General features: G+C 42.7%; 42 protein-coding genes and 1 pseudogene. 26 read left to right on the top strand and 17 right to left on the bottom strand.

Annotation, left to right across the window (positions count from 1 at the left end):
• Positions 1-125 precede the first annotated feature (125 nt).
• The 9 genes from HW45_RS25020 to HW45_RS24980 all read left to right on the top strand — a co-directional run bounded on the left by HW45_RS25020 (position 126) and on the right by HW45_RS24980 (position 8,979).
• On the top strand, positions 126-1,307 hold the full coding sequence (locus tag HW45_RS25020; protein ID WP_200874602.1) for a patatin-like phospholipase family protein: 1,182 nt from the start codon (positions 126-128) through the stop codon (positions 1,305-1,307).
• Positions 1,308-1,762: 455 nt separating this feature from the next.
• The gene (locus HW45_RS25015) at positions 1,763-2,398 is read left to right on the top strand and encodes an alternative oxidase (protein ID WP_038230629.1); all 636 of its coding nucleotides are present in this window, start codon (positions 1,763-1,765) and stop codon (positions 2,396-2,398) included.
• 214 nt (positions 2,399-2,612) lie between these two features.
• Positions 2,613-4,619, top strand: a complete 2,007-nt coding sequence (locus HW45_RS25010; RefSeq protein ID WP_038230626.1) for a carboxylesterase family protein — start codon at positions 2,613-2,615, stop codon at positions 4,617-4,619.
• 221 nt (positions 4,620-4,840) lie between these two features.
• Positions 4,841-5,434, top strand: a complete 594-nt coding sequence (locus HW45_RS25005) for a DJ-1/PfpI family protein (protein ID WP_038230624.1) — start codon at positions 4,841-4,843, stop codon at positions 5,432-5,434.
• Positions 5,431-5,934 carry a GNAT family N-acetyltransferase gene (locus HW45_RS25000; RefSeq protein WP_038230622.1) on the top strand — a complete coding sequence of 168 codons (504 nt, stop codon included), beginning with the start codon at positions 5,431-5,433 and terminating at the stop codon, positions 5,932-5,934. The genes HW45_RS25005 and HW45_RS25000 overlap by 4 nt, the downstream gene beginning before the upstream one ends.
• Positions 5,935-5,974: 40 nt before the next feature.
• Positions 5,975-6,649 carry a YoaK family protein gene (locus HW45_RS24995; RefSeq protein ID WP_038230619.1) on the top strand — a complete coding sequence of 225 codons (675 nt, stop codon included), beginning with the start codon at positions 5,975-5,977 and terminating at the stop codon, positions 6,647-6,649.
• A 9-nt stretch (positions 6,650-6,658) separates the two neighbouring features.
• Positions 6,659-7,036 carry a VOC family protein gene (locus HW45_RS24990; RefSeq protein ID WP_038230618.1) on the top strand — a complete coding sequence of 126 codons (378 nt, stop codon included), beginning with the start codon at positions 6,659-6,661 and terminating at the stop codon, positions 7,034-7,036.
• Between the two features lie 18 nt (positions 7,037-7,054).
• Entirely contained in the window at positions 7,055-7,849 is a 795-nt protein-coding gene (locus HW45_RS24985; RefSeq protein ID WP_038230617.1) for a PhzF family phenazine biosynthesis protein, read from the top strand.
• A gap of 98 nt (positions 7,850-7,947) precedes the next feature.
• The gene (locus HW45_RS24980) at positions 7,948-8,979 is read left to right on the top strand and encodes a DUF2157 domain-containing protein (RefSeq protein ID WP_038230615.1); all 1,032 of its coding nucleotides are present in this window, start codon (positions 7,948-7,950) and stop codon (positions 8,977-8,979) included.
• 41 nt (positions 8,980-9,020) lie between these two features.
• Here HW45_RS24980 and HW45_RS28500 read toward each other — a convergent pair whose 3' ends face one another.
• The 5 genes from HW45_RS28500 to HW45_RS24950 form a co-directional block, all read right to left on the bottom strand.
• A complete protein-coding gene (locus HW45_RS28500; protein ID WP_006071408.1) occupies positions 9,021-9,500 on the bottom strand; it encodes a hypothetical protein in 480 nt (159 codons plus the stop codon).
• Between the two features lie 36 nt (positions 9,501-9,536).
• Positions 9,537-10,040 (bottom strand): hypothetical protein, encoded by a 504-nt coding sequence (locus HW45_RS24970; RefSeq protein WP_031496530.1) that lies wholly within the window; start codon positions 10,038-10,040, stop codon positions 9,537-9,539.
• A 2-nt stretch (positions 10,041-10,042) separates the two neighbouring features.
• The gene (locus HW45_RS24965) at positions 10,043-10,492 is read right to left on the bottom strand and encodes a hypothetical protein (RefSeq protein WP_031496528.1); all 450 of its coding nucleotides are present in this window, start codon (positions 10,490-10,492) and stop codon (positions 10,043-10,045) included.
• Positions 10,493-11,265: 773 nt separating this feature from the next.
• Positions 11,266-11,910 (bottom strand): DUF3299 domain-containing protein, encoded by a 645-nt coding sequence (locus HW45_RS24955; RefSeq protein WP_038230613.1) that lies wholly within the window; start codon positions 11,908-11,910, stop codon positions 11,266-11,268.
• A 118-nt stretch (positions 11,911-12,028) separates the two neighbouring features.
• Positions 12,029-13,051 (bottom strand): helix-turn-helix domain-containing protein, encoded by a 1,023-nt coding sequence (locus HW45_RS24950; protein ID WP_038230612.1) that lies wholly within the window; start codon positions 13,049-13,051, stop codon positions 12,029-12,031.
• A 235-nt stretch (positions 13,052-13,286) separates the two neighbouring features.
• On the opposite strand from HW45_RS24950, the gene HW45_RS24945 reads away from it, so the two are divergent.
• From HW45_RS24945 to HW45_RS24930, 4 genes are read left to right on the top strand one after another with little or no spacing between them, the layout of a single operon-like run.
• Complete coding sequence (locus tag HW45_RS24945; protein WP_038230610.1) at positions 13,287-14,441, top strand: HlyD family secretion protein; 1,155 nt, start codon at positions 13,287-13,289, stop codon at positions 14,439-14,441.
• Positions 14,431-15,450, top strand: a complete 1,020-nt coding sequence (locus HW45_RS24940; protein WP_038230608.1) for a DUF2955 domain-containing protein — start codon at positions 14,431-14,433, stop codon at positions 15,448-15,450. Before HW45_RS24945 ends, HW45_RS24940 begins: the two co-directional genes overlap by 11 nt.
• A 9-nt stretch (positions 15,451-15,459) precedes the next feature.
• On the top strand, positions 15,460-16,524 hold the full coding sequence (locus tag HW45_RS24935; protein ID WP_006071416.1) for an AI-2E family transporter: 1,065 nt from the start codon (positions 15,460-15,462) through the stop codon (positions 16,522-16,524).
• Positions 16,525-16,543: 19 nt separating this feature from the next.
• Positions 16,544-18,307: a phospholipase D family protein gene (locus HW45_RS24930; RefSeq protein ID WP_038230607.1), complete on the top strand. Its 1,764-nt coding sequence runs from the start codon at positions 16,544-16,546 to the stop codon at positions 18,305-18,307.
• A 208-nt stretch (positions 18,308-18,515) separates the two neighbouring features.
• On the opposite strand, the gene HW45_RS24925 is transcribed toward HW45_RS24930, so the two are convergent.
• Positions 18,516-19,274 (bottom strand): hypothetical protein, encoded by a 759-nt coding sequence (locus HW45_RS24925; RefSeq protein WP_051868363.1) that lies wholly within the window; start codon positions 19,272-19,274, stop codon positions 18,516-18,518.
• Between the two features lie 147 nt (positions 19,275-19,421).
• Here HW45_RS24925 and HW45_RS24920 point away from each other — a divergent pair, with 147 nt between their 5' ends.
• From HW45_RS24920 to HW45_RS24905, 4 genes and pseudogenes are all read left to right on the top strand, one after another.
• A complete protein-coding gene (locus HW45_RS24920; protein ID WP_160171236.1) occupies positions 19,422-20,372 on the top strand; it encodes a helix-turn-helix domain-containing protein in 951 nt (316 codons plus the stop codon).
• A 202-nt stretch (positions 20,373-20,574) separates the two neighbouring features.
• Positions 20,575-21,954 (top strand): annotated as a pseudogene (locus HW45_RS24915) (amidohydrolase family protein).
• Between the two features lie 50 nt (positions 21,955-22,004).
• Positions 22,005-22,652, top strand: a complete 648-nt coding sequence (locus HW45_RS24910; RefSeq protein WP_038230605.1) for a DUF3299 domain-containing protein — start codon at positions 22,005-22,007, stop codon at positions 22,650-22,652.
• Between the two features lie 11 nt (positions 22,653-22,663).
• Entirely contained in the window at positions 22,664-23,929 is a 1,266-nt protein-coding gene (locus HW45_RS24905; RefSeq protein ID WP_081875902.1) for a carbohydrate porin, read from the top strand.
• Positions 23,930-23,954: 25 nt separating this feature from the next.
• Here the strand turns inward: HW45_RS24905 and HW45_RS29785 are convergent, their stop codons facing one another.
• The 4 genes from HW45_RS29785 to HW45_RS24885 all read right to left on the bottom strand — a co-directional run bounded on the left by HW45_RS29785 (position 23,955) and on the right by HW45_RS24885 (position 29,630).
• Positions 23,955-24,107 (bottom strand): hypothetical protein, encoded by a 153-nt coding sequence (locus HW45_RS29785; protein ID WP_200874600.1) that lies wholly within the window; start codon positions 24,105-24,107, stop codon positions 23,955-23,957.
• A gap of 144 nt (positions 24,108-24,251) precedes the next feature.
• Positions 24,252-27,050, bottom strand: coding sequence for an Hsp70 family protein (locus HW45_RS24895; protein WP_038230601.1), 2,799 nt, complete (start codon positions 27,048-27,050; stop codon positions 24,252-24,254).
• 85 nt (positions 27,051-27,135) lie between these two features.
• Entirely contained in the window at positions 27,136-28,998 is a 1,863-nt protein-coding gene (locus tag HW45_RS24890; protein WP_051868360.1) for an Hsp70 family protein, read from the bottom strand.
• A complete protein-coding gene (locus HW45_RS24885; protein WP_038230598.1) occupies positions 28,998-29,630 on the bottom strand; it encodes a DUF2760 domain-containing protein in 633 nt (210 codons plus the stop codon). Before HW45_RS24885 ends, HW45_RS24890 begins: the two co-directional genes overlap by 1 nt.
• Positions 29,631-29,963: 333 nt before the next feature.
• Here HW45_RS24885 and HW45_RS24880 point away from each other — a divergent pair, with 333 nt between their 5' ends.
• Both HW45_RS24880 and HW45_RS24875 read left to right on the top strand, forming a co-directional pair.
• Entirely contained in the window at positions 29,964-31,499 is a 1,536-nt protein-coding gene (locus tag HW45_RS24880; protein ID WP_038230597.1) for a sensor domain-containing diguanylate cyclase, read from the top strand.
• 88 nt (positions 31,500-31,587) lie between these two features.
• Positions 31,588-32,118, top strand: coding sequence for a 3'-5' exonuclease (locus HW45_RS24875; protein ID WP_038230596.1), 531 nt, complete (start codon positions 31,588-31,590; stop codon positions 32,116-32,118).
• Positions 32,119-32,191: 73 nt separating this feature from the next.
• On the opposite strand, the gene HW45_RS24870 is transcribed toward HW45_RS24875, so the two are convergent.
• The 3 genes from HW45_RS24870 to HW45_RS24860 form a co-directional block, all read right to left on the bottom strand.
• The gene (locus HW45_RS24870; RefSeq protein ID WP_038230594.1) at positions 32,192-32,638 is read right to left on the bottom strand and encodes a tellurite resistance TerB family protein; all 447 of its coding nucleotides are present in this window, start codon (positions 32,636-32,638) and stop codon (positions 32,192-32,194) included.
• 71 nt (positions 32,639-32,709) lie between these two features.
• Complete coding sequence (locus HW45_RS24865) at positions 32,710-34,632, bottom strand: alkaline phosphatase D family protein (protein ID WP_038230591.1); 1,923 nt, start codon at positions 34,630-34,632, stop codon at positions 32,710-32,712.
• Between the two features lie 23 nt (positions 34,633-34,655).
• On the bottom strand, positions 34,656-35,042 hold the full coding sequence (locus HW45_RS24860; protein WP_038230589.1) for a hypothetical protein: 387 nt from the start codon (positions 35,040-35,042) through the stop codon (positions 34,656-34,658).
• 250 nt (positions 35,043-35,292) lie between these two features.
• Between HW45_RS24860 and HW45_RS24855 the strand changes: the two genes are divergently transcribed.
• The 6 genes from HW45_RS24855 (at position 35,293) to HW45_RS24830 (ending at position 43,545) form a co-directional block, all read left to right on the top strand.
• Positions 35,293-36,624 carry a MipA/OmpV family protein gene (locus HW45_RS24855; RefSeq protein WP_038230587.1) on the top strand — a complete coding sequence of 444 codons (1,332 nt, stop codon included), beginning with the start codon at positions 35,293-35,295 and terminating at the stop codon, positions 36,622-36,624.
• 114 nt (positions 36,625-36,738) lie between these two features.
• Positions 36,739-40,659, top strand: coding sequence for an ATP-dependent RNA helicase HrpA (gene hrpA / locus HW45_RS24850; RefSeq protein WP_038230586.1), 3,921 nt, complete (start codon positions 36,739-36,741; stop codon positions 40,657-40,659).
• Positions 40,660-40,844: 185 nt separating this feature from the next.
• Entirely contained in the window at positions 40,845-41,357 is a 513-nt protein-coding gene (locus tag HW45_RS24845; RefSeq protein WP_006071435.1) for a porin family protein, read from the top strand.
• A 218-nt stretch (positions 41,358-41,575) separates the two neighbouring features.
• On the top strand, positions 41,576-42,694 hold the full coding sequence (locus HW45_RS24840) for a linear amide C-N hydrolase (RefSeq protein WP_038230584.1): 1,119 nt from the start codon (positions 41,576-41,578) through the stop codon (positions 42,692-42,694).
• A 128-nt stretch (positions 42,695-42,822) separates the two neighbouring features.
• Positions 42,823-43,152, top strand: coding sequence for a hypothetical protein (locus HW45_RS24835; RefSeq protein ID WP_038230582.1), 330 nt, complete (start codon positions 42,823-42,825; stop codon positions 43,150-43,152).
• Positions 43,153-43,545, top strand: coding sequence for a VOC family protein (locus HW45_RS24830; protein WP_031497077.1), 393 nt, complete (start codon positions 43,153-43,155; stop codon positions 43,543-43,545).
• A gap of 68 nt (positions 43,546-43,613) precedes the next feature.
• On the opposite strand, the gene HW45_RS24825 is transcribed toward HW45_RS24830, so the two are convergent.
• Positions 43,614-44,099 carry a hypothetical protein gene (locus HW45_RS24825; protein WP_038230580.1) on the bottom strand — a complete coding sequence of 162 codons (486 nt, stop codon included), beginning with the start codon at positions 44,097-44,099 and terminating at the stop codon, positions 43,614-43,616.
• Between the two features lie 134 nt (positions 44,100-44,233).
• Positions 44,234-45,715: a carboxypeptidase M32 gene (locus HW45_RS24820; RefSeq protein ID WP_038230579.1), complete on the bottom strand. Its 1,482-nt coding sequence runs from the start codon at positions 45,713-45,715 to the stop codon at positions 44,234-44,236.
• 167 nt (positions 45,716-45,882) lie between these two features.
• On the opposite strand from HW45_RS24820, the gene HW45_RS24815 reads away from it, so the two are divergent.
• The gene (locus HW45_RS24815; RefSeq protein ID WP_038230576.1) at positions 45,883-46,524 is read left to right on the top strand and encodes a LysE family translocator; all 642 of its coding nucleotides are present in this window, start codon (positions 45,883-45,885) and stop codon (positions 46,522-46,524) included.
• Here HW45_RS24815 and HW45_RS24810 read toward each other — a convergent pair.
• Both HW45_RS24810 and HW45_RS24805 read right to left on the bottom strand, forming a co-directional pair.
• Positions 46,487-46,756 (bottom strand): hypothetical protein, encoded by a 270-nt coding sequence (locus HW45_RS24810; protein WP_038230575.1) that lies wholly within the window; start codon positions 46,754-46,756, stop codon positions 46,487-46,489. The two genes, HW45_RS24815 and HW45_RS24810, sit on opposite strands and share 38 nt — an antisense overlap.
• Before the next feature lie 186 nt (positions 46,757-46,942).
• Positions 46,943-47,209, bottom strand: coding sequence for a DUF2960 domain-containing protein (locus HW45_RS24805; protein ID WP_038230574.1), 267 nt, complete (start codon positions 47,207-47,209; stop codon positions 46,943-46,945).
• Between the last annotated feature and the right edge of the window lie 18 nt (positions 47,210-47,227).

Here is a 47,227-nt window from a genome sequence, read left to right as displayed (position 1 = left end):
TGGGTTTAATAAACAAATTGGAAAGAACTACAACCTAACTGCTCTATATAATAAAGGTTCAACACGTAGTTCCATTACCTTGAATTTAGGCTATCGATTCTGAATTGGAATGATTAACGTATATGTTGAATAAAATAATAAAAAATAAAATGATACTGATAGTATCCTTGATGATGTTAGGGTGTTCTTCTCCACATTCGATAGAAAATAGAGTGACAGAAGAAAACTATATGTTGGTGAATATACAACATGCAAATAAATATCAGAGCCGTGAACCGTATAGATTCTGGGGCGATATAGGTCCGAAATTTCTGCTGGATGATGTCAATGGGTCAAACTCACTAAATGTAGCAGGAGATCGCCTAAATGTGTTAGCCCTATCAGGTGGCGGGGCGAATGGGGCATTTGGGGCTGGCGTAATCAATGGCCTATATGATAGTGCTAAGTTGCCAGATTATACGATCATTACTGGTGTTAGCGCGGGTGCATTAATTGCTCCCTTTGTATTTGTTGGGGGTGAAGATATTCACAAACTCAGAGATGCAATGTTCAAACTCAATGACCACGAGGTACTAGGTAACAAAAGTGTTTTTAATATTTTCTTTAAAGATGCCTTTACAAGTGGAGAACGGTTATTGAGTTTGATCGAGTCGACCTACGATGAAGAGATGATTAGCCAGATTGCCGAAAAGCATATTCAGGGTAAACGCCTGTTTATTGGGACGACACATTTTGATTCAGGCAAGCAAATTACTTGGAATCTAGGTGAAATTGCCTCTAGTAACCTTCCGAATAAGAGTGCGCTAATTCATCAAGTTTTAGCTGCAAGTTCTTCGATACCTGGAGTATTTCCACCACAGTTCATCAATGTGGAATACCAAGGTGAACAGTTAAAAGAGTTACATGTTGATGGAGGCTTAACTTTCCAGATGTTCTTTAACCCATCAAGTTTTGATTATGGGAAACTGAGTACGCAGATTGGGCTCGAGAGAAACCCAAATGTTCATGTCATCCGCAATGGCACGCTGCAAGCCCACTACCAGCAACTGAGGGGAAGAGGTATAGAATTATTAACCAGGAGTGTTAGTAACCTTACTTTACAGCAAACTAGGGGAGATATGTATCGCATGTTGTACACCAGCAAAAGAGACAATTACGATATCGCTTTCACATATATTGATACTGCTTTCCACTTTGAAAAAGAGGGAAATAAGATATTTGATGAGGAGTATATGGCTCAACTCTACAGCTATGGCTACCTCAAGGCCCAAAGTGGAAAATTATGGACCTCACAAATACCCCATTAACACTGCATAAATAGCAGAATGCTTACGATTTAATTTTGGCCCGATTTGTACTCTTTTAGACCGCTTGATCTGTACTAATCGGGTCTTTTTTGTTGCAAGGCTGCTTTATCATCGAGCAGGATAAGGCGCAGATCCAACACCTCAATATCCTAAACCATACCTCAATATTCTTCTTTGTTTACTGTAACTGATTGTGTCGTTCAGGCTGTCAATCGTATTTGAATGTATGCCCTTGATGAGTCTATACGTTTAGCCATCCTATAAGTAATTGCGTATATGAATTTTTAGCCCATTGTATTTTAAAGGAAATTTACCAACCTGACGTTCGATTGCTATCGATTGCATCATAATAACCCCACAAAAACTAAACTATATTTTAATGATTCAAAAAAAGTTGAATGAAGAGGTGATTGTATGTATTGTGTTCTTAGATTAAACATGTGGAGAGATGAGTTATGGTTGAATTTAAATTGACTCACAAGAAAGCTGAACGTTTCTCAGAGAAAGTTGCTCTTTCTGTTACAAAACTGCTGAAGTACGTGTTAAACCTTTTTTATGGTAAGAAGTACGATAAAAGAGCCGTTATTCTAGAAACTATTGCGGCTGTGCCGGGAATGGTTGCGGGAATGTTTAATCACCTGAAAGCGCTTCGCCGTATGCGAGATGATGAAGGCTGGATAAGAGAACTCTTAGATGAGGCAGAAAATGAACGCATGCATTTAATGATTTTCCTAGATATTGCTAAGCCAAGTTGGTTAGAAAGACTTATTGTACTACTCGGTCAGGCGGTATTTATCGTTGTTTATTCAATTATCTATCTACTGTCTTCGAAAGTCGCACATAGAATCGTAGGGTATTTCGAAGAAGAGGCTTGTAAAAGCTACAGCGAATATCTTGAAAAGATAGACCAAGGTCATATTGAAAATATACCTGCACCTAAGATAGCAATCGACTACTACCAACTAGGTAATGATGCACTGTTACGTGATGTGGTTTTGAGAATTCGACAAGACGAGGCTGGTCATAGGGATAGAAATCATGGCTTTGCTGATGCTTATGAACGCAAAGACTTACCATCCCATCTTGCTTAACTTATAAAAAAGACGCTGCGGCGTCTTTTTTGTTTATAGTAAACCCTTCTAACATCAACACATCATCTTTCATTAGTTGTTATTTAATGATGACCTCATCCTTCAAAGACGATTATTGCGCTGCTTTAGGCAGCGATAAAATGACCTTGTATTCATAGAGACTTGTTTTGGTTACTTCAGTTAGTCGCTAAAACAAAAAGAGGTGAGGTCAGTTATGCATAGGTCTGTTCGTAACATATTATTTATCGTTATCACTGTGCTCGTTTCCGGCTGTAATGGCAATAGTAATCACTCATCTAATCGACCAACTTCACCAAAGCCAATTGAACCGGGCGCCAGTTATCCGATAGTTGAAGAGATCGGTGACGTGACATTAGTTGGAATGAGTGAGTCGGTAGTGGTTCGAGATATTGTCGGCATACAGCAACGAGTTAGGATAGAAAGCTTCAAAGGAATCCCATATGCACAAGCAGAAAGGTTTGAACATAGTAAGACGGAGAGACTTGATGATGGTTATGCAACAGATTTTGGCCCGATTTGTCCGCAATTGATACTGTCTGAGAAAACTCAGGATGAAGACTGCTTGAGTCTTAATATTTGGCGCCCAAGTAATTTACAGGCAGGGCAAAAGGTACCGGTTTATGTCTATATTCATGGAGGAAATTTTGAATACGGTTCGGGAGCAGATAGGCACATTCATGGTGATAATGTCGTCGCTCAAGGCCAATTAGATGACGAGCCATTTATTGCCATCACGTTTAACTACCGATTGGGGTTACTTGGAAGTGCATATTCGTCGAGTGATGAAGGAGGTAACTTTGGAATCGGTGACCAAAAACGAGCGCTGCAATGGGTGAATGAAAACATCGACAAGTTTGGAGGTAACCCAAGTGATGTCACTTTGATGGGGCAAGGAGCTGGTGCTATGTCGATCGGTATATTACAACAGTATGAGAGCGAAGATTATGTCGGTGGACGTTTTTTTCAAAAGGCCATAATGCAAAGTAATCCATACGGATTTCAATACCGCTCGAGTAGGAGTGCTGAATCATTTGCAAAAGTATCAGACTTACGTGACTTGAAACTTAAGGAAGTATTGAGTTTGCAATTAGCGTCGTCTAATACAACAGCGAAGGTTGCTAATTGGGCTGCAAGTAGTCTCAACCCTATTAGTCAGAATAATACTCCAATGCCTTCATTAGTACCGTTCGCGCCTTATATTGAATATCGAAGTAGGATTGGCGCTGACTTTGAAGGCTATCATGTTAAATCTCAGCCGTTTGTATCGGATCTCTCTGTACCAACGGTAGCTGGTTTCAACTCAGCCGATGAACGCACATTCGCTTCACTTGCCGGTATTACATTTCTGATTCCCGCCATACTAGAAGTATTACAAGATACAGAGCTAACGGAGAATAGTGATGCCGAATATGTATCCGAAAGAGTCGCGAATTGGTTGTCGGATGATGCGAACCTAGCGCGATTAAGTGCACATATCTTGTCGATTGATTTAACTGACATCAACGAGCAGCTCGCGATTATTGATGCCATTGATCGCTTACCAGATAGTGCCTATGAAGTGATGACAATACTGTTCTATGGTATAAGAAATATCAATAAGAGCAATGAGTTATTGAGTTTTGAGGATTATAAGAAGAACTCTGAGTACGAGTTGGCTGGCGCATACTCCAATATGAAACAATTTAATCAGCTGACTAATGATATGTTATTTGCTGCCCCCATTCGTTCCCTACTAACTAGAGCGGCTAGCAGTCAAATACAAGTGACTATGTATGAGTTTAATTATCGAGCAAGTTTCAACTCTGTGGTACGTGGAAATTTGTTTAATGATAAAGAAACCGATGTAATTCAAATAATTAAGTATTTAAGTTGTTCATTGGGGTCTCCTTGCTTTGGTTCAGAACTTCCTTTTGTGTTTAATAAGGCTTTTCGTGCCGATGGCTCAGAGTTTTCCGTATCGCAGCGTGACGAAGAGATGATGAACAGAATGTCACGCCACTGGTTCAGTCCAGAACTATTTAAGAAAGAATCATATAACCCAAGTTTGGATAATGTTTGGGTTATTGATGGTCTGAATGTAAATCAGCCGATATATGACTGGGACCAAGCGACTAAGTTTGGTAAAGATAAGGATTTTATCGATGGTCGCCTAACAGGACTTGAACGGCTAGGTATGGTTGGATACTACCTGGTAGATTAGTACCTATCATATAGCAGATTGTTAGACCTTGGGGACAGGAGTTTTATGCGAATAAAGCTCCTGTCCCCTTGTTATTTGAACATTCGCTGTCCTTACGTTTTTACCATGGGTGTCAATTCTATTAGGCTAATTGATGTTTGTTAACGTTAAAGGTAAAGGTTGAAATTTCCTTTTTAACTCAATACTGTAAGTAACAACATATTAACGTTAAGGAGACGGTGATGAATATCGGGATCTATATCTATCGCGATGTAGAGGTACTGGATTTTGCGGGTCCTTTTGAAGTTTTTTCTACAGCAAACCGTTTTCTAAACGAAGATGAAAAATGGTCAGTCAGCCTTCTATCTCAAACACAAGGTATCGTCCTCGCAAGAGGTGGCCTTAAAATCCAATCCGACTACTCCATCTACAGTCATCCGGCAATTGATGTACTGATTGTGCCCGGTGGAGCTCATACCCACGAGATGGAAAATACTCGCGTATTAGATTGGGTAAGAGAGACAGCAGCTAACTCCACGCTTGTGGCTTCTGTGTGTACAGGCGCATTTTTGCTGGCGAAATCGGGCGTCCTTTCTAACCAAACTGTTACGACTCACTGGGAAGATCAAAATGAACTGCAACACCTGTTTCCGGAGTTAACCATTATCACTGATACACGTTGGGTAGATTGTGGTGACATTGTCACATCAGCTGGCATTTCTGCTGGGATTGATATGAGCTTGAGGCTGGTTGAAAAATTGCGCGGACGTGACATCGCACTTAAAACAGCAAAACAGATGGAGTTTGATTGGTGTGAACATGGAGTTACTTTATGAGTATTGCTGTAAGACGTTTAACCCATCCAATATCGGAAAATGTGTTAGCACTAGCTGTGTCAGATGAACAGTTGCCTTTTGTGGGTGTAGTATCCGATATTATTCAGAGCAGTTTAGGTTACCCGAAGGAGAGTCAATGGGTAATCTATTCGGGCGAGACTCCTGCAGGTTTTTTCCTACTTGATGAGGCATACCAAGTTACATTAGGAACTACGTTGGAGAATGCTACTGGCCTTCGCGCTTTTTTTATCGATTCGCGGTTTCAGGGTAGAGGTCTCGCTAAGATGTGTTTAAAGCTTTTAGTCAAAGAGTTTAACGCTTGGTTGGGCACTGAATACAATGACCTATATTTGACCGTTAACTGTAAAAACAAGGCGGCGTATCAACTTTATTTAGCAGTAGGATTTATTGATACGAAAGAACTATATCTGGGTGGTCAAGCTGGTCCTCAACACATTATGTGCTTTAAATCAAAGACAGCAGATGAAATGGGGCTATGATGCTGCCTTCTGAGTTATGTTGTTGAGATAGGTGATTGTTGTGATATCTAAGTTACCTCGTTGGATTGAGTCGGGTGCGTTTGTTCTCTCTTTATTAGCAGGGACAGTGAATGCTGTAGGGCTCATGGGGTTTCAGCATCAGGCCATCTCACATTTATCTGGTACTGCAACACTATTAGGTACTCAACTGATTCACGATTGGTCTCTTGCAGGTCATATGTTCGCAATTATCGTTAGCTTCCTAGCAGGGTCGGCGATTTCTGGTCTATTTATTTCAAATGTGTCGCTAAAGCTCGGTCGCCAATACGAGTGGCTTCTTTGCATAGAAAGTCTATTTTTGCTGATCGCCACTTATTTACTACTCAATGGTTCTCAAAGTGGAACCTACTTTGCTTCAGCTGCATGTGGGTTGCAAAACGCCTTGGCAACCACGTTTAGTGGAGCGGTAGTTAGAACGACTCATGTCACTGGTATCGTTACTGATTTGGGAATCATGATTGGTTCGACATTAAGAGGCGAGACATTTGATAAACGAAAAGCCAAGTTGTTTGTCACCATATTAACGGGGTTTATCGTTGGCGGTATAGTGGGTGCTCTGTTATATCGGAATTTAGCGTTTATGGCGCTCGTTGTCCCTGCGGCAGCATGCCTAGTTTTAGCGTTAGTGTACCGAATTTATCGCAAGAGAATCGCTTATACCAATCGAGCAAGTTAGAGGGAATTTATGAACATTCAATCGATTGATCATCTCGTACTCACAGTTGCTGATTTGCAATCATCTGTGGAGTTTTATGAAACGCTAGGAATGAGATATGAAACATTTGGTGATAATCGGCATGCGCTTCATTTTGGTTCTCAGAAGATCAATCTGCATATCAAGGGACAAGAGATAGAACCTAAAGCAACCTTTGCAGTGCCGGGAAGTGAAGACTTGTGTTTTGTAATAGACACTCCAGTTGGACAAGCTAAACAGATACTCATTTCTAATGGTATTGACGTATTCACAGAGCCTGTCAATCGCACAGGCGCTACGGGCAGCATATTGTCAATTTACCTGCGCGATCCAGACGGTAATCTTATCGAACTTTGTAATTATCAATAGTCAACTCTAAGGAAAATCATGACCACGCAATGGATTGTCGATGCTTTTACCACACAGCCATTCAAGGGCAACAGTGCAGCTGTTATTCTCGTTGAGGAGTACCCTGACGATGAATGGATGCTTAACGTTGCAGCAGAAAACAACTTATCTGAAACCGCTTATCTTAAACGTCTTGATCACAACCACTACTATATTCGATGGTTTTCTCCAATCACTGAAATTGATTTCTGTGGCCATGCCACATTGGCGTCCGCGTTTGTACTGTTCAATGAGTTGTCTCACACTGGCGAAATTCGTTTTTCTACCAACGATGTCGGTGACCTAACCGTGGTACAAGGAGCTTGTGAGCGAATAGAGATGACGTTTCCCATTCTTATGCCTTGTGAAATAGATGAGGTTCCAGAAGCGCTTGTTCGAGGACTATCTATCGAACCATCTAAGGTGCTACGAAGTAAGCAAGCATATTTCGCTATTTACGAGTCAAAACAACATGTTGTCTCTTTAACAACGCAAAATGAGCCACTAAAAACACTTGCTCCTTATGATGTAGTCGCGACAGCTCCAGGTTCCGACGATCAATATGATTTTGTTTCTCGCTATTTTTGTCCAGCGAATGGCGGTGATGAAGACCCCGTCACAGGCTCGATTCATGCGGGTTTGATGCCATATTGGGCTGAACGACTCGGCAAACCAAAACTCACGGCCTTACAAGCTTCTAAAAGAAGTGGGATCTTGTATGGTGAGGTGCTCCACGACAGTGTCTGTATTTCTGGTAATGCCGTATTATTTGCGAAGTCTACTCTGAACGTTTAGAGTCACGCACCAATTTGACGAGTAATGAAATCCACTTATAGGCTTAGAAGTGGGGCACGTAGTCAGTTATTTATCCCAGTATTAGAAGAGTCAAACGAATGAAGCTTTCAAAAAGAGAAGGTCGTGTTGTTGACAGTGCGATAGAGCAATGGCTTGAACAAGGCACTATCAACCAAGAAGAACATGACAAACTGAAAAACAGCTATCAAGTCGCCAGTGTCGATTGGTCACTTATTGCTAAGTACTCATTTTGGATTGCAATTGTTTGCATCGTTTTATCGGTACTTTCCGTGTTGCTCGATGAATGGCTGATTAAACTTCTGGATGAGATATTCTCTGCACCTGACATAGCGAAGAGTGGATTTTTCGCCATAATATCAGCGGGCTTTTACTTTATTGGCGTAAGACGAAAATCGAAGACTCCGGACAAAGCCTTTAGCAATGAGGCCTTATTTGTACTGGGTATTGTCAGTACTGCTGTGTCGATTTATTTTCTAGGGCAGGTTATTCAAACCAATAGTTTAACCAAGCTAATCCTGCTTGCCTCGCTAGTGTATGGCGTTTTGGGATTGTGGATTCCGTCGCATATTGTTTGGTTGTGTGCGTTACTGTCATTTGGTACTTGGCTTGGTTTTGAAACTTACCAGCTAAGTGATGAAGGTTATTTTCTTGGCCTTAATTTCCCATTCCGATATGTGCTTTATGGTTTAGTACTGATAGTGACAAGTGCTCTGGCAATGAAACGTTGGCCATCGAAGGAAGATTTTGCCATCACTACTCGTGCTTTGGGGCTATTTGTGTTCTTTATATCGTTGTGGTTAATGTCGGTGTTTGGTAATTATGCGGACTTTAGTGTGTGGAGTAATGTCACTCAGTTCTCTTTACTACATTGGTCGATACTGTTACTTATTGCGTCTGTTGTAGCTGTGTATCATGGAATGAAGTTTGATGATGAACTTACGCGTGGCTTCGGGCTCATTTTCATCTTCATTAATCTGTACACGCGCTTTATAGAGTACTTCTGGGAAGGTACACATAAAGCGGTATTTTTTGCTATTTTGGCAACAAGCTTTTGGTTCTTTGGGACTCGTGCTGAAAAGATATACCGCCTTGGACGTGCAAAAGAGTAATCTGCTTCGTTAAACTCATTTAACAATAGTTTTGGGAGCGTTTATCTTACGCATAAGCTCTCCCAATCGAGCCTCATCATATGCTCACCCGCTGGTGCCATCGACTCGTCGATATCCACTCTTGCTCTTATTTCGATGATTTGATCTGGGTTTAACTGATCCTTTTCGATTTGAATACCATTACGCCAATAGTTGATATCGCCCTCATAACGCTGAGGAACATCAATTTGAAATCGAAACTTCTCAGATGGTAGGCTCGATTCTAAACCTCCAAAGTCAGCATTTTTTAAACGCAGAATTACACTACCGTGAGGGATGTTATGAACCAAACGCAGTCGAATCTCACGTAAATCGTAATCTTCGCCAAATGACAGTTCTCCCTCTGCATCAATGACTTCAATTCCACAGCGTGCTGGGATGTCTGCACGGAATCTTAATTGAGCATCGTTGTTTTCTGCCAAACATGTCGTTGATAGTAGTAACAGAGCTAGAACCCAACAATTAGTGACCAATCTGAACATAAATAAATTCCAATAGATGCTTGCTAAGCCGACTCATTAAGCGCAAATCGTGACCCATTCGGTTTTTATTGTCAGGTCATCTTTGGCAACTGTATCTTCCTCAGAAAGAGAAACTCTGGCTCGGATTTCTAGCTTACGCTCATTACCAAGTTCATGACGTGTAAAGGTTTTACCTACCATCCAAGCAAGAGCACTGCCTTCCTTTTCACCGCTACCTGTTACTTTAAAATGGAAAAAGCTGTACTCTAGATTCCTTAGATAATCGTCTTGGTCATACTCTAAGTCGTCTAGTCTGAGTAACACTCGGCCATTTTGACGGTTATCGATAATCTGAATTTGAGCTGCGTCCGCTAGATAACTATCTCCAAATGCCAAATCACCTTTATCTTTGAGCACTTCCAAACCACACTGTGCTTCAATGGATGCTTTAAACTCTATTTCTGCATCGTTATCCATTAGCGAAAAGTTGTTATTTGCATACACTGCATGATTAGTGATAACAAGCATACCTGCGACTAGTAGAGCGGTAGATGTGCGCATAATTACTCCGCGAATGTTGTATTAGTTTGTTTCATTTTAATTAGACGCTGCTTCTCTGTTTCGATTTGCAGAAGCTTAAGTTCGTGTTCAGCTTGAGCAAGTTCTTCTTCTCGTTTACGCTGACGCATTTCGAACGCGTACAGTTTTGTGCAATCAACACGGTCTTCACCGCCAAACTGAATTGTGACTGCAGCATAGATACCGCGGTCATCTTCGTTGTAATAATTGTGATAAGGGTCGTACTGGTTGCTGTATGTATCATCTGCGCCTTGGGAACCATAAGTTCCAAATTGAACAGTTTTACCCGTTGATACTGCTTGTTCACAGGTCGACCCATTAGATGTCCGAATTCTATCAGTACCTGATGGGTTTGATACTGAGGGGATAGGGTTTGCCAATACATTCATCGAAATCATCATAGCTGCCGACCCCAAAGTGATTCTAAAACTCATGATTAAAGCCTCTTAAATGTGAGCTTTGTGCATACTTCATAGGTGTTCGGGGAGTCTGTAACCATCTTAGTACACACTAATTTTTCGGATGTTTTACTAGGAGGGGTTTTAACACTAATGTCTAAGTCAATTTCCTGATTGGCCGCTAGCTCAATTTTATTGTTAAACACCTTCTCGTTGATCCTCAGATAGTAATTTGCAGAGACATTGGAACGATTCACCAGAGTAAATTGCACTTGCGTTTTATCTGAATAGGTTTCGAATTGAGTGTTTTTCCACTTATGAACATTGGCACTGGCTGTGAATGATGCAGCCAACGCAGTTAAGCAGACAAAGTATTTAAGTAGTCGCATACATCACCTCAAGAGCTAACAAAGAAGGGGATAGTAATGCAGTTGCGCGTAATACGATTACCATTTCGCGCCAGCAGGTTAGAAAAGTGAAACAACTTTGTTTTGGCGTTGAAGCGCTAATCATCGAAGGAAGGTTGCGTAATTACTGCTCTAACTTTGAGATTGTTTTTGTATCGATGTATCGAAGAAGAAAATTAAATGATGAACCTACGATTGGCGTTGGACTACTTTTAATAATCCATACACTCGATTTATTGAGTACTTTTGAGAAGGGACGCGTAAAACGGTGACTTTTGCTACTTTAACAACAGATGTTTGGTTGTTTGGAACTCGTGCAAAGAGGGTTTATCGTCTTGGTCGGAGCTAGCATACAGAATCTTAAGTTTCTGAATATCAAAACCTGTAAAGCAACAATAGATACTACTGCTCGTACACTGTGACATTATCCGCGGTCATTGTGTATGCGCTCATTACTTCAGTATTGCCGTCTGAGAGCTCAATATTGGAAGTGGAAGATTGCTCCAACAAAGTTCCTTCGACCCACACCGGTGAGTATAAACCTCGAAACTCAATTCCTTTAGGGTAACTCACTACGACCATTTGATTTCCTGGCGGTGGTGGAGTGTGAATACAGGCGCCGGCATTAGGAACAAGTATAAACTCAGTAACAATCAACTCATCAAATTCAAGAGGTACAATGAACCCAGGAAGTCGCCCCTTCTTGCCAATTAGCGTGGGATTGATATTCATATTCCAATCTGAATGATCGGCATCTATTTGCTTTTGTTCTTCAATTAAATCAAGGATATTGATGCCATTCTTTGCAAAGCGTATCAATGCTTCACGATAATTTGTCTCTAGTGCAGCACGTTCAGGTTTGTGTTTATTTTGATAGTCTACGATCGTCATCAAATCATAGCGCTGTGTGGGTGTAAAACTCGCAAACTTGTTTTGGTAAGTTGGCGCATCAATGGTCGGCGAGAGATCTTGCCACTGCCAGTCATTTGCATGTGCTTTCACCATAAATAGCAAAGAAAGACTGAATAAAATAACTAACGAACGCATGCTTTAAATACCGATAATTGACCATTAACCGACAGAACCTATCAGTAACCTTGCCATGTGTACATCCTTAACCAGTTCTTTTTGGTATCTTGTTGTAAGAATGAGCCGTGTTGTTTGGTTATGGACTGCGCTGTGTTTCGTTCAAACTTAATATCGTTCTTTGATACATTTTAGGTGTTAGGCCGCTGATGCGCTTAAACGAACGCGAAAAGTGAGAAATATCGGAAAAGCCAAGTTGACTAGCAATGTGAGTCAGTGATCGTTCTTCGCCCATTAGTTCTACTGCGACAGTAAATACTAGATTATCTTTGATATGGCGGAAACTTGTTCGCTCTTCATTGAGCCTTCGCTGCAGCGTACGTGGTGTCAGCTTTAACAGTTTGGCTGCTTGCTCTAGGGTAAGGTTGTGTTCTCGAACATAGGGTAACAATGCCGTAAACACGCGGTCGGTAAAGTTAGCGTGCCAAGTCACTAATGGTTTTTGTGGTGCACAATCTTTACTGGTGATATTTGGAGCGTGCTGCAAAATCTCCTTATCGATTAACCATTCTATACGTTCATTTTCAACGAAATATTGTGGTGACGTCCCTATGATAGCTTTAAATACATCAACTTCCTTCGATTGGATTTTAATTTGTTTAGGAGTCCATGTGGACTTAGTCATGGCTCGGACCAATTCGATAGCGTAAAGCACTGCCCAAATCTCCGACCAAAGGAATAACGGGCTGTCATCAAATTGGCGTTTGCACCAATACCAAGTCCTTCCATGACTCTGTTCTAGTCCAACATTGACGCCAACGGCATCGTACTGAAACACTTGTTTTGTGTGGACTAATGCTTCCTCTACCGTATAGCATTCAGATAACTCGCCTAGTAGGCGTGGTATAACTTTTTGCCTAATCGCCGTGCGTAATAGATCGCCGAATTGAGTAATTCCTAATTGATTTCCCAATAAATAGATTAGTTTTTTCACTGGTTCTTGGGGTAAGAATTCTTGATCCAAATCGAATAAGTCTGGTGGTAATCCAGATTCTTTTATCGCTAGGTGAGGGTCGTGGTTGTATTCGCGAAAGAGTTCTACCAATACGCGTGCGTAACCAGATTTGATTAGTGGTGTAATTGGGTCCTTGCTAGTGGTCATAGGCGTTGAGACGGTATTTTTGAGATATTGATAATGTTTAGGTTAGACCTTTGGCGCAAAATGGCAAATCTGAAAGAACACATCAACTACAATTTTCGCTCAGTGATAATCAGCAAAGTAAACACGTGTTGGTTCTCTAATGTACTAATTTTTAAAGTAATTAAATTTAATTTGTTCCGGTAATAGTCTATACCTAGATAGGATTGGTTATTAAGTTGTTAACAAGGGATGAGTAATGAGCGATAAACCAGAATCAAAAAGTCAGCCAGTAGAGAAACAGAACAAAGATTCTCAAATTGAACAAGCTGAACAAAACGCAGAGCAAGCGAAACAGAACAAAGTGAAGAAAGTTACCAATGCTCTTGTTGTCTTTATTGTAGCTAGTCTCGCTATCAGTATTATTTCAGATCGAATCATTCCCTCTACAGACAATGCGCGCGTCAAAGGCTATGTCGTGCCGATCAAACCTCAGGTTTCTGGGCAAGTGATCGATATTCAGGTAAAGCCTAATCAGTTAGTGTCAGAGGGCGATACATTGATTGCTCTTAATCCGGTGGACTATGAGATAGCTGTTCAAAAAGCAGAACAGGATTTGGAAATTGCTGGACAAAATGTTGGAGCTCAAACAGCGACGATCGCCTCTGCACAGGCTCGTTTGACCAGCAGTATCGTCGAACGAGATAACGTTGAACTGCAAACTCGTCGTGTACTTACTATGGCAGAAAAAGGGGTGATTTCCGCTTCTGAGGCTGATAAAGCAAGAGCGAATTTGGCGAGGGCACGCGCCAATGTTCAAAATGCACAGGCAGATTTGGACAAAGCCAATAAACAGCTTGGCGCAGAAGGTGAAGAAAATAGCCAGATTAAAGCAGCTTTACTTGCACTAGAGAAGGCTCAACTGGACTTAGAACGTACCATAGTTAGAGCTCCAACCAATGGTGGCGTCTCAAACTTCAGTTTGTCCGAAGGATTTTATGCGAGCGCTGGCCAACCCATAATGACGTTTGTGTCAACAGATAGCATTTGGATTGAGGCTTACTTTAGAGAGAACAGTTTAGGTAATATTCAACCAGGTAATGAGGTTGAAATAGCACTCGACTTTGCTCCAGGAAAGGTCATCACAGGCAAAGTATCAAGTGTTGATTGGGGCGTGGATTGGGGGCAGTCCAACCAAGCTGGCAAACTGGCTCAAGCCAATAATCAAACCGGCTGGTTAAGACAAACTCAAATGCTTCCGGTTACGATTGAATTCGATACGGCTGATACGACAGGGTTGCTGCGAATAGGTGGTCAAGCGGATGTCGTGGTATACACCGATAACAACACTATCTTCAACATGTTAGGCAAGGCTTGGATTCGAATCGTTAGTTGGATGTCTTATGTCCGATAACACACAAAATCGCGTACTCAGATTTACGCTTGGTGTCGGTATTGCTACGTTTCTTGCTGCTTGGATAGATTGGCCATTGGCGTTTGTAACACCGATTTTCACCGCTAAGTTCCTGTTTGAAAAGAAGGTATTACACAAAGACATCGTCTATGAACTTCTTCTTGCGATGATCGTAACCGTTGTAATTGGTGTTAGCTTAAGCTTAGGTCTTGCTCAATATCCGGTTCCTCTATTAATAGGGGTAGGAATGTTGATGATGTTGGGGTATTACCTGTTTCTCGACCCGAAATGGAATTTGTTCGCAACCATATTGTTAATGTCGACATTGATGTTGCCTTTTATGGCAATTGATAGTCCACCAATTGCTATATTTTTGGCGTTGGGTTTAAGTTTATCTGGTGCTATTGCAGTCGCAATATTCGCAATAATGCACATTTATATGCCGGAGAGAGAAGAAACGCATCAGGGCTATCAAACGGTTCCATTTACTTCGGAATTCCGCTGGCATTCCACGTTGAAAGCGATGATTGTCGCTTTCCCTGTTGTCTGTTTCTTCTTCATTTTCCAGATCTCTGAAGCGCTACTTTCGATGATATTTATTGCTTTGTTATCGTTAATGATAACAGGCGAAAAGTCCATCAAGCTAAGTCTGTTTTTGCTAATTAGCAATGGTATTGGTGGTGTGATTGCCATTCTAGTGTTTGGTGTATTAGCCCTAGTTCCTAATATTGTTTTTTACACTGTCTTTATCAGTCTTCTAGCAATTGTTATCGGTAGCAAAATGTACTCAGAGCCTACAAAGGCACCAGTGTACGCGACGGCATTCAATACCGCTTTGGTGTTGATAGGCACGACGTTAATGAGCTCTGGTGTGATTGACGAAAAAATGTGGATAAGGCTCGGACTTCTTGGTTTGGTCGCTTTATATATGATGATTGCTGCTTTCTTTATTGAAACGAGGCAATGGAAGGTCCTGCAGTTCAATGGACAGATGATGAAATCTATTTAGGTAAACGTTATGAATTTTGACAGTTCCTTCAATAAAAATGCGATCGATACTTTTATCAAAATCGCGACCATTTCCATTTTGGTCTATTGGTGTTTTTCCATTCTTAGACCTTTCATGATGCTCGTCGTTTGGGGCGGTATTATCGCCGTCGCACTCTATCCAGTGGCGTTATGGTTACACGCTAAATGCCGTATTTCCAAAGGTAAAGCAAGTGGGTTGCTTTCGTTGATTGGCGTTCTGCTACTACTTATTCCACTCGTTTGGTTATCTAGTGGTTTATATACGGGAGGCACAGAAGTGTATTCGCAGCTACAGGACGGAACACTTCAAGTACCAAGGCCGACTCAAGCCGTCAAAGAATTGCCTGTAGTTGGTGAAAAGATATATGCCGCTATGTATCATGCTTCGACTAACTTAGAAGGAGCGATGGCTAAATATAGTGAGCAGATAAAATCGCTAGCAACAACATTAGCTGGCGCTGTGGGGTCCTTTGCGGGTGGGCTACTACAATTTATCGTTTCGACCATCATTGCTGGCGTGTTTATGGCGAATGCTGAGAACTGCCAAAAAGCGTTCAACAAAGTGGCTAATCGACTGACTAACGGCAAAGGTGCGGAGCTAGTCAATCTATCCAAATCAACAGTTCGTAGCGTCGTACAAGGCGTGTTGGGTGTTGCGGTTATTCAATCGATCATGGCCGCAGTCGGTATGGCGTTCGTTGATGTGCCTGCGATAGGGCTTTGGGCACTAGCGGTCTTGTTAATGGCTATTATCCAGTTACCGCCAATACTGGCGCTTATTCCGGTGATTGCTTATGTGTTCGGTACCCAGTCGACCACAGCAGCAGTACTGTTTTTAGTATGGTGTGTCATCGTCAGCGGTAGCGACGCGGTTCTTAAGCCTATGTTACTAAGTCGAGGATCAGATATTCCCATGTTGGTTTTATTATTGGGTGCGTTAGGTGGAATGGCTATGTCAGGAATAGTCGGCCTGTTTGTTGGTGCCGTTGTATTAAGTTTGAGTTATCAACTGTTCGTATCTTGGCTAGAAGAGCCAGAAAAAGCCAAAGATTAATACAAGGAGAATTGGCTCAATGTGGAAAGGGATTTCTATCTTCGTTTTATCGTTAGTTTTGGGCGGGTGTGCTTCTAATGCTCACTCTCCGAGTTCTTCTGACGATGAGTGGACATCACAGCTAATGGAGCAGCGTCGTTGGCGCGACGCTGAAGATTTAGAGAAAGATTATCTTAAACTCTCGTCTGAGAATCGACTACCAGTTCAACCAGCTCTTGTTAAAGTGATTGGCTCACAGCAGGCGGACGCGATAAAGAGTCTAGCCGCGAAGATCTACTTGATTGAAAACGCGAAACACACCATTGATCTTACATACTATATTTTCTCTGACGATTTAGCAGGTAAAGCCACATTAGGAGCTTTGTGTGAGGCCGTGCAACGCGGTGTTGATATCCGCATTATGGTAGATAGCTTGGGTTCGTACAGTCTTAACAATGGGAACTTAAAAGGCCTTATGCAGTGTGAAAAAAACGCGGGCTATATTCGTGATAGAGAAGGACAGATTACAACTCAGAAAGCACGCGTACAGGCGGTTGTCTTCAATGCACTAACAGATGGTGATTCCAGATGGAACCATCGCTCTCACGACAAGCTATTTATTGTGGACGGTTTCTATAATCAAAATGCTTATGTGATTACGGGTGGGCGGAATATGTCGCTTCATTATTACGGGATCGATAGTAATGGAAGTAAGGACTACTCAGCGTTTCGTGATATTGAAGTCATAATCCGTCCTTTACTTGAATCGAAACCTGAGCAGTCGCCATCTCGACTAAGTGAGTATTATTTTACGGTCCTGTTTACTAAACCTGGCAACAAAAAGCTTGATACATGGTCAAGTTACAATCGAGACAAGTCTTTATTGTTAACGTCTTATCAGAAGTTGAAAGCAAACCCAGAGTTTAATCAAGCATACATTGGTATAGCTCAGTATCTAGATATAGATTATCGTACTGGAGATACCAAATTTGCGCACGAATTGGACAATCTAAATGCGGACGATGTTGTGACGCGTTATAGCCATAATAAAAGTGCTAATGCCAATTCAATCAGCGGCATTTTGGCAAAAACTGCCTATACCAATACTGAGCTTAAAAAAATAAGAGTAGTGTCACCATACCTGTTTCTTCAGTCGGATTTACTAAAAGATGAAGGCGTAATCGATAGAGATCTAAACATCGCGTTAAGTTGGTTGGAACAAGATCCAGAGCGAAGTATTGAGGTTATTACTAACTCAGTACTTACTAGTGATAACTTCTTCACTCAAGCCGTGATCGACATGCACACGGTACCTTCACTCATTATGCAAGATGAAACCCTCAAGCAAACTTGGTTAGACGATGACCTTGATAATAACGAGCTCAACGAAAAGTTCCTTCAATCATCAGCTTGGAAGAAGGCGGTTAACCATCCAAGAATCAAGTTCTACCAATTAGGTAAACCCGACTCGGTATTACTCGGTGGAACACAATACTATGGCAAACTTCATGCGAAATTTCTGATTATTGATGAAACAGCGTTTGTAGGCACGACCAATCTCGATTTTCGTTCGTTGCTTTACAACAATGAAGTGGGGTTTTTCTTATCGGGAGAGCAAATAATCAGTGATCTCAACCAACAATTTGAACTACTTAAGCAAGACTCATTGCTTTGGGGTAGTGAGGAGTGGTTAGAGATGCGGAAGCAGCTTAGGGCGGTTGGGGGTATGAAAGGCAAAACATCTGAAAGCCAGCGAGAAATATATAACATTCTCGAATCTACGGGACTCAAGTATCAATTCTAGGCAGGGAGTTATTCGCTATTGATGGCGTAATCTGGCAAATGTCGATCATTTTCGTGCGGTATGTTTGATTGTCAATCAAACTATAGGAGTCGTTAATGATCGTACATTTTAGAGTTCAAGATATTGAAGAGTTGTGGTTGCATATCGACTTGGCTGCTCATCTTCAAACAAGGCTAAGAATGTTAAATAGGTTGTAGACTGCTCAATTCTAAAAACTGAACGCCCAACCTATCATCGGGCCCTGCTGGGTGACATCTATCTGTGTAGTGCCCGAGTCATTTTGAATATTTAAGTAGCGATAACCGAACCAAATGTTGTTTAGATTACTTAATCGATACATTCCAGCGAGATTGAGCCCTCTATTCACATCATTGTCGCCAGCAATACTAGTATCTACAGTAAGACTCAATCCCCAGTCCTGATTAAACCAGTGGGCATATTTTAACCCCACCAACCAGTCGAATTGGTGCCCTGATGAATTGATCGATGGGGCGTCGTATTCGTTAACACCTATGTCAATATTGAACTTACTGTAAGTATGTCTAACCCCCGTAAGCATCACTAAGCCATGGGTGACTTCATAACCAGCGAAGAGGTCATTTAAAGACATAGTGGCATCTAGATCGATAGTGGTTGTGATATCCGGAAGAAACGGCAGTTTCGGTTTGTAAGTCGATGAATTGGAGCTTTTGATATGCAAATAGTTAGCGCGAACACCCAATAGCCATTTACCTTTCTGAGCATAGAAATCGCCCATGAGACCGAAATTTAAGTTACTAACAATATTATCAAAAGGAATGTCAATATCCACGATACCACCTGAATTTCCTGAGGTACCGGTGATGCTTGGTGTCCATATCATTGGGAACACCAATAAATATTCCCATTCCTCGGACAGACTTGACTGAGCGAGGCAAGGGGAAAGCACCGTCATGCTAGTTAAAGCAGCTAAACTAACCGACTTCATATCTATTCCTTTAAATACTAATTTATTCAGATGGTTACCATCTAGGATAGACTATATTAGTCCTATACCACCTAATTACTTGTGTACTAGATGATGGCCAGACCTAGAAAAGAAGAGCAAGTCCACATAATTCGAACAGAACACGTCATGTTTTTTATTGACCTCTTCAAGGGGATGGATGTTGATCTACTTCCTTTATTAAGAGAAGCGCGTATTCCCAATACAATTGTTCAACAACCTAACTATTCTTATTTACCAGAATCAACGTTGAAAAACCTGTTATGTCATCTCGGAAAGCGATTATCTAGCGATCAATTTGGGATTAGGGTATGGGAAATGGTCTCACTTGAATATGTTCCGTATTATCTGAGTAAATTACCCGTTAATACGACGGTTCATGAGGCGCTTAGAAGATTTGGTCAACTGCTAGAAATGGAATCGTCCAATACCAAAGTCTACATAAAAAGGGCTGGTGGAGCGTGGTGGTTTGTAAGGGAGAAAACGGGTGCAGATGAAGTTTGGTTCCAATATGCAGAGATATTTTCTGTGACGTTTATGACACAGTTAGTCCATCAGTTAACAGCAGGACAGTATCATCCGAAAGAAATTGGTGTTCAGTCATCTTCCGTTGAGGCGTTTAAATTGCTACCGCAACTTCAGAATGTGGTGCTCTATAACGAACGCCCTGTGACTGCAATTAAAATACCTGACAGCGTAATGATGCAGATGACCAAGTTTAACGTTCAAAAATCTGTACCCAGCGAACCGTTACCAAAGTTGGAACGGTTTACTCAGAGTTTAAAACTCGCGCTTAAACCCTACTTTACCGCTGGAAAGTTACCTCTAGATGTAGCTTCTGAGGTTATTAATATCCACTCAAGAACGATTCAACGCCGACTTAAAGAGGAGGAAACCAATTACAAGGAATTTAGTGAACAGATCTTGTTTGAACTCATTAAAACTGAGCTTATGTCTTCATCTACTATTGCGACAGTTGCTCAACAATTTGGTTACTCTGATTCCGCGCATTTCACGCGAGCATTTAAGCGATACGTTGGTATCACTCCCTCGCAATATAGGTCAAATCTCCCTACGTAAAAGCTACCTTTAAGTTTTGTCGCCAAATGGCAATACGTTAGGTTCGCAAATGTATAAATTATCACCTAAGGTTTAGATGTTAATTGTTTGTGAACTCAGCGTGTTACATAAAAACAATTAGCCTCGTAGCAGCAAATTCATATCAATGATTCGGAATGTTACGCGAAGTGGATTCCACTTGGCACGGACTAAAGGTGAAATAATGAAATCGATCGGCGGCAAACTGTCTCTTCTCGCAGCTTCTTGTGCCTGTGCGCTCTCAGCACAAGCAGACACAATTTTGTTTAAGAACGTTAATGTTTTTAATGGCACAGACAACAAACTGTATGAAAACCACTACGTATTAGTGGAAGACAACTTAATCAAAGCGGTATCGAAAGATGTAGTTGAAGTCTCCGATGCGCAAGTCATTGATGGGAGTGATATGACATTAATGCCGGGTCTGATTGAAGGGCATGGCCATCTGCTATTAAACGGCGGTAACTTGAGTGACCACGAGAATAATCGCACGATAGAAGAATTAGCCGCGCGTTCTACGGTTAACGCTCGAGCGGCGTTTCGTTCAGGCTTCACCACTTGGCGTGATGCTGGCGGATTGAATACCGGCTTACGAAAAACGATAGACTCAGGGATGCTGGAGGGACCTAGACTTTATACCTCTGGCGCTTTCATTGGTCCTACAGGTTCTCACGCAGACTTTAGTAATCTCACAACAGCCAATCAACATTTTTTCGGTTCTACGACGAGTATGGCGAGAAACAGCGTCAGCTTTAATGCCGATGGTATTACCGACATAAAGGCCGCTGCACGTCAGAATTTCAAACAAGGCAACACGCAAATTAAGATCATGTCTTCCGGCGGTGTCGCTTCATCTTTTGACCCTTGGCAGCTAAATGCGATGTCGCCAGAAGAAATTTCGGCAGCGGTAGAAATTGCCGAGGCCTATGGCTCTTACGTTATGTCTCACGCATACAGTAAAAAAGCAATTTTACGCAACCTTGATGCGGGCGTAAAAACCATTGAACACGGTTTTATGTTTGACGGTGATATTGCTAAAAAGATGAAAGAGAAGGGAGCGTATATCACAACCAATATGACGGCTTTTTCTCCCTATTTGACTCAAATCGAAGCGATCAACTCTAATCCGGCGTCGAAACGAAAAGCAGAATCAGCAACGAAGGCATTCTCCAAGTACATTGAAAATGTCAACAAGTATCAACCTAAATGGGGTTTTCACACGGACTGTGTTGGTGATGTAACCGCTTGCATTAAGCAAACCGACCATACCATATTCCTTGCTGGTAAAGAGCTTGGTAACTTCTTCACACTCAAAGGCTTGACGTCAGTGAATGGCGAAATTGTCAAACTATCTGGGGTCATGGACCCTTATCCTGAAGGTAAGTTAGGCGTGGTTGAAGAAGGTGCGTACGCCGATCTTATCTTAGTAGACGGTAATCCACTCGAGGACTTATCAGTAATCGGTGCCAATGAGAAATGGTTTGATGCTGAGCCCCGATAGGCAGACTTAGACACAATTAAAGTGATCATGAAAGACGGTGTTGTTTACAAGAACACACTATAGCCATTCAATGGGGCTCAGAAACTGAGCCCTACTAATTAAGAGTAATGTACATGTTGAATTGGTGTTCTAGCCTGATTGTTGTTCTGTTTTCGTTTTCCGTGGCTGCGGACCAAATCTCGGTCTTAGATTGGACAGATTTAAAACCTCAAATGAAGGAAGAAATTGTAGTCTTACCGGATATAACCGAAGCTCAGCGAGAATCTTTACAAACGATTCTGTTATTAGACTCTGTGCCTAACGAGGCGAATCAAAAACTTGCTAATGAACTCATTGTTGAGTTGGGTAGTGAAGGTGTCGATGCTCGTGATCTACTCGATAAAAGAGCGACTTATATGGCTCAGATGCAAGCTCGCTCGGAAACCACGACGGATCGCTTTGATAAACAACATATTCGAATGGCTGGCTTTATCGTGCCGCTAGAAATGACAGGAGAGAAAAGTACTGACTTTCTGTTGGTGCCAGTTGCGGGTGCATGTATCCATTTGCCACCACCGCCAGCAAATCAAATAGTGCGAATACGCTACCCAGAAGGGTTTGAAATTAAAAATGTTCAATATCCAGTGTGGGTTGAGGGTATTTTCACCAGTGACAAACAGACAGAGGATGTTTTTCTTGTTGATGGTAATACCTCAGTGACAATGGGCTACAGTATGGAAGCCACTAACATTGAAGATTATTACCAATCAGAAACGTTATAGTGAGACGCATGATGACTAAAACCCTTCTATCAAGTGTTGCTTTAGCTGCGATCTTTGCGTCGCTTGTCCCCAAAATCGCCATTGGTGCCGATTTTGGCAGTCCGGACTCGGTCGATAACACTCTCAAGACAAAGCCAACCCCAAAATTGAACTGGAGAGAATCGTTAGAGCAAAATCAGAATCTTACGTTTGGCTTAGACTATCAATCACTGGGGCTTCGTGCTTCGGACACCGTAACAGGAGGTGAGAATAACGCCGCCGCGGGTGTGTTTCGTTTCTATGGGAGTTGGAATTTAGTTGGCCTAGATTCGGGTAATGTTGGTGGACTGGTGTGGAAAGTGGAGCACAGACATAAGTATACCGATCTTTCACCTAAAGAGTTTTCGTTTATCGGCAATGTTACTCCCAGTCTACCTGATGGTATCGGCTATGTCGGTATGATAGGGCCTGCGTATTCTGACCAAGGCAGTCGTCTCACTAACTTGTATTGGAAACAAAAGTTAAACCAGGGTAGAACGTCACTCATGCTCGGATATTTAGATACCACCGACTATGTCGATACTTATGCGCTTGCGAGCCCTTGGACGGGATTCACCAATCTGGCCTTTAGCACAGGAGGAGGTGCAATTGGCTTGCCAGACGATGGTGTGCTTGGATTAGCTATAGGTCATATGTTGAATGACAATTTTTATCTGATTGGTGGGGTAGCCGATGCTAACGGTGACTCTAGTGATCCATTTAATTCTTTCTTTGACGACAGTAAACTTTTTACAACGTTAGAGTTTGGTTGGACCGCTTCTCAAGAGCAAATTTATACCGATAACGTACATGTCACAGCATGGAATATTGATGGTGGTACAAGGCATAACTTGTCAACTATTACCTTGCCAGATGGTAGTACAACCTATAGCGATCAAAACGGCCGTGGTATCAACTTTTCAGCGAGCTATTTTGCGACAGCGCAGTTGATGCCATTTATTCGAGGAGGGTTCTCAAGCGGAGATGTAGCCTTGTATGATACTTCTATCAGCGCAGGTATCGGCTACTTTGGTTTGGGTAATGCAATGAGTAATTTGGGTTTCGCCGTAAACTGGAGTGAAGTCAATGAAGCGTTTGGGAGTGGTTTAGACAATCAAATTACCTCAGAGCTATATTATAACTGGGCTGTGAATGACTATATTCAAGTCACACCCGACTTACAGTATATAAAGAACCCTGCGTTTTCTGATAAAGATAGTACTTGGATTATCGGCCTAAGGTTACGAGTTGCTATCTAAAAAAAGAACTCATATGAGCTCTTTTTTAATTTCCATCGTAGATGTAGCTATACACTCTGACTGGCCATCCGTAACCTGTGTATTCTTTAGCAAGAACATCGGCGGCTTCAACTGTGACTTCAATTCTTACCCAAGCCCCGATGCCTAATGGCTGATATTCAATGACTCGATTTTTCATTACTAGGTTTCCGCTATTATTAGGAGTGATAATCATCGTTAAGGCGCAATGTATACGCCTTAACGAAAATTAGCTTGGAATAGCCGATATTACTTACCTATTTGTGCCAAAGTGTTCCAAACCATAGCAAACTGTGTCGCTGCTTTATTGATTGATAAGTCGCAGGCCAACCGGTAGGGCATCACCAAATAACTTTTTAGAATCAGATTCCGACAGTGTTTTGACCTCGGAAACCAATTCATGCCAACTAGAAGATGCTTTCGACGCTTTCAGCTTATCTAGCACCTGTGCCCGATAGTCATCAGAAATATCTAGAGAGCGGTCTCCGGTTTTACGGCACATCAGCACACAGGCAAAGCCTATCATTGGTTCTTTTAGCCAGTCTTGCTCAAGAAGTTTTGGTAGCCATTGTTCAATTTGTTCCCGCGATATCACGTTATGTTGGCTGCCGTAGAGTGGTGTACGAGAGGCAAGTCTACCTAATGCCCACCAGTGTGCTTGTTCGAACTGAGACTGGTTGAGGGCCTTGCTGAGATACCAAGTAGCTAACAGAACTTTGTCATCAACGTACAAGTTCTCTAAGCTTGCCGATAAACGAACCATGGCCTCATAGCCTTTATCCTTGGCTCCTTGGAATGTTTTGGCATTCTTCATCGCACCAGGATGTAAGTATTTGGCGATCCCTCCTAATATTACTTCCTGCTGTTCTTCATTTAGACCGCCTGAGACACGACGCCAGAAAGTCCACCAATCACTCCAACCTTGTGCATTCTGGAACTGAATACCTTGTTGGTACAACCCCCAGATTTGCTCCATACGCCATGAGTCAGTCGCATCACCAAAACCAGGGCGCATACAAAAGCCTGTTAAGCGAAGCCAATTCTTTTCGTGTTGTTCAGAACGACGACGACGTTTGCGACCCAGTGAAAAACTGTCAACTAGAGAACGTAAGGTATAGAAATCCCAGTCATCTTTCTTACCAAGGTTTTTCTCAAGTGTTTTGGAGAGCAGCTTGATTTCTTTGCTGTCAGCGCTGTTTTTGTTGCCACTATACAAACGAGAAATCAAATCTTTGCTTGGCTCCAGCCCAGGATGAGCGGTGACCGTTTCTTCTTGTGCCTGCTGATTTCGAACTTCAAATTCAAGCGCCCATCGCTGAGCATCATCCTCAGTGCTTACACATTCAATCTTAAGCGTACCAACCTCGGTTAATTGGCAAGCGAGCTGAACTTCAACTCGTTCTTTTTGATTGGCAGCAAGCTGAGAATCATTACCCTGTAACGTATTGATGTATGGAGGCAACGGTGCGAACTGATCGGGGTCGATTTGAACCATTAACCCGTTCTGTACTTTTTGATGTTCGCCAAAGTAATCATGGGTTGAAGTAAGAAGGTTAAATCGAACAGGTTCACCCAGAGTTAGCGCAAATCGACGACCAGTCAGACGAATTTCTTGCCCTTCATCTGTACCTTTGGACAATAAACATAAAGCTTGGCCAAGTTTGTTCTTTTCTTGTAGGTGTAGGAAGTAGGAACGGGCACTACCACCACCAATTTTAAGCTGTGCACCACGACGTGCTTTTGCAAAAGCGACAGCACCAAGCGCAACAGACCAATCTGGATGTGGGTTAGAGAGTAAAGAAACAGCAGAACCTTTCCAATTTTCAACGATATCGACCACGCGACGTGTGACCAAGTCGCTGTTGAAAACACCACCATTGAGTAGCAGGCCAACAGGAATCGCTGGGTCACTTTGATCGCCTAAGGCGTCTTTCGCAACCTCTTGGTGCAAATGCAAGAACTCGGAGACATGCTTACTTACCGCAGGGTCGGAAACGTAAGGCAGTCCAAATTCAACGACAGCGCTTCGTTTCTTGTCAGGTAGCTCACCAAACTTCGTGGTCGGAAAGAAGCCTTCTAAAGCTATTTGATGCACTTCTTGTTTGGTAAGAGCGATGCTTTTGGTGCCACCGATTAAACGAGAACCACTACCCAACATAGTGATTTTCATGTCATTTGGAGCATTTTCAGACAGCAACGCCTCTTTTGCCTTGCGAGTTTGCTGAATCAGCTTGGTAAGACTAGCCGCGTTAAGCTTTTTAGCCTCGTTAAAGCGCTGCTCAGCCATATGTGCAAGTGCCAGATCAAGATTATCACCACCTAACATAAGGTGTTCGCCGACACCGATTCGATTCAGTGTTAGTTCGTCATTGTCGTGTTTAGCTTCAATCAAACTTAAGTCAGTAGTACCACCGCCAACATCACATACCAGAATAAGCGGTACTTGGGCCAACTCTTGTGCTGCGGTATCTTTGTGTCTCGCATACCAGTCATAACAAACGGCTTGTGGCTCTTCTAACAGGTGGACTTTTGGTAGTCCTGCCAATTTTGCGGCTTGTAGGGTGAGCTTCCTTGCGGTTTCATCAAAGGAAGCTGGAACCGTAATGACTACATCTTGATCTTCAAGTTTGTTGTAGTGATGGCGGTGGTTCCATGCCTGACGAATATGGTTGAGATAGCTTGCGCTGGCGATGACTGGCGACACTTTTTCGACATCTTGCGCGCCGGCCCACGGTAGAATGTCGTCTTCACGATCAACTGCAGTGTGCGATAGCCAACTCTTAGCACTTGAGACCTGTCGGCCTTCAACTTTTGCACCCAACTCTCTCGCCCATTCACCAATGATGATATTTTTCAGATCACCATCGACCGATTGATTTTCCCATGGGAGAGTGAGGTCCGCTTCGGACACTTGCTGAGCTGCTGGATGATAACGGAAAGAGGGTAGTAGTGGTTTACGCACTACTTCGCCCGGGCCAACGAGTTGGTCGATTTCAAACAATTCGACCGGAGAGTTAGAGAGGTCGTCTTGAATTTCACAGAATGCGACAACCGTATTGGTTGTACCTAAATCGATACCGACCAGATATTGTGAGGATGCCATGACATGCTCCAGTTAGGTCTTAATAAAGACTGGGATTAGCGATAAAAAACGGCACCTAATGTGCCGTTTTGTCATTTAATTATTGTTATGCGTCTTCGCGGACGTCAAATTCAACGTGCCATTTTTGACCATTATCCGAAGCGATGGCTTCCAGATATAGTGTGCCAAGTTCAGTAACGCGCGATGATAGTGTCACAGGAACCACTTCGCCAACGCTGCGGCCTTCTGACACTGGCAAGGTAACTTGAATTTCTGGCAGTTCTTCAAGCTCTTCTGGTTGCCAAAAGTCAAGATGAACTCCTGCCTCATCATCACGGCGGGTTGTTGAACCGAAGAATTGGAAATGAACAGGTTGACCAATGACAAGTCCAAATTCTTGACTTGGGACTTGAACACTACTGCCTTCTTCCATACCGAACGGTGCAACACAAAGGGCTTCCATTGGAGGAGCCATTCCCGGAATCGCAGGCATCGCACTTTCAATGCCGATGTAATAACTCGAGGCAATACCGCCGCGAATTCGAACACCTTGACCACGTCGAACGCTACCGTAATAAGCTGCACCACTTGCAACGGCAAGATCTAAGTCTAGGCCAGAAAGCATTGTTGCCTTGTCTGAGCCCGCAGTCTCAAGCCACGCGTTAATGGTGTTGAACAAACGATCAGAGAGTAGTTTCGATTTAAGTACACCGCCGTTAAAGAGCAGGGCTGTCGGCTTTACGAACTCAGGTGCTGGTTGCATGCCAGGAATACCTGCAAAGGCGTTATCTGTTGCATTGCTTTGGCGGCTCAAGAATGCAGCAATATGGCGAGTAATCGCCGCATCTTGTGCGTAAGGAAGGCCCATTTGCGTTAATGCACCGCGAGCACGTTGAACCGGATGGTCTTGAATGCCCACTTGTGGGAAGAAGCCGTCTACAAGAGTTTGTTGAACTTCCTGCTGGGTCAGTTCAGTTTTCAGCGTTGCGCCTAGTAACTTAGAGCCACGACTAGGGACAACAATCGGCACTGCTTGCAGCTCAGAGTCATTTAGTAAGGCTTCTTTAGCGTCACGGCAAGCATGAGTCATTACTTGAACTTGCCATGGTTGCAATTCTTTACCATCTTGCGCTAGCTTCATCTTTAGGCGATAAGCTAAAGCAAGATCCATATTGTCGCCACCGAGCAGAATATGCTCACCAACGGCAACACGTTCAAGGTTCAGGTTGCCATCTTGTTCCGTCACTGCGACCAAAGATAAGTCTGTGGTACCGCCACCGACATCGACCACTAAAACAACATCGCCAACATTGACTTCGTCACGCCACTTATCGTCGCTGTTGTCAATCCAGCTATATAAGGCTGCTTGAGGCTCTTCAAGTAGAGTTAGGTGAGCTAATCCAACGTTACGAGCAGCTTCTGCAGTAAGGTCGCGCGCAGCAGGATCAAAAGAAGCAGGAACGGTAATGGTTACGTCTTGGTCTTCGAGCTTATGCTCTGGGTGCATGTGATTCCATGCATCTTTCAAGTGTTCTAGATACAGCTCAGTCGCACGAAGAGGAGACACTTTGGTGACATCTTCTGGACTACCTTGCGGAAGAAAGCTCTCACGTCGGTTCACACCGCCGTGACACAGCCAAGATTTAGCACTCGCTACGAGACGAATAGGTGTTTTTGAACCTAGGTTTCGAGCAACGGCACCCACCAGAGCTTTCGGTTCACTTGTCCATGGTAGAGTGCGGGAGCCTTGTCCCATCTCGTGCTCATGAGGTTGATATAGAAATGAACCTAACTGTTTGAAAGATTCTACAGTACCGGGCGCTGTAAGCTGTGGAATAGCAGCTACTTCTACTTGCGCGGACTCATCTGTCGTATCAAGAAACGACATAACACAGTGCGTTGTACCTAAGTCGATACCGACACTGTAACGAGCCGATGGCTGATTCTGTTCGTGCGTTGATAGCTCCATTATAGCTCTACCTCTGCTGGTGCGATGACAGATGCGTTGTAGTTTTCAGACAACTTAGGCAGAGTCACTTTGTCGGCTTTCCAACCTTTGTGAATCAGTGTGCCTGAGAATGGTGCATTACCCGTTACGTTGCCAGTGAGGCGAACAGATTGCGGATCAAAGCCTTCTTCGATTGTTACGCGAGTTTCTTCGTCTTCAACGCGAATTGGAGACAAAGTAAAGTACTCGCTGATCACTTTTTTCCCGCCAGAATGGACAACACGGGCCGCTGCACCTACCTCTTCATCGGAGAATGAAGTTAGGTCTTCTTGCAGGAAATCGACCATGCGAGCTTCTTGCTGCATCAAAGACAGAAGTTGCATTGCAGAATCGGTAGAAGCAGTCGCAAGTTTAGATTCTACTTCTACAACTTTTTCTACGACTTTTTCGACTTCAACGACTTTCTCAACTTCAACGATTTTTTCTACTGGCTTTTCAACCTCGACGATCTTCTCTACTGGTTTTTCGACTACTTTTTCAACGACTTTGCTTTTGCGTGATACCGCGATGGCAAGCAACAAAACGCTAGAAGCCGCTAGGCCTGCGTGCAACATGTCGAAAGTAGTTGGGATAACATTTAGATCGATGTTCATAGGAGTTTCTCTATGTGTCAGTCATTAGTTGTTAATTTTGGGGCGAAGTCTAGCATAATCAAGGCTCATAGCGCGATGGTTTCGCAATAATGTCATTACAAAGTGAGTTTTTTGGCGAAGAATTCAGCAGATAATGACGATTTTACAAATTTAGGTGATCTTCGCTGTTTTTTTTAACACTGTAACTTTTGTCCATGTCAGAGCTGTGTAAGATTTAACAGTAAAAGGTAAGGTATTGTATTTTCGATACTTATATCACATGGCTAATAATATTTATCACAAATATAAAAACTGGTAACACTAATAAAACTATAACCAGTTAGGACAATATATATGGTTACAGGCTTAAGCAAAGAGGACCGCGGAGTCAAACGGTACTCAGTGTTAGTGCTAATTCTCGGATTAGTATTGACGATTTTCATTACACATCTTGTATATAAAGGGCAAAAACAGCTTTCCGATTCTAATTTTGAGTTCTTAGCTCAAAACCAAGCCGAGAATATAAAAGAACTTGTTATGTTAGATGTTGCCTTTATTGGTGCTGGGGCAAGTTTTTATCATGCAACTCAACCACCAACGTGGGATAATTTCTCCACTTTTGTCGCACCATTGTTGGCAGATTCGAAAAGTTTGATAGCTATGCAATGGATGAAGAAAGTTTATCCTGAGCAGATAGAGTCACACGTAAAGCGAGTCAAGCAACACTTTCCAAGTTACCAAATATATACGGTGCCTAAAGACGAACCTCGCCAAGATGGTTACATCCTTGAAAATGATGAACCTATTTATGTGGCGAGTGATGTCTATCCTGTTAATGAAGCCAACCTACGTGCGCTAGGATATTACTCTTCCCGAGAGCGTGTTAGACGAGTGATTCGTAGCACACTGGAAACCGGAGAACCGAGTTTGTCAGATAAGATTCGTCTGTTGCAGGACGGGTTTGATCGTTCGTTACCAAAACAAGGGATGCTTGTTTACCATCCAGTATTCGAGGTCGGTGATAATTCATTACGTGGAGTAGTAATTGGAGTCGTTCGGACAACCGCATATTTCGAGCAGATTGTTTCTCGAACCTCCATAGGCAAAGAAGTGGGTATTCAAGTTGTCGATTTAGGGTTTGATGCCGAGGATGACCCCATTATGTACGAGAATGAAGCGTGGCAAACGTTGTCTGGGGATATAAAGAGCATCATTGTGGATCTTTATGATCGACAGTGGAACATTCAATTTAAACACGATTCAGAAATTTCTCAGAATGACAGTTTTATTCTCCTGTGTGTCGCTTCAGGCGGTTTTATTATTTCGATTCTATTGGCTTACGTGGTTCAGTTGATGCTTCGTGAACAACGAAGATTGACCAAGTTAGTCAGTCGCAGAACACGTGACTTGCAGTACTTAGTAGAGCGAGACCCTTTAACGGAAGTGTACAATCGACGCGCATTCAATCGCTTAGCGGATTACCATATTTCATGCAATAAGCCATTTTCTTTAGTCATTATTGATATTGATAAGTTTAAGCAAATTAATGATAAATATGGTCATGTTTCTGGTGATGAGATCTTGATGCAAGTTGCTGCGTACATAAAAGATCAACTGTATCCCGATGATATGCTGTTCAGGCTTGGTGGCGATGAGTTTGCTGTGATAAGTCGTTGTGTTGACGAAGAGTTACTCAACATTTATTTAAACGAAGTGTGTGAAGATATTGCTTTTATGAAATGGGATACCATCGATCCTAACTTTGTTTGTACATTGAGTATAGGTGCCTCCGTATTTAGAGGAGAGTCCTTGGAGAAACTCATGAACCGTGCCGATGATTTATTGTATAGAAGTAAAGATAAAGGCAGAAATAGAGCAATGGTTGCTTGATTTTTTAGCGATTGAATGGAGAACTGTCGAGGTTTGACGTTTGATACGTTACAATCCGACGGTTCGTTTAACTAATCTTAAAATCCCTATGAATTATAATCGTGTCGTTTGTTTTGATCTTGAAATGTGTTGTTGGAATGTCGACGGTGTTGGCACAACTGGCGAGATAATTGAAGTAGGGTTAGCAGAAATAGATTTAGTTAAGCAAGAAGTAGTGAAGCGAGCGCAATATTACGTTAAGCCGGAAACTGACAAGGTGTCGCTGTTTTGTACAGAGCTTACCGGTATAACGCCACGTAAAGTAGAAAAGCAGGGGCGTCCATTGGCTTCAGTGATTCAGTCTATGGTTAAAAATTTTGGTGGTCCTAACAAAATTTATGCCTCATGGGGCCGAGATGACATGATCTTACTCGAAGAATGTCAATCAAAAGGCATCGAAATGCCGTTCAAAGAGTTTGTTAATTTAGCGACTTTATATCGCATGCAGCATCGACTTAAAGATAAACGTATTGGTCACAAAGCGGCACAAGAAAGCCAAGGAATAGAGTGGGAAGGCAGACAGCACTCGGGTTATGTTGATGCATACAACCTCGCTAAATTGGCATTGACCATGCTGTAACGTGCTGGCTAAGAATGATAAAAGCCGAGCAGAGTTTTCCTGCTCGGCTTTTTTGTGCTCATCGCGTATGGGATTACTTATCAGTGACTTGAATCTTAGCTCGAATAAACTCACTGTGATCGACATAGAGGAGCTCTGCTACTTTGCGAATCACTGCATCTTCTAGTGGGTCGATAACTCCGTCTGCGTTGGCGACTTCCCACATGGCTTTGATTAAATCAAAGCGCTTCTCTTGACTTAACTCTCTTAAGCTAGAGGTAAAGTCGTACAAAGATGCTGAGTTCTTTGTCTGTTCTTGCGCTTGAACCAATAGCGTTTTCGACTCCGATTCGTCAAGTCCCAACAGTCGTTCAATTAAAGATAGCTTGGCTTTTTCTTCTTCCTCTTCCACTTGATAATCGGCATTAGACACTTCGCAAAGCAGTGCAGCGATAGCAAGGTTAGGGCTAATCGACTTGTTGTTAGATAAGTCATCGCCTTCAATAAGTTGTTTAAACATGGAAGTAATGGAATTAAACATGGCGTTACCTGATTTTATTGCTTATTTATAATACATAGTGATTGTTGAGCCAGATCACAAGTAATTAGAGTTTAGCTTTCGGAATTAGTTTCAGGGAATGTGGTTTTTGTGCCATCTCCATGAAGGACTGATATCTCGATAGGTTTGCCTTCATTATCCAATCGTACCTTTCCGATACCACTTTTATTGACCAGGCGATTATGATGACTTGGTTCGGGCTTACGTTTGAAGATCTTCAAACGCTTACGCTTAGTAAATAAGTTGAGCGGTGAACGTGGAGAGTAAAGCCATTTATCGAGAGTGTCACAAATTGTAAGCAGTGGCTCCGGAAACTCATTCTTTATTCCACTGCAGGTGATTTGGTAAATGTGTGAATCCGTCTGCCTATAACGTAGCTTGACGTCGTAGACAAACGAGTAATGTACGTCACCCGACAAGATGACAAAGTTTTTAGGCGTCTTGGTATGGGTAAAAATGGACAGTAATGTATTGGCGCTTCCCGGATGAGCCATCCAGTTTTCAGCATCAATAATTAGGGGGTTACCCATTTTTGTCGCCATACTTTGTAGCGTTTCTATAAACTTCACACCAAACATGGGGGCGGGAGACACGACGACGACAGAGTCTAGACCAATGAGCTCCTGTTGAAATTCCACCATTGCTTCCCAGTCCATTAAGCCAGATGGTTTATTTAGATTGGACTCGGAACGCCAACGTCGTGTGCGAGTATCAAGAACCACTACTTTGGGTGATGAATCAAGACTAAAATGCCACTTCTCGTATCGTAGCAATTGTGTAATTAAGTCATCGTGTTGGTCTTGCGCGATGATTTTGTTTGCGTTGGCATAAGAGAACAGCGCAACCAAACTGTTTCGCCAGTCACTCTTCATCTGAACTGGCGCATTGCCCCAAGCTTGACACAGTAGATAGGACAATAGAGCGTTGCCTATGATTCGCTTGGAAAACGCGTTTTCGTAAGCTGCTTTCTCCCAACCAACAGTTAGGTTCCAATCGTCAGTTACGTCGTGATCATCAAAAATCATATAACTTGGGACATGCGCCATGACTCGCCTGACCTCAGGTAATCCAGCGACAAATTTATCGAGCTCTGCTTTTTCCTTGCTCCAAAGAGGTTGGTCTTTTTCTAGTAAAGGTTGGCTCTCAGAATTATCGTTGGGACGCAGTTGGTCAAACTGAATGGCATCCCAGAGTTCAGGAGACCAATTAAGTATGTACATCGCCAGAAATTCTGAGAAGCTAATCAGATGATTTTCGCACTCTCTAGAGCTGAAAATAGGTGTGTCACCTTTATTAATCAGACGCTTTAGACGATGAGTCTCATCTTGGTGTTGGGGGAGTATTTTGTCTCTAGAATAGAGAGCGTTGGTACAACGATAGAGTTCATCTGCATCTCCAACAGGCGCACCAATAAATGACTCACTAGGTAACTCAAGTAATTTGATGACTTTATGGATAGCCACCAACATGGGGCCGGCAACATGATCAGCGTATATTTGGTCGCCAGTGAGTAACAGAAGGTCTGGTCGATCATTGTCTTTTGTAGAAGTCGCTAACTGATCGAGCAACGCATCGACTTGAAGCAGGCTGTCGTCACTATGATGATGTGGGTTTCTACATGAGCCGTGAAGAATATGGTCAGACTTATCTGACAATATGATGTCTATCCAAGATGACGTTGAATAGAACATGTTGTCATTAAGAGCGCTGCTCTTGGATTCTCGCCAAACTACGTTATAACCTAGATGGCCAGTCTTAGGTGTTAAAAGATTAGTGTGGAACTGAATGACCCATAGCTTGTTGCTTATTTTGTAGACCTGCTCAGTATCAAAATCACTGTAGGAGATCACATCATCGTTATTGATCGCAAGTTGAAGGTTTGAAGGACACAATGAGGTCGCCAACCATAGGGTGATATGCTGAGGGTTAGTGCGACGTAATATTGGTCCTGCCAACACAGGATTGAGCTTTTTCATGAGGCGTTCTTTCTACTTACTTTTTAGGAATGTTCCAGTGCTGGGTGCTCTGATGGTGTCGTTGCTTCATTCATTTGCTCAAGCAGTTCGACAAACTCTGCGCTACTCGTTTCATGACCGATTAGGAAAAAAGCAGTCAAAGCATCCAAAAGATGCTCTTTATTGTTGCTTTGGTCGATCATCTGAGCGAGTCGCTCACGAACTAGCTCTATTTCATGCTCAACAAATCCTCGACCTTCAAAGGTATCTTCCGCTTCGTCAGGAGCGTTGTCGAAGTCTAAGAATAACAAGTCATTATCGACTTTGGCACTCAAAAGTCTTTCTGGAAGCCATGTCTCACCCGTGACGACATCAATATGTTGATCGCTTGGCAAAGATTGGAGAATTTTTTTTAACTTTTCTACTTTCACGATTCGTCTAAATAGTGGAAACTATGACACCCATCACTGTTGGTTATTTATTGAGCCATAAGGCAAATAACAGTGTGGTGACATAAAAATATGCGTTAACCCCATAATATACAACTCTACTTCACTGAGGTAGCTGTTGTTAGGTTATTTGGTAAATAGCGTGTGAATTTTGGCTAACGGTCAAAATAGTGATTACGTGCTCCTTAGCTTATTAATTGTAAACGAATTCCAGTTGGAGAAACTGCAAGACATGATAAAGAGAAATCTCGCGCTCGCGACCGCAGCATCACTTTGTGCAACACCAGTGGTATTGGCAGAAGAGTCAGCGCAAGAAGCGGATTGGGGCATTGCAGCGGTGTGGCGTACAGCGAACATTCCATTTGATACCAAAGGAAGTGATGCCACCGTTAGCACCTTTATTCCGATGATGTTCTTTAAGAATGACTATGTCTTTCTAGACGGTACCATGGCAGGTGCCCGCCTCTATAAAACGGATGATAAAGAATTAGAGCTTAACGCTATTGCGCGTATGCGTTTTATCGACATACCAGCAGACGAGCAAAATGCGGTAGGGGGAGACACTGCGGACTATGGTCTGCAAATGCGTTACAACTTTGATGATGCTTGGCATTTCGATACAGAGCTAATGACAGACGGACATAACCGTTATCATGCGAACTTCAGACTTCAAGGCATGCTTGATTATGGCGACCTTGAATTGCGTCCTAACGTCACACTGCGTTATAAGGATGCTGACTTTAACACTGAATACTATGGTACATACCGAGGCACTACAGATAGCCTGAGTGGTGGTATGGACTATGCGATGGGCGTTGATGCTAAATACCACGTAGCATCAAACTTATACCTTGTAGGTGCGACCAATATTCGCATGCTTGATAACCAAGCGTATCATTCATCAGTGATTAAAGAACGTTTTGAAGGCGAAGTGTATTTCGGTGTTGGTTTCTTCAACGAGAAGAAAAAATCCACTTCAAAAGCGAAGCAAGTACGTCGTGATATCGGTGCTAAACCGTATGTGCGTGTAGCTCATGGTTATGCGTCACCATCAGACATGGGTGACATTCTGACCTTTAACGGTAAGCGAGATCCGTATAATAACCAAGTAACGTCGGTATTTTATGGTCATCCATTAACGGATGAATTGTTTGGGATGCCGTTGGATATCTACTTGAGTCCAGGTATTGCTCACCACTGGAGTTCTGAGGTTCAAGATTCTGGTACGGAATTTATCACATTGATCAAAGCATACTACACGTTCAACTGGCCAGTGAAGATGCGTTTAGGTGTGGGTAACGGCCTGTCATATATCGACAATATTACCTATATCGAACAACAAGAGATGGATAAAAAAGAGAAGCGTGCAAGTCACCTTATGAACTACATTGATATTTCTTATGACATCAGCATAGGTTCTATTATCGGTAAACCAGCACTTGAAGAGTTATGGCTGGGTTATGCTCTGCATCACCGCAGTGCGATATTCGAAGCTTCGTCCCAATTCGGTCGAATCAAAGGTGGTAGTAACTACAGCACCTTCTATCTTCAGTACCACTTCTAATCAAAAAGCTCCGCATTGCGGAGCTTTTTTGTATCCTTCTCGCTTAACGCTAATTTCCTACCTGTGCTACAATCCGGCCAGTTTTTAATAGTAAAAAGTTAAGTAGGGAACGTTTTGACTTCCTCTCAAAATTCCAATCAACAGTCGCAAGTGCAAGCGAACAATCCACAGTCACTTAAAAAAGCATTAAAAGACTGTATGATTCGTGATCGCTTTCGTTTGAGTAAGCGTATTGCAGGCGCAACAAGAATTAAAAAACCAGAAGCTCAATCTGCAGTATTCGACGAAATTGCTATCGATATTGCGCGATCGATGATGGTTGCTCAGCAGCGCGCAGCTGCAAAACCCACCATCAATTACCCAGAGCAGCTGCCAGTTAGTCAGAAGAAAGATGAAATTGCCAAAGCTATTGAGAATAACCAAGTGGTTATTGTGGCGGGTGAAACAGGTTCAGGTAAGACGACTCAGCTACCGAAAATTTGTTCAGAATTAGGTCGAGGACAATTTGGCTTAATTGGCCATACACAACCTAGACGACTTGCTGCGCGTTCAGTGGCAAACCGTATTGCCGAAGAGATGGAAACGTCACTGGGCGAGTTCGTTGGTTATAAAGTCCGATTTAACGATCAGATTTCTGAGAATACTCAAGTGAAGTTGATGACAGACGGTATCTTACTGGCTGAAATTCAACATGATCGTTTTCTTAATCAATATGACACCATCATTATTGATGAAGCGCATGAGCGCAGTTTGAATATCGACTTTATTCTGGGTTACTTACGTGAGTTACTCCCGAAACGCCCTGATTTAAAAATCATCATCACGTCAGCGACCATCGATCCAGAGCGTTTCTCAAAACATTTCAATGACGCGCCAATTATAGAAGTCTCGGGGCGAACATACCCAGTTGAAACTCGTTATCGCCCTCTGTCTGGGGACGATGATGGCGATAGAGATCAGCTAGAAGGCATTTTCGAAGCGGTAGATGAACTGTGTGATGAAGGTCTTGGTGACATTCTGATTTTCATGAACGGTGAGCGTGAGATTCGTGATACGGCAGATGCATTAACAAAACGTAACCTTCGTGATACTGAGATTGTTCCATTGTACGCCCGCTTATCCGCGGGCGAACAGAATAAGATTTTCCAACCACATGCAGGTCGACGAATTGTACTCGCCACTAACGTTGCTGAAACATCTCTGACTGTTCCGGGAATTAAGTACGTCATTGACCCAGGTACTGCTCGCATTAGTCGATACAGTTATCGCACAAAGGTTCAGCGTCTTCCTATTGAGCCAGTTTCTCAGGCAAGTGCAAACCAGCGTAAAGGTCGATGCGGCCGTGTAGAAGAGGGGATCTGTATTCGTCTGTATTCGGAAGAAGATTTCGAATCACGCCCAGAATTCACTGATCCAGAAATTCTTAGAACCAACCTAGCGTCAGTCATTCTGCAAATGACGGCTTTGGGGTTGGGCGATATCGAAGCTTTCCCATTTGTTGAAGCGCCTGATAAACGCAATATCCAAGACGGTGTACGTCTGCTTGAAGAGTTAGGTGCTATCAATGATAAAGCAAAAGATCCTAAGAAACGTTTAACTCCAATTGGTCGTAAGTTGGCTCGCCTGCCGATCGACCCTCGTTTGGCTCGAATGGTGATAGAAGCACCAAGACTTGGATGCTTAAAAGAAGTCATGGTGATCGCTTCTGCACTGTCTATTCAAGACCCAAGAGAACGTCCTAGTGACAAGCAGCAATCGTCTGACGACAAACACAAGCGCTTTTTCGATAAAGAGTCTGATTTCCTGACGTTTGTAAATCTATGGGATTACATTCAAAAACAACAAAAAGCGCTGTCTGGAAACCAATTCCGCAAGCAATGCAAGCAAGACTATTTAAACTACTTACGTGTACGTGAGTGGCAAGATGTTTACTTCCAAATACATCAAGCCATGCGAGAGATGGATGAAAAGCTCAACCAAGAACCAGGCAGCTACCAGTCTGTTCATACTGCCTTACTGGTTGGCTTGTTGTCGCATATTGGTGTGAAAGACCAAGAGAAAAATGAGTACCAAGGTGCTCGAAACGCGCGATTCCATATCTTTCCAGCCTCAGGTCTATTTAAGAAGCAACCTAAGTGGATTATGTCTGCAGAGCTGGTGGAAACCTCTAAGCTCTGGGGACGTATTATCGCCAAAATTCAGCCAGAGTGGATTGAACCTCTAGCAAAACACCTTATCAAACGCAGCTATAGTGAACCTCATTGGTCGAAGAAACGTGCAGCAGTAATGGCACACGAAAAAGTGATGTTGTACGGAGTGCCAATTGTTCCGAAGCGATTGGTGAACTATGGTGCGATTGACTCGGTTTTAAGTCGCGAACTGTTTGTGCGCAGTGCCTTGGTTGAGGGAGATTGGGAAACCAAGCACGCGTTTTTTAAACAAAACAGAAAGCTATTACAAGAAGTAGAAGAGCTTGAGCACAAGTCGCGTCGTCGGGATATCCTTGTTGACGACGACGAGCTATTTGATTTTTACGATCAACGTGTAGGTACGGAAGTTGTTTCTGGGCGTCATTTTGATACTTGGTGGAAGAAAGCAAGCCAGAAGAACAAAGAGCTTCTTAATTTTGAAAAAGAGATGCTGTTTAAAGGCGACGCTAGTCATGTTACCGACCTTGATTATCCTAACTTCTGGCATCAAGGCGGATTTAAACTCAAGCTAAGCTATCAGTTTGAACCTGGAGAAGATAGTGACGGTGTAACAGTGCATATCCCATTACCTATTCTTAACCAGATTGATAACGAGGGGTTCGATTGGCAAATCCCAGGGTTGCGACATGAACTGGTGGTGAGCTTAATCAAAGCATTGCCAAAGACACTACGTAAGAACTTTGTACCAGCACCAAACTATGCAGACGCGTTCTTGGCTCGTGTCACACCGATGGAAGCACCACTTCTAGATGCATTGGAAAAAGAACTTCGCCGCATGACAGGTGTGGAAGTATTAAGGGACGATTGGAACCTGGAACAACTTCCTGAACACCTGAAAATTACTTTCCGAGCCGTGGATCATCGCAATAGAAAGCTCAAAGAGAATCGCAATCTTTACGAGTTGAAAGAGAGCCTGAAAGACAAAGTGCAGCAAACTTTGTCTAAAGTTGCTGATGATGACATCGAGCAGCAAGGTTTGCATACCTGGAGCTTTGGTGAACTGCCAAAAGTCTATTCGCAAAAGCGTGGTGGATTTGATGTGAAAGCTTATCCTGCTCTAGTGGATAATAAGGACAGCGTTGAAATTAAGTTGTTTGAAACGGAAGTCGAACAAGAGCAGGTCATGAAAGAAGGGCAACGTCGTTTGCTGCTACTTAATGTGCCTTCTCCAATTAAATATCTGCATACCAATCTACCGAACAAATCGAAGCTGGGTCTCTATTTCAACCCTTATGGCAAAGTGTTAGACTTAATTGATGACTGTATAGCATGCGGTATCGATAAGCTTATCGAAGGTCAAGGAGGCTTGGTTTGGGATGCAGACAAATTTGAGCAACTTAAAGAGTATGTACGTGGTGAATTGGGCGATACAGTTGTAGACATTGCACAGCAAGTGGAAACAATCCTGACGACCGCGTTCAACATTAATAAAAAGCTTAAAGGTCGCGTTGACTTGACGATGGCATTCGCGTTATCGGATATAAAAGCGCAGATAGAAGGATTGATTTTCAAAGGCTTCGCAACCGAATGTGGCTGGAAACGACTGCCGGATATTCTGCGTTACTTGAAAGCAATTGAGAAACGCATGGAGAAGTTACCGATTGACCCAAATCGAGATCGCATGCACATGCTAAAAGTGGAATCCGTCACTCAAGACTACAAAGAGTTACTTAACAAGATTCCAAAAGGTATGAAAATACCAGAAAACGTTAAAGAGATTCGCTGGATGCTTGAAGAGCTTCGCGTGAGTTATTTTGCTCAACAGCTTGGGACGCCATACCCAGTCTCCGATAAGCGAGTATTGAATGCGATAGATGCGTGCTAAGCGTCCAACTAAATAGATTCTATGCAAAACTGTGATAGATATAACTTCTAAACGTATGAGAATTCAGAAAGTTTTACTGTAAATTAAAACTTGAAGGATTCTCCTACGATATAGTGTGTGATATATAAAGCTCCGCGGTGGCTTTCATTGGACTCGCCGCATTTTATTAAACAAGAAGGTTACAAATGAAAAAGACACTTTTAGCGCTTGCGCTTGTTGGTGCGTCGACGTCAGCGTTCGCTGATGCGTGGTTGTATGGTGGTGTTTCTGCTGGTCGTGCAGACTACAATGGTAACAGCGATACTCCAATGGGCTTCCACGTTGGTACTGGTATTCTGCCTATCATCGGTATTGAAGGTGGTTACTGGAAACACGGTAACTTCGATGGCACTAGCGAAGGCAAGAAAGGTTACGCAGAACTAGGTTCTTGGTATGCAGCGCTTAAACCAAGTATCGATATTGGTCCAGTACAGCTTTATGCTAAAGGTGGTTTACACTACTACAACGCTGATTATAAAGATGGTCTAAGCGGAAGCGACAGCGGTACAGACTTTATGTACGGTGTAGGTGCAGAATACTTCGTGACTGATATGCTTTCTGTTGGTGCGAGCTGGCAACGTTTTAACGGTGTTAAAACTAAATTTGATGACAAAGATTTAGATAGCTTTACCATCAATGCTACACTTCACATCTTCTAATACTGTGCAAGTGTGTAAAAAGGCGACCTAGAGTCGCCTTTTTCGTACTTAGCGACCTAAAATTGTACGAATAGAGACTCTTTTGGTGGTTAAAAATGTCAATAAGCGCCTGAAAAGATAATTGTTTTTATCAAGGTGCAATTTCCATTTTCAACTAAGAGAACTAGGTCTACACTCATAGCACTACAATGTGTAGCCTAACTTTTAGGTTGTTTGAAATGTTTAGAAAATCGTTAATTGCGATAGTGCTCTCAGCGAGCATTATCATCCCTGCTAGTGCTTGTACCGGCATTTCTCTTTCTACGGTCGGGAACGACTTTATCCAAGCTCGCACTATTGAATGGGGCGAGAGTAATCTAAATAGTAAACTGATCATCTCACCGAGAAAGCACCAGTTCACGTCGATTATGCCCGATCATAAACAAGGATTAAGTTGGGACAGTCGTTTAGGTTTTGTTGGTATCTCAGTAAGTGATGACCGATTTATTGGAGAAGGGGTTAATGAGGCTGGATTGAGTGCCGGACTTTTCTATTTCAAAGGATACGGTTCACTAAAGCCGTACAATGAGGAAGCGCGGCAGAACAGCATTACCGATATGGATTTTGTACGTTGGATGTTATCGCAATTTAAAACTGTTGATGAAGTAATAACCGCCATGAAATCTCTAGATATCGTGCCAGTATATCTAGATGCTAAAGGACAACCTTCACCAACAGGGCATTGGCGTGTAACGGACAAAACAGGTCGAAGTGTTGTGATTGAAATTATGAACCAAGGAGAGGTGCATATTTACGAAAACGAAGTCGGCGTTCTGACTAACTCTCCAACGTTTCCTTGGCAGGTGACCAACTTAAACAACTACCTGCACTTACAACCTGGAACCAGTGCTCCTCGGCAGTTTGGAAAGGTTGAAGCAAAATCATTCGGTATCGGTTCAGGGTTCTTAGGCCTACCTGGAGACATTACACCGCCTTCTAGGTTCGTACGAGCGGCATTTTATGTAACTACTGCACCTGAGCTCAAAACCTCGACACAGGCAGTTTCTCAAGCGTTTCATATTTTGAATAACTTCGATATTCCAATTGGTTCTGAGTTTGGCCCTCAATATCGAGAGCATATCCCAGATCTACCAAGCGCGACTCAGTGGACTTCAGTGGTTGACCAGACCAATGGCGTTCTTTATTACAAGACGATGAATGACAGCCGAATTAAGAAAGTGGACCTTGCTGCGTTAGATTTTTCTGTAAAAAGCGAGATTAAGAAAGCGTTAGATGATGGAAAGTTTGAATTTGAAGATATTACACAAAGCGTGCAGCCCGCAATTAATAATCAATAAATCCGATAAAACTACCATCATGGCTCTGATAAAAGCGACTCAATTGGTCGCTTTTTTAATGATGTTAAAAACGACTAAGAATACTCCCATCTTTAAGGTGCTAAGGCGATTGAATAGGGGAAAATTGAATGTTTGAACAACTCGTTAAGGTATCCGAGGAACTTGGCACCGAAAAACCACACAGAACCTATCCGTTCTTTTTACAAAAACTTGTAGAAGAAGTCGGCGAGCTATCAGTAGAACTACAGATTAAAGATGGCATCACTCCTACTGAAAAAGGTGGAAGTGATGGTGTTGTAGGTGAAGCGTGCGATGTTATTAACTGCGCTATCGACGTCGCTTGGAGAGCACTGCATGAGCAAAACCCAGACCAAAGTTCAGAGGAAATTGCTCGTTTAATCATGGATATTTGCCTAATAAAGAGAGAAAAATGGCTGTCAAAAGTAGAAGGTATGTAAGTGGATAAACCGTTTGAAGACCATGGATTATTTAGTTGGTCAGAGTTGATAACTCCGGATTTTGAACAAGCATGCCGGTTCTATGAATCAATGCTTGGTTGGAAGTTAAAAGAGGTACCGGGTCGAAATGGTAGTCGCTACGCACTGGTTACAAGTGATAACGCTACGGAACCTTTTGCTGGCATACTTACTGTCGATGATAAGGATATTCGAGCACATTGGCGCACTTACGTAACCGTTGACGAAGTTGAAGCTATTGTGAACAAAACAGAATTAGTCGGTGGTTTAGTATTGGTTCCAGTGACGACTATTGAGCGTGTCGGTAAGATAGCGGTGATAGAGGACCCATGTGGCGCGGTTATTTCAGTGATTGAATACGACTCGAAGAGATAATTATCAGCAGAAGTAATGGCGGGGGATAGAATAGGTCTCCCCCGAATCATTATATGTTGTGTCGAGATTTAACCTTGAACCTTCACAATGTCATGCGTACAGGTAATGGTATAGGTTACCGTTGCCGTTTTATCTCCATTTTCCTCAAACTCAAATTCTCCAACACTTGTGTAACCGTGAGCTGTGTTCTCACCGACTTGAACTTCGACAGGAGCGTTCTGTAAGTCTTCTACTTTGTGTGCAGTCCCATCAATTTCCAACGTAGTATTTTGTGCTGTAATTTTGTCATCGTCAGCCTCGAAGTGAGTGACTTGGAGCTTTGGGTTCATATGATTTTCATTATGATTAGAAATAACTTTAAACGTTGCACCATCTTCAGGAACTTGGTTTCCAAAACCTAAGGTGCCGGTCGCCTCGCTGTCGACTTGTACACCACACGTTTTATCAATGTGTGCGGAGTAAATTAGCTTAGGACCTTCTGAGGAGTTCGCTTGCACACTTGTAGCGATGAACAAGCTCGGAATTAATAATACCGATAGTGTGGACAGTTTCATTTCTATTGCCTTTATTGACTAACTATTAATAGGCAATGTTAAAACGGTTACCGTTGAATTACTTATCACTTTGCGCCACAGACTGGAAAGTGTTGACTCGCCAAGTCGTCTAACTTCGCGAGTCATGACCGAAACTATAAGTAACGTTTTTCTAAATGTGTTCTAAAGAATTGAGCGTTAAGTTCTGAGCCAGTCGCTTGTTTAACCAACTCTCCAGTAGCAAGCGTACTTGCCTGACTCCAAATATTGTCACTTAACCAATCAAAGATCGGAGCCAATTCTAATGAAGAGATTGCGTTGTCCACATCCACCTCTTTTCTCATCGCCGCCATAAACTGCGCTGCATACATTGCCCCTAAAGTGTAAGAAGGGAAATAACCAAAGGCACCATCTGTCCAGTGAATGTCCTGCATGCAACCGTCTTTAAAGTTACCTTGTGTGGAAAGACCGAGGTACTGCTGCATCTTCAGATTCCACAGTTCAGGAATATCCTTATATGAGATCTTACCATTCATCAAATCTCGTTCGATCTCATAACGAAGAATGACATGGGCAGGGTAAGTAAGCTCATCCGCATCAACGCGAATATACCCTGGTTGCACTCGGGTATAGATTTTCTGTAGATTGTTTGCTTCGAATACTTTCGCGTCATTAGTTGAGAAGTGTTTTTGAGCCAGTGGCGCTAAGTTGGCGATAAAAGGTTGACTTCTGCCTAATTGCATTTCGAAGAACAAAGATTGAGATTCATGAATACCCATTGAACGTGCTTGGCCAACTGGTAATCCTGCCCACTGTTTTGGTAAGCCTTGCTCATAACGAGCATGACCGGTTTCGTGGACAATTCCCATTAAAGATTGAACAAAGTCAGATTCATCATAGCGAGTTGTGATTCTGACATCCTGAGGCACACCGCCACAGAAAGGGTGCGAACTGATATCTAGACGACCATGGTCAAAGTCGAACTGAAGTAGTTTCATCACCTCCAATCCAAGAGCATTTTGATCTTTGGTACTGTATGACTCTTCAGTGGTATAAACCGACTCTGTTTTTTGCTTTTCAATGACCTGTTGAGTTAATTCTGGCAACCAAGATACCAAGTCACCAAAGATTGAATCGAGTTGCTGTGAGTTTACCCCCGGTTCATAGATATCCAGCATCGCATCATAAGGAGTTAACCCTGATTGTTCCGCTCTAATTTGGGCCTCTTCTTGCGATAGTTTCACTACCTCTTCGAAGTTTTTACAAAAGCCATCCCAATCATTGTCACCACGCTGTGTACGCCAAGCGTGTTCGCACTTGGATCCAGCAAGAGACTTTGCTTTCACTAATTCTTCTGGAACGACAGTGGTAAGCTGCCATTGTCGTTTCATTTCCCCTAAGCTGGCTCGTTGTGAAGGGTCGAGTTCATCACTCTGAGCTTGTTCGAACCATTCTGCTAGCTGCGGCGCGGTCGATAGTTGATGGATATGAAGTGACAGTTGAGCCATAGCTTCTGAGCGAGCTTGGTTACCTCCAGATGGCATCATTGCCGCTGCATCCCAACCACATATAGCGGATAAATGGCTGAAATTAGAAATTGTTTTATAGTGTTCAACCAGTTTGTTGTAGTTTTCCATGTCTTATGACCTTTTGCGTGAACGATTGTCCTAACTTAACACTAACAAGGAGTTACGGAAAGTAGCCGATAAAATCTGGAGAGGAAATCCAAATTAACCATGGATTTTTAATCGGAGTTACCTCAGAATTCGAACTCTGATGTTTTAGAAAGATGACAGTGGACGTTATGCATATTCTTAACCTTGAAGCCTTCCTTATTGCTATTACTATTCTTACACTAACGCCGGGACTAGATACGGCGCTGGTGATTCGTAACACCTCTAGAGGCGGCTTCAATGATGGTGCAATAACCAGTTTTGGCATCTGCTTGGGGCTATTTGTTCACGCAACATTCTCAGCTCTGGGTATATCGGTGATACTTACGCAGTCAGCGGAATTGTTTGCGTTTGTAAAGACGTTGGGGGCTGCTTATCTAATTTGGTTGGGTATCTCAAGTTTACGAGCGTTAAAATCAAATCAGGCCATAGCACTAGAGAAAGGTGAGGTGAATACCGTAGCAGCATCGCGTTCACTAAGAGAAGGATTCTTGTCTAATGTGTTGAACCCAAAAACTGCCGTATTCTACTTAGCGTTTTTACCTCAGTTTATTAACCCAGAATACTCGCCATTTTTGCAATCATTGTTAATGGCCGCGATTCACTTTGTCATCGCGATGGTGTGGCAGTGTGGACTATCGGGCATGCTTAACTCCGCTAAGTCACTTCTTAAAAATGGAAATTTTGTACGTTGGATGGAAGGTACGACAGGTGCAGTGCTGATCTTTCTCGGCATTAAGCTGTTGGTTGAAGAGCCGCCGATGAGTTCTTAGCTTTTTCCAATGACTGTTGCGCGGTATAGAGTTGGTTTAGAGTGACGGTAGGGGACTTCAATAGAAATTTATCGAAACACTGGTAGTACTCTTGGGAGTCACTTATCTGCTTACAGTAATTACGAGCTTCTAGATTGTGGTTGTAAAGTTGAGTTTCGCTCGCAAACTCGTTGTACGACGCGCACCCACCTAAAATCATCAAAGTTGCTACTAAAGAAATTACCTTAATCATATTCGCTCTATCGCTGTTTTTGTTGTAATGAATATTACGAGTCTGCTGATAGAGTTAGTTACCATTTCATGCCATTAGTTCCACTCAACAATAAAATTTTTATATGGTAAACGTTTGGTTTCTGGTCGGGTGAATAAAAAAACACCGAGTCAATCGACTCGGTGTCCTGGTTATCGAATTCAGTAACTATATCGGCTTTTTGCCGACTCCGAAGTTCTCTTTAGGCATGAGAGTTATTTTTCCAAAGCCCAATTTCTTAAAATGATTATCGCGATAATTGCGAACAGCCTTGGTATCCGAAACGGCTTCGATTTGCTGTTCCATTCTTAAGAAATCAGAAAGGTCGATGCCCTCTGCTTCAGCGACAGCCTCATGAATATTGCGATGCTGTTGGTAAGAAAACGTCAGTGTTTTCTCTTCATTCTTGTATTCGTAAATGATGGTACGAGCCATGATTTTCTACCTGCTGAT

Source organism: Vibrio sp. ER1A, from assembly GCF_000733315.1.
GTDB lineage: Bacteria > Pseudomonadota > Gammaproteobacteria > Enterobacterales > Vibrionaceae > Vibrio > Vibrio mediterranei.
This window is presented reverse-complemented; position numbering and strand designations above follow the sequence as displayed.

Coding starts and splice junctions, on each gene's coding strand:
- HW45_RS28500 (WP_006071408.1), bottom strand. CDS start 9,500: ATGTTCAGATTGGTCACTAATTGTTGGGTTCTAGCTCTGTTACTACTA.
- HW45_RS24865 (WP_038230591.1), bottom strand. CDS start 34,632: ATGAAAAAGCTCAATCCTGTGTTGGCAGGACCAATATTACGTCGCACT.
- HW45_RS29785 (WP_200874600.1), bottom strand. CDS start 24,107: ATGAAAAATCGAGTCATTGAATATCAGCCATTAGGCATCGGGGCTTGG.
- HW45_RS24875 (WP_038230596.1), top strand. CDS start 31,588: ATGAATTATAATCGTGTCGTTTGTTTTGATCTTGAAATGTGTTGTTGG.
- HW45_RS24970 (WP_031496530.1), bottom strand. CDS start 10,040: ATGCGCACATCTACCGCTCTACTAGTCGCAGGTATGCTTGTTATCACT.
- HW45_RS24840 (WP_038230584.1), top strand. CDS start 41,576: ATGTTTAGAAAATCGTTAATTGCGATAGTGCTCTCAGCGAGCATTATC.
- HW45_RS24805 (WP_038230574.1), bottom strand. CDS start 47,209: ATGGCTCGTACCATCATTTACGAATACAAGAATGAAGAGAAAACACTG.
- HW45_RS24855 (WP_038230587.1), top strand. CDS start 35,293: ATGATAAAGAGAAATCTCGCGCTCGCGACCGCAGCATCACTTTGTGCA.
- HW45_RS24835 (WP_038230582.1), top strand. CDS start 42,823: ATGTTTGAACAACTCGTTAAGGTATCCGAGGAACTTGGCACCGAAAAA.
- HW45_RS24980 (WP_038230615.1), top strand. CDS start 7,948: ATGAAGCTTTCAAAAAGAGAAGGTCGTGTTGTTGACAGTGCGATAGAG.
- HW45_RS24880 (WP_038230597.1), top strand. CDS start 29,964: ATGGTTACAGGCTTAAGCAAAGAGGACCGCGGAGTCAAACGGTACTCA.
- HW45_RS25010 (WP_038230626.1), top strand. CDS start 2,613: ATGCATAGGTCTGTTCGTAACATATTATTTATCGTTATCACTGTGCTC.
- HW45_RS25005 (WP_038230624.1), top strand. CDS start 4,841: ATGAATATCGGGATCTATATCTATCGCGATGTAGAGGTACTGGATTTT.
- HW45_RS24965 (WP_031496528.1), bottom strand. CDS start 10,492: ATGAGTTTTAGAATCACTTTGGGGTCGGCAGCTATGATGATTTCGATG.
- HW45_RS24955 (WP_038230613.1), bottom strand. CDS start 11,910: ATGCGTTCGTTAGTTATTTTATTCAGTCTTTCTTTGCTATTTATGGTG.
- HW45_RS24925 (WP_051868363.1), bottom strand. CDS start 19,274: ATGAAGTCGGTTAGTTTAGCTGCTTTAACTAGCATGACGGTGCTTTCC.
- HW45_RS24890 (WP_051868360.1), bottom strand. CDS start 28,998: ATGGAGCTATCAACGCACGAACAGAATCAGCCATCGGCTCGTTACAGT.
- HW45_RS24905 (WP_081875902.1), top strand. CDS start 22,664: ATGACTAAAACCCTTCTATCAAGTGTTGCTTTAGCTGCGATCTTTGCG.
- HW45_RS24990 (WP_038230618.1), top strand. CDS start 6,659: ATGAACATTCAATCGATTGATCATCTCGTACTCACAGTTGCTGATTTG.
- HW45_RS24845 (WP_006071435.1), top strand. CDS start 40,845: ATGAAAAAGACACTTTTAGCGCTTGCGCTTGTTGGTGCGTCGACGTCA.
- HW45_RS24950 (WP_038230612.1), bottom strand. CDS start 13,051: ATGACCACTAGCAAGGACCCAATTACACCACTAATCAAATCTGGTTAC.
- HW45_RS24985 (WP_038230617.1), top strand. CDS start 7,055: ATGACCACGCAATGGATTGTCGATGCTTTTACCACACAGCCATTCAAG.
- HW45_RS24935 (WP_006071416.1), top strand. CDS start 15,460: ATGAATTTTGACAGTTCCTTCAATAAAAATGCGATCGATACTTTTATC.
- HW45_RS24940 (WP_038230608.1), top strand. CDS start 14,431: ATGTCCGATAACACACAAAATCGCGTACTCAGATTTACGCTTGGTGTC.
- HW45_RS24930 (WP_038230607.1), top strand. CDS start 16,544: ATGTGGAAAGGGATTTCTATCTTCGTTTTATCGTTAGTTTTGGGCGGG.
- HW45_RS25000 (WP_038230622.1), top strand. CDS start 5,431: ATGAGTATTGCTGTAAGACGTTTAACCCATCCAATATCGGAAAATGTG.
- HW45_RS24895 (WP_038230601.1), bottom strand. CDS start 27,050: ATGGCATCCTCACAATATCTGGTCGGTATCGATTTAGGTACAACCAAT.
- HW45_RS24870 (WP_038230594.1), bottom strand. CDS start 32,638: ATGTTTAATTCCATTACTTCCATGTTTAAACAACTTATTGAAGGCGAT.
- HW45_RS25015 (WP_038230629.1), top strand. CDS start 1,763: ATGGTTGAATTTAAATTGACTCACAAGAAAGCTGAACGTTTCTCAGAG.
- HW45_RS24810 (WP_038230575.1), bottom strand. CDS start 46,756: ATGATTAAGGTAATTTCTTTAGTAGCAACTTTGATGATTTTAGGTGGG.
- HW45_RS24815 (WP_038230576.1), top strand. CDS start 45,883: ATGCATATTCTTAACCTTGAAGCCTTCCTTATTGCTATTACTATTCTT.
- HW45_RS24885 (WP_038230598.1), bottom strand. CDS start 29,630: ATGAACATCGATCTAAATGTTATCCCAACTACTTTCGACATGTTGCAC.
- HW45_RS24825 (WP_038230580.1), bottom strand. CDS start 44,099: ATGAAACTGTCCACACTATCGGTATTATTAATTCCGAGCTTGTTCATC.
- HW45_RS24920 (WP_160171236.1), top strand. CDS start 19,422: ATGTTTTTTATTGACCTCTTCAAGGGGATGGATGTTGATCTACTTCCT.
- HW45_RS24820 (WP_038230579.1), bottom strand. CDS start 45,715: ATGGAAAACTACAACAAACTGGTTGAACACTATAAAACAATTTCTAAT.
- HW45_RS24910 (WP_038230605.1), top strand. CDS start 22,005: ATGTTGAATTGGTGTTCTAGCCTGATTGTTGTTCTGTTTTCGTTTTCC.
- HW45_RS24945 (WP_038230610.1), top strand. CDS start 13,287: ATGAGCGATAAACCAGAATCAAAAAGTCAGCCAGTAGAGAAACAGAAC.